The sequence below is a fragment of the Rhodanobacter ginsengiterrae genome, assembly GCF_050026815.1.
Taxonomy (GTDB): domain Bacteria; phylum Pseudomonadota; class Gammaproteobacteria; order Xanthomonadales; family Rhodanobacteraceae; genus Rhodanobacter; species Rhodanobacter ginsengiterrae.
Genome location: NZ_JALBWO010000053.1, coordinates 1 through 56,133 on the forward strand (window position 1 = coordinate 1; position 56,133 = coordinate 56,133).

At 65.3% G+C, this 56,133-nt stretch carries 56 protein-coding genes and 1 riboswitch (1 of these 57 only partly in view); of the genes, 47 read left to right on the forward strand and 9 right to left on the reverse strand.

Features of this window, described 5'->3' with window-relative positions; translation table 11 throughout:
• Positions 1-180, reverse strand: a 180-nt coding sequence (locus tag ACQGNJ_RS08730) for a transposase (RefSeq protein WP_426688855.1), incomplete at its 3' end; no start/stop codon positions are given.
• 80 nt (positions 181-260) lie between these two features.
• Between ACQGNJ_RS08730 and ACQGNJ_RS08735 the strand changes: the two genes are divergently transcribed.
• The 3 genes from ACQGNJ_RS08735 (at position 261) to ACQGNJ_RS08745 (ending at position 3,247) form a co-directional block, all read left to right on the forward strand.
• Entirely contained in the window at positions 261-1,097 is an 837-nt protein-coding gene (locus ACQGNJ_RS08735; protein WP_426688856.1) for a hypothetical protein, read from the forward strand.
• 273 nt (positions 1,098-1,370) lie between these two features.
• Entirely contained in the window at positions 1,371-3,083 is a 1,713-nt protein-coding gene (locus ACQGNJ_RS08740) for a hypothetical protein (protein ID WP_426688857.1), read from the forward strand.
• A complete protein-coding gene (locus ACQGNJ_RS08745; RefSeq protein WP_426688858.1) occupies positions 3,080-3,247 on the forward strand; it encodes a hypothetical protein in 168 nt (55 codons plus the stop codon). Before ACQGNJ_RS08740 ends, ACQGNJ_RS08745 begins: the two co-directional genes overlap by 4 nt.
• Positions 3,248-3,323: 76 nt before the next feature.
• Here the strand turns inward: ACQGNJ_RS08745 and ACQGNJ_RS08750 are convergent, their stop codons facing one another.
• Both ACQGNJ_RS08750 and ACQGNJ_RS08755 read right to left on the reverse strand, forming a co-directional pair.
• A complete protein-coding gene (locus ACQGNJ_RS08750) occupies positions 3,324-3,518 on the reverse strand; it encodes a YbdD/YjiX family protein (protein ID WP_426688859.1) in 195 nt (64 codons plus the stop codon).
• Between the two features lie 10 nt (positions 3,519-3,528).
• Positions 3,529-5,604, reverse strand: a complete 2,076-nt coding sequence (locus ACQGNJ_RS08755) for a carbon starvation CstA family protein (RefSeq protein ID WP_426688860.1) — start codon at positions 5,602-5,604, stop codon at positions 3,529-3,531.
• Positions 5,605-5,776: 172 nt separating this feature from the next.
• Between ACQGNJ_RS08755 and ACQGNJ_RS08760 the strand changes: the two genes are divergently transcribed.
• The 5 genes from ACQGNJ_RS08760 (at position 5,777) to ACQGNJ_RS08780 (ending at position 9,396) form a co-directional block, all read left to right on the forward strand.
• Positions 5,777-6,583 (forward strand): DUF4197 domain-containing protein, encoded by an 807-nt coding sequence (locus tag ACQGNJ_RS08760; RefSeq protein WP_426688861.1) that lies wholly within the window; start codon positions 5,777-5,779, stop codon positions 6,581-6,583.
• Between the two features lie 79 nt (positions 6,584-6,662).
• On the forward strand, positions 6,663-7,199 hold the full coding sequence (gene def / locus ACQGNJ_RS08765; RefSeq protein ID WP_426688862.1) for a peptide deformylase: 537 nt from the start codon (positions 6,663-6,665) through the stop codon (positions 7,197-7,199).
• 1 nt (position 7,200) lies between these two features.
• Positions 7,201-7,482 carry a DUF427 domain-containing protein gene (locus ACQGNJ_RS08770; protein ID WP_426688863.1) on the forward strand — a complete coding sequence of 94 codons (282 nt, stop codon included), beginning with the start codon at positions 7,201-7,203 and terminating at the stop codon, positions 7,480-7,482.
• Between the two features lie 90 nt (positions 7,483-7,572).
• Positions 7,573-8,760 carry an acyltransferase family protein gene (locus ACQGNJ_RS08775; protein WP_426688864.1) on the forward strand — a complete coding sequence of 396 codons (1,188 nt, stop codon included), beginning with the start codon at positions 7,573-7,575 and terminating at the stop codon, positions 8,758-8,760.
• A 261-nt stretch (positions 8,761-9,021) separates the two neighbouring features.
• Complete coding sequence (locus ACQGNJ_RS08780; RefSeq protein WP_426688865.1) at positions 9,022-9,396, forward strand: hypothetical protein; 375 nt, start codon at positions 9,022-9,024, stop codon at positions 9,394-9,396.
• A gap of 108 nt (positions 9,397-9,504) precedes the next feature.
• Here ACQGNJ_RS08780 and ACQGNJ_RS08785 read toward each other — a convergent pair whose 3' ends face one another.
• Entirely contained in the window at positions 9,505-9,735 is a 231-nt protein-coding gene (locus ACQGNJ_RS08785; RefSeq protein ID WP_426688866.1) for a hypothetical protein, read from the reverse strand.
• A gap of 143 nt (positions 9,736-9,878) precedes the next feature.
• The gene (locus ACQGNJ_RS08790; protein WP_426688867.1) at positions 9,879-10,148 is read right to left on the reverse strand and encodes a hypothetical protein; all 270 of its coding nucleotides are present in this window, start codon (positions 10,146-10,148) and stop codon (positions 9,879-9,881) included.
• A 202-nt stretch (positions 10,149-10,350) separates the two neighbouring features.
• Between ACQGNJ_RS08790 and ACQGNJ_RS08795 the strand changes: the two genes are divergently transcribed.
• Positions 10,351-10,584: a hypothetical protein gene (locus ACQGNJ_RS08795; RefSeq protein ID WP_426689061.1), complete on the forward strand. Its 234-nt coding sequence runs from the start codon at positions 10,351-10,353 to the stop codon at positions 10,582-10,584.
• A 35-nt stretch (positions 10,585-10,619) separates the two neighbouring features.
• Here ACQGNJ_RS08795 and pyrF read toward each other — a convergent pair whose 3' ends face one another.
• The 4 genes from pyrF to ACQGNJ_RS08815 form a co-directional block, all read right to left on the reverse strand.
• On the reverse strand, positions 10,620-11,438 hold the full coding sequence (gene pyrF / locus ACQGNJ_RS08800; protein ID WP_426688868.1) for an orotidine-5'-phosphate decarboxylase: 819 nt from the start codon (positions 11,436-11,438) through the stop codon (positions 10,620-10,622).
• A gap of 137 nt (positions 11,439-11,575) precedes the next feature.
• Positions 11,576-13,243 carry an energy-dependent translational throttle protein EttA gene (gene ettA / locus ACQGNJ_RS08805; protein WP_426688869.1) on the reverse strand — a complete coding sequence of 556 codons (1,668 nt, stop codon included), beginning with the start codon at positions 13,241-13,243 and terminating at the stop codon, positions 11,576-11,578.
• 102 nt (positions 13,244-13,345) lie between these two features.
• Positions 13,346-13,963, reverse strand: a complete 618-nt coding sequence (locus ACQGNJ_RS08810; RefSeq protein ID WP_426688870.1) for a TetR/AcrR family transcriptional regulator — start codon at positions 13,961-13,963, stop codon at positions 13,346-13,348.
• Entirely contained in the window at positions 13,960-14,856 is an 897-nt protein-coding gene (locus tag ACQGNJ_RS08815) for an NmrA family NAD(P)-binding protein (protein WP_426688871.1), read from the reverse strand. Before ACQGNJ_RS08815 ends, ACQGNJ_RS08810 begins: the two co-directional genes overlap by 4 nt.
• Before the next feature lie 274 nt (positions 14,857-15,130).
• Here ACQGNJ_RS08815 and glyA point away from each other — a divergent pair, with 274 nt between their 5' ends.
• The 38 genes from glyA to ACQGNJ_RS09005 all read left to right on the forward strand — a co-directional run.
• Positions 15,131-16,384: a serine hydroxymethyltransferase gene (gene glyA / locus ACQGNJ_RS08820; RefSeq protein WP_426688872.1), complete on the forward strand. Its 1,254-nt coding sequence runs from the start codon at positions 15,131-15,133 to the stop codon at positions 16,382-16,384.
• Between the two features lie 93 nt (positions 16,385-16,477).
• Positions 16,478-16,990 carry a transcriptional regulator NrdR gene (nrdR, locus tag ACQGNJ_RS08825; protein WP_426688873.1) on the forward strand — a complete coding sequence of 171 codons (513 nt, stop codon included), beginning with the start codon at positions 16,478-16,480 and terminating at the stop codon, positions 16,988-16,990.
• Positions 16,991-17,022: 32 nt separating this feature from the next.
• A complete protein-coding gene (gene ribD / locus ACQGNJ_RS08830) occupies positions 17,023-18,084 on the forward strand; it encodes a bifunctional diaminohydroxyphosphoribosylaminopyrimidine deaminase/5-amino-6-(5-phosphoribosylamino)uracil reductase RibD (RefSeq protein ID WP_426689062.1) in 1,062 nt (353 codons plus the stop codon).
• Positions 18,085-18,192: 108 nt separating this feature from the next.
• A riboswitch (FMN riboswitch) is annotated at positions 18,193-18,373 on the forward strand.
• Between the two features lie 130 nt (positions 18,374-18,503).
• Positions 18,504-19,145, forward strand: a complete 642-nt coding sequence (locus ACQGNJ_RS08835; RefSeq protein ID WP_426688874.1) for a riboflavin synthase — start codon at positions 18,504-18,506, stop codon at positions 19,143-19,145.
• Between the two features lie 167 nt (positions 19,146-19,312).
• On the forward strand, positions 19,313-20,404 hold the full coding sequence (ribBA, locus tag ACQGNJ_RS08840; RefSeq protein WP_426688875.1) for a bifunctional 3,4-dihydroxy-2-butanone-4-phosphate synthase/GTP cyclohydrolase II: 1,092 nt from the start codon (positions 19,313-19,315) through the stop codon (positions 20,402-20,404).
• An 82-nt stretch (positions 20,405-20,486) separates the two neighbouring features.
• On the forward strand, positions 20,487-21,416 hold the full coding sequence (gene ldcA / locus ACQGNJ_RS08845; RefSeq protein ID WP_426688876.1) for a muramoyltetrapeptide carboxypeptidase: 930 nt from the start codon (positions 20,487-20,489) through the stop codon (positions 21,414-21,416).
• A gap of 116 nt (positions 21,417-21,532) precedes the next feature.
• On the forward strand, positions 21,533-21,997 hold the full coding sequence (ribH, locus tag ACQGNJ_RS08850) for a 6,7-dimethyl-8-ribityllumazine synthase (protein ID WP_426688877.1): 465 nt from the start codon (positions 21,533-21,535) through the stop codon (positions 21,995-21,997).
• On the forward strand, positions 21,994-22,446 hold the full coding sequence (nusB, locus tag ACQGNJ_RS08855; RefSeq protein WP_426688878.1) for a transcription antitermination factor NusB: 453 nt from the start codon (positions 21,994-21,996) through the stop codon (positions 22,444-22,446). The genes ribH and nusB overlap by 4 nt, the downstream gene beginning before the upstream one ends.
• A gap of 21 nt (positions 22,447-22,467) precedes the next feature.
• Positions 22,468-23,436: a thiamine-phosphate kinase gene (gene thiL / locus ACQGNJ_RS08860; protein ID WP_426688879.1), complete on the forward strand. Its 969-nt coding sequence runs from the start codon at positions 22,468-22,470 to the stop codon at positions 23,434-23,436.
• Complete coding sequence (locus ACQGNJ_RS08865) at positions 23,433-23,957, forward strand: phosphatidylglycerophosphatase A family protein (RefSeq protein ID WP_426688880.1); 525 nt, start codon at positions 23,433-23,435, stop codon at positions 23,955-23,957. Before thiL ends, ACQGNJ_RS08865 begins: the two co-directional genes overlap by 4 nt.
• A gap of 123 nt (positions 23,958-24,080) precedes the next feature.
• Positions 24,081-25,055 carry a potassium channel beta subunit family protein gene (locus ACQGNJ_RS08870; protein WP_426688881.1) on the forward strand — a complete coding sequence of 325 codons (975 nt, stop codon included), beginning with the start codon at positions 24,081-24,083 and terminating at the stop codon, positions 25,053-25,055.
• An 86-nt stretch (positions 25,056-25,141) separates the two neighbouring features.
• A complete protein-coding gene (hemP, locus tag ACQGNJ_RS08875; RefSeq protein WP_426688882.1) occupies positions 25,142-25,348 on the forward strand; it encodes a hemin uptake protein HemP in 207 nt (68 codons plus the stop codon).
• A gap of 97 nt (positions 25,349-25,445) precedes the next feature.
• The gene (locus tag ACQGNJ_RS08880) at positions 25,446-26,024 is read left to right on the forward strand and encodes a hypothetical protein (RefSeq protein ID WP_426688883.1); all 579 of its coding nucleotides are present in this window, start codon (positions 25,446-25,448) and stop codon (positions 26,022-26,024) included.
• A gap of 175 nt (positions 26,025-26,199) precedes the next feature.
• On the forward strand, positions 26,200-27,471 hold the full coding sequence (locus ACQGNJ_RS08885; protein ID WP_426689063.1) for an efflux RND transporter periplasmic adaptor subunit: 1,272 nt from the start codon (positions 26,200-26,202) through the stop codon (positions 27,469-27,471).
• Positions 27,472-27,591: 120 nt separating this feature from the next.
• Complete coding sequence (locus tag ACQGNJ_RS08890) at positions 27,592-28,314, forward strand: ABC transporter ATP-binding protein (RefSeq protein ID WP_426688884.1); 723 nt, start codon at positions 27,592-27,594, stop codon at positions 28,312-28,314.
• Positions 28,315-28,396: 82 nt separating this feature from the next.
• Positions 28,397-29,707 carry an ABC transporter permease gene (locus tag ACQGNJ_RS08895; RefSeq protein ID WP_426688885.1) on the forward strand — a complete coding sequence of 437 codons (1,311 nt, stop codon included), beginning with the start codon at positions 28,397-28,399 and terminating at the stop codon, positions 29,705-29,707.
• Positions 29,708-29,718: 11 nt separating this feature from the next.
• Entirely contained in the window at positions 29,719-30,957 is a 1,239-nt protein-coding gene (locus ACQGNJ_RS08900) for an ABC transporter permease (protein WP_426688886.1), read from the forward strand.
• A gap of 135 nt (positions 30,958-31,092) precedes the next feature.
• Complete coding sequence (locus tag ACQGNJ_RS08905) at positions 31,093-32,415, forward strand: ABC transporter permease (RefSeq protein ID WP_426688887.1); 1,323 nt, start codon at positions 31,093-31,095, stop codon at positions 32,413-32,415.
• 10 nt (positions 32,416-32,425) lie between these two features.
• The gene (locus tag ACQGNJ_RS08910) at positions 32,426-33,685 is read left to right on the forward strand and encodes an ABC transporter permease (protein ID WP_426688888.1); all 1,260 of its coding nucleotides are present in this window, start codon (positions 32,426-32,428) and stop codon (positions 33,683-33,685) included.
• A gap of 102 nt (positions 33,686-33,787) precedes the next feature.
• Complete coding sequence (locus ACQGNJ_RS08915; protein ID WP_426688889.1) at positions 33,788-35,092, forward strand: ABC transporter permease; 1,305 nt, start codon at positions 33,788-33,790, stop codon at positions 35,090-35,092.
• A gap of 7 nt (positions 35,093-35,099) precedes the next feature.
• The gene (locus ACQGNJ_RS08920) at positions 35,100-36,329 is read left to right on the forward strand and encodes an ABC transporter permease (protein WP_426688890.1); all 1,230 of its coding nucleotides are present in this window, start codon (positions 35,100-35,102) and stop codon (positions 36,327-36,329) included.
• Between the two features lie 75 nt (positions 36,330-36,404).
• The gene (locus ACQGNJ_RS08925) at positions 36,405-37,703 is read left to right on the forward strand and encodes an ABC transporter permease (protein WP_426688891.1); all 1,299 of its coding nucleotides are present in this window, start codon (positions 36,405-36,407) and stop codon (positions 37,701-37,703) included.
• 1 nt (position 37,704) lies between these two features.
• Positions 37,705-38,928, forward strand: a complete 1,224-nt coding sequence (locus ACQGNJ_RS08930; protein WP_426688892.1) for an ABC transporter permease — start codon at positions 37,705-37,707, stop codon at positions 38,926-38,928.
• Positions 38,929-39,018: 90 nt separating this feature from the next.
• The gene (locus ACQGNJ_RS08935; RefSeq protein ID WP_426689064.1) at positions 39,019-40,341 is read left to right on the forward strand and encodes an ABC transporter permease; all 1,323 of its coding nucleotides are present in this window, start codon (positions 39,019-39,021) and stop codon (positions 40,339-40,341) included.
• Between the two features lie 9 nt (positions 40,342-40,350).
• Entirely contained in the window at positions 40,351-41,565 is a 1,215-nt protein-coding gene (locus tag ACQGNJ_RS08940) for an ABC transporter permease (RefSeq protein ID WP_426688893.1), read from the forward strand.
• A 152-nt stretch (positions 41,566-41,717) separates the two neighbouring features.
• Entirely contained in the window at positions 41,718-43,064 is a 1,347-nt protein-coding gene (locus ACQGNJ_RS08945; RefSeq protein WP_426688894.1) for an ABC transporter permease, read from the forward strand.
• A 2-nt stretch (positions 43,065-43,066) separates the two neighbouring features.
• Complete coding sequence (locus tag ACQGNJ_RS08950) at positions 43,067-44,299, forward strand: ABC transporter permease (RefSeq protein WP_426688895.1); 1,233 nt, start codon at positions 43,067-43,069, stop codon at positions 44,297-44,299.
• 85 nt (positions 44,300-44,384) lie between these two features.
• Positions 44,385-45,731 carry a sigma-54-dependent transcriptional regulator gene (locus ACQGNJ_RS08955; RefSeq protein ID WP_426688896.1) on the forward strand — a complete coding sequence of 449 codons (1,347 nt, stop codon included), beginning with the start codon at positions 44,385-44,387 and terminating at the stop codon, positions 45,729-45,731.
• A 78-nt stretch (positions 45,732-45,809) separates the two neighbouring features.
• The gene (locus ACQGNJ_RS08960) at positions 45,810-46,136 is read left to right on the forward strand and encodes a thioredoxin domain-containing protein (protein WP_426688897.1); all 327 of its coding nucleotides are present in this window, start codon (positions 45,810-45,812) and stop codon (positions 46,134-46,136) included.
• Positions 46,137-46,163: 27 nt separating this feature from the next.
• Positions 46,164-47,549, forward strand: coding sequence for a sensor histidine kinase (locus ACQGNJ_RS08965; RefSeq protein ID WP_426688898.1), 1,386 nt, complete (start codon positions 46,164-46,166; stop codon positions 47,547-47,549).
• Between the two features lie 254 nt (positions 47,550-47,803).
• Positions 47,804-48,073 (forward strand): hypothetical protein, encoded by a 270-nt coding sequence (locus tag ACQGNJ_RS08970; protein WP_426688899.1) that lies wholly within the window; start codon positions 47,804-47,806, stop codon positions 48,071-48,073.
• 28 nt (positions 48,074-48,101) lie between these two features.
• Positions 48,102-48,488, forward strand: coding sequence for a hypothetical protein (locus tag ACQGNJ_RS08975; protein WP_426688900.1), 387 nt, complete (start codon positions 48,102-48,104; stop codon positions 48,486-48,488).
• 212 nt (positions 48,489-48,700) lie between these two features.
• Positions 48,701-49,861, forward strand: a complete 1,161-nt coding sequence (locus ACQGNJ_RS08980; RefSeq protein WP_426689065.1) for a TolC family protein — start codon at positions 48,701-48,703, stop codon at positions 49,859-49,861.
• Positions 49,858-50,955 (forward strand): efflux RND transporter periplasmic adaptor subunit, encoded by a 1,098-nt coding sequence (locus ACQGNJ_RS08985; protein ID WP_426688901.1) that lies wholly within the window; start codon positions 49,858-49,860, stop codon positions 50,953-50,955. The genes ACQGNJ_RS08980 and ACQGNJ_RS08985 overlap by 4 nt, the downstream gene beginning before the upstream one ends.
• Positions 50,955-54,083 carry an efflux RND transporter permease subunit gene (locus ACQGNJ_RS08990; protein WP_426688902.1) on the forward strand — a complete coding sequence of 1,043 codons (3,129 nt, stop codon included), beginning with the start codon at positions 50,955-50,957 and terminating at the stop codon, positions 54,081-54,083. Before ACQGNJ_RS08985 ends, ACQGNJ_RS08990 begins: the two co-directional genes overlap by 1 nt.
• A gap of 132 nt (positions 54,084-54,215) precedes the next feature.
• Positions 54,216-55,160, forward strand: coding sequence for an SPFH domain-containing protein (locus ACQGNJ_RS08995; RefSeq protein WP_426689066.1), 945 nt, complete (start codon positions 54,216-54,218; stop codon positions 55,158-55,160).
• 10 nt (positions 55,161-55,170) lie between these two features.
• A complete protein-coding gene (locus tag ACQGNJ_RS09000; protein WP_426688903.1) occupies positions 55,171-55,617 on the forward strand; it encodes an NfeD family protein in 447 nt (148 codons plus the stop codon).
• Positions 55,614-56,133, forward strand: partial view of a threonine/serine exporter family protein gene (locus tag ACQGNJ_RS09005; protein WP_426688904.1) — the beginning only. 767 nt of this gene lie beyond the right edge of the window; the window shows 520 of its 1,287 coding nt (coding positions 1-520); its start codon is at positions 55,614-55,616; the stop codon falls past the right edge of the window. Before ACQGNJ_RS09000 ends, ACQGNJ_RS09005 begins: the two co-directional genes overlap by 4 nt.

Sequence of the window (56,133 nt, forward strand, 5' to 3'; positions counted from 1 at the left end):
CGTTCCCGTGCCGGCAAAGGCGCTCTTGCCCTGGCTCTCGGACTCGCGCTTCCAGCGGGTCAACAGGCTATCCCGGATCCCCAGTTCCCGAGCCACTTGGGCACAACTGACGCCCGGCTGATTAGCTTGTTCAACCGCGCCACGCTTGAACTCGCTGCTGAATTTTCTTCGCTTCGACATGAACACTCCTCATCGGCCGCATCGGCCTTCTCGTAAGTGTCCGTGAAATCGGGGGTGAACCCATTCTGAGCGAAGGTCTAATGGTGCTTCTTCGTGATCGAATCGATAGCGTAGCTGAGCGTTTCGCGGCGTCTTTTCCGGAACTCATCGATACCGAGCTCATGCGACGTCTTCTTGCCGAGAAACCTCTTTCTGGCGGCTTCAAAACTTCGCTCAGCTCTTTCCTGTATTTTGCGGCAGTTGCATTCTTCACTGGGCACGAGGCCGGGCATCACGTCGCTGGGCATCGATCTCAATACCCAAAGCGTGCCCACGCGGAGAATTCCGAGGACGATGCTATTGATTGGGACGGAGATTGGCTCATCGGGCAGGCCTTAGAGCGTGACGCCGACATTCTGGGCCTGACCCTATGCCGCATCGCTATGACTCACCTGCTGAGCAAGTTATGGGGCGTGACGGAGGCAGAGAATCTTTCCGCCTATGAACAGCAAGTTTTCCAGCGTGTGCTCGCCGCTCTGATATCGACAGGAGCCTTGACAGCAGCGGTGTTCATCAAGCCCAAGAGCATCGAATGGGTAGAGGTGCCTAAAAGGTCACATCCTCCCGCAATTGCTCGGCTGCTGACGCTTGCCTCGATCATATCCTTCGCGATCAAGAAGAACTTTCACGGCTTAGACGCTTTGTCACGGAGATGGATACGAGTGGCATCGTTAGAAGTCGCTGTCGGTGCCACTATCGTGCCCGGATCAGACGCCGACCGTATACAGCAGGAGCGCATTGCACGGGGTGGCGAGCCCGCAGCGATCCGGGCGACAGGAATTCGAAAGGCGATGCACGATCCGACGTTCCGGAAGTACATGGCGCAGCTAGATGCAAAAATTTGGGAGATCCGACCTCGTCTGAAACCTAGAAGATAGACCTGTCATGTGGCCTCGCTGCATGCGCGTCGATGCTTCTAGGAGCGATCCACCGGAAGCAACGCCGCTACTTGCAGTCCTGAACGTCTGAGGTGCAAAAGGCCTCATGCAACCCCAGAACGGTTTCTCTAAGAATGAGCGGGCGCTCTCTTCCTCCCAATAGCACGGGCTAATCAACTTGCTCCGTTGCCTCTGGAAGCGGACACAAGCGGCAGGAAGCTAGCGCCTGCATTGCGGTAGGCTGCAAGCGCAGAATCTGAATGGAGGCACGTGATGGCGCGACAATTCAACATTGAGGCCCTGACGGCCGTCTCCCAAGCGCCCGCCGCCAGCGAAACGGATTGGCTGATCGCAGCCGAGGACTCTGTCGCATTCCTGAAGGAGAACGCGCAGTGCGAAGAAATTGTGATCTTTGCCAGTGGCCCCGCCACGCTCATCCACGCCGTACTCGCGCCGCTGAAGCAAGTCACTCCTGCGGACCAGAAAGACCTTATGCACACCTTCGTGCAGACAGATGAAAGTTGGGTCATCCAGAAGAGCTACGGAGGCGGCGAAGGCCACCGCGTCTACCTCGAAGCGCCGTTGCGCTCAGGGAAATCGCTGTTGGGTGGCGAGAAGCTCGTCTTTCGCCGCTCATTCACCGGTGTGCAAAAGGGCGAAAGCCCGGTCGAACTGAGCCAGAAGCTCGTGCATGCGCTCGGCCTGCATTTCGTGCGGGAACGCAACGCGTACTGCCGGCTGGATGATCGCGGGGACATCGAGGACGTTATTCGTGTAATACGCACCGAACTTAGCCCGGGTCGGGAGAGCCTCACCGCAGTCACGATCCTCGCCAAGGATATCTCCACATACATGACTCTCGCGGACATGGCGCTGGTCTACTTTTTCGATTTCACCCGTTTCAAATCAGGAGCGTTCAACGGCTGGGGCGACCATCCGCGCATCGAACGCAAGGCCCCCGACCTCTTCTATCACGGCGGCAGCATCGGAAATGCCAGCTACGTCAACGGCCGGATGATCGTCCGCTCCACCATTCCGCTGGAGCAACTTATCGACGACTGGAAAGAGGAATCAAACCCGACGAGGAAAAAGGAATACGCCACGTTCAAGATATTCGACCGCAAGAGCGGCGTCGAAGTTGAAACGTCGTGTGCCCCGGAGTCCCTCTCAAACTACTTCCAGAAATCGGACCTGCCCTGGGAGATTTCACCCGCATTCTTCCGCCCTGATGTCTTGCACCGCTTCAAGGCAGACCCCGAGAAGTACAGCCTTGATGACCGGTCCATCAGTTGCCGCAACGCTTGGTATCTCAAGAGCTACGACATCAATGAAGCCGGCCAGGTGCATGCCTATATTGGCGACCTGGCCCGCCTCCCGATCGAAGAGCAGCGCTACTGGCAATCGTTCAACGAGTGGCCGAAGGGAACAATATCTAAGCGGGCGCACGAAAACGACATCCTCGGCGAGTTCAGCTCTGAGTACGACCCGCTCCATCTCCTGAAGTACAAGATTGGGAAACTCAATGCCGCGCCATTTGATTGGTGGCAGCCACGAGGCGAAGCTCAGATAGATGCTGCGCGCTACCCTGCAACGGATTCGACCCTTGAATGGGCCAACGAAATCTTGGCCTTCGATCAGTTGCTCGTTGAGGGATTTCAGCTCAAACCGTTGCGAAAGCTATTAGAGGATAGGGGAGGAAAAGCAGATGCAAGTTGGGCCTCTCTGCGCGTGATTGCAGAAATCCTTGTTGCATCAGGAAAAACTGTCGATGACGCCAAGGCACTCCTCAAGCCGCTTAGCAGGCTTCATGCTCTGCGCAGCATCCTGAAGGCGCACAGCTCCGTCGAGGAGAAGAACAAGGAAGAGTATGAGGCGCGTGCGGCGTACGGAACACTAAGGGCTCACTTCAAGGATCTCGCGGGCCAATGCGACAAGAGCTTTGACACGATTCTGCTCGCCCTCGGAGCGGGCGATCTAAATCCATGAGCGAAAAACGCTACGCACTTAGGAGCGGTTTTGGCGAACGACCGTTTTGGGGAATCGATGTTGATTCGTCGAACGACAGCAGAGGGTCGACCTCTGCCGGTCACGATCTGCGCGGCAATCATCGGGCTGCGACGATAGATGTGGTGCGGGCATTCGGCGGCTGAGTCTGATCGGCTGAACGAGCACAGATTCAGATACTGCAGCAGTCGCTTCGGGTTGAAGGTGGTCCGTAGTCGCCCATCAACAACACCGCCCCCCACCGCCCTTGTACCGCGCCTCCTGCCGCTCGCGGAAGAACTCGTCGTAGCTGGGCACCTTGCGTTCCGGATGGTGCTCGCGCAGGTGTTTCAGGTAGACGTCGTAGTCGGGGATGCCGCAGCACAGGCGGGCGGTTTGTACCGCCCACTTGCGTACGGACCGGAAGGTCGTGGTCATCACGGCTTCCTCAGCTGGCCACGCTGCTCAGCGCCACATAGGGCTCTTCGTGCGCGGTGGGGCGATCGATCTTCCAGGCTCGCAGCAGGGCGCGCAGGCAGAACAGCACCATCACCACGATCAGCGCCATGAACAGGCCGGTGAGGGCCATGTCGACGTAGTTGTTGGTGACGATCTGCTGCATGGCGGCTTCGGTCTTGGCCGGTGCCAGCAGCTGGCCTTGCTGCATGGCGGCGCTGTACTTGTTGGCGGCGGCGGTGAAGCTGATCGGGCCGACCAGTTTCTGGTAGCCGGCGGTGAGCGTGCAGATGATCAGCCACAGCGCGGGGATGCCCGGCACAAGTACGTAGCGCTGGCGCTTGAGTTTCACCACCACCACGGTGGCCAGCATCAGGGCGATCGCGGCGAGCATCTGGTTGGCGATGCCGAACAGCGGCCATAGCGTGTTGATGCCGCCGAGTGGATCGACCGCGCCCTGGTAGAGGAAGTAGCCCCATAGCGCCACGCAGATTGCGGTGGCCAGCAGGTTGCCGGTCCACGAGGTGGTTTCCTGCAGCGGCTTGTGCATCAGGCCGGCGATTTCCTGGATCATGAAGCGGCCCACGCGGGTGCCGGCGTCGACGGTGGTGAGGATGAACAGCGCTTCGAACAGGATCGCGTAGTGGTACCAGAACGCCATCATGCCGCCGCCGGGGATGATGTTGTGCAGCAGCTGGGCCATGCCCACCGCCAGCGTCGGGGCGCCGCCGGCGCGGCTGAGGATGCTGGATTCGCCGATATTTTTGGCCGTCTGAATCAACTCATCCGGCGTCACCACGAAGCCCCACTGGCTGATCGTGGTGGCGGCCTGCTGCACGGTGTCGCCGATGATCGCACTGGGCGCGTTCATCGCGAAGTACACGCCGGGGTGCAGCGAGGTGGCGGCGATCAGCGCCATGATCGCCACGAAGGCCTCCATCAGCATGCCGCCGTAGCCGACCAGGCGTGCCTGACCTTCGTTGGCCAGCAGCTTGGGCGTGGTGCCGGAGGCGATGATCGAGTGCCAGCCGGAGACCGCGCCGCAGGCGATGGTGATGAACAGGAACGGGAACAGGTTGCCGGCGAATACCGGGCCGCTGCCATCGATGAACTTCGTCACCGCGGGCATCTGCAGCAGCGGCGCGGACAGGAAGATCGCCAGTGCCAGCAGGGCGATGGTGCCGATCTTGAGGAAGGTGGAAAGGTAGTCGCGCGGCGCCAGCAGCAGCCATACCGGCAGCACCGAGGCGAAGAAGCCGTAACCGATCAGCAGCCAGGCCAGCGACTTGGCATCGAAATCGAACAGCGGCGCCAGCGTGGCGGAATCGGCCACGTTCTTGCCGAACGCGATCGACGCCAGCAGCAGCACCAGGCCGATCAGCGAGACTTCGAGAATCCGCCCCGGCCGGAACCAGCGCATGTAGCCGCCCATCAGGAACGCGATCGGAATGGTGCAGGCCACGGTGAAGGTGCCCCACGGGCTGTGCGTGAGCGCCTTGACCACCACCAGCGCCAGCACCGCCAGCACGATCATCATCAACACCAGCACGCCGACCATCGCCACGATGCCGGGCACCGGGCCGAGCTCCTCGCGCAGCATGTGGCCGAGTGAACGCGCATCGCGACGCAGCGACAGGCCGAGGATCATGAAGTCCTGCACCGCGCCGGCGAACACCACGCCGAACAGGATCCACAACGTGCCGGGCAGATAACCCATCTGCGCGGCCAGTACCGGGCCGACCAGCGGGCCGGCGCCGGCGATGGCGGCGAAATGGTGGCCGAACACCACCCACTTGTCGGTGGGCACGTAGTCGAGCCCGTCGTTGCGCAACACCGAGGGCGGTGCGCGGGTCGGGTCCAGCCGGAGCACCGAGTGCTCGATGAACTTGCCGTAGAAGCGGTAGCCGATCACGAAGATCGAAATGGAAGCGGCCACCAGCCAGATCGCGTTGATCGGCTCGCCGCGCCTGAGCGCCACCACGCCAAGACAGAATGCGCCAACGATGGCGATGGCGACCCACAATATCTTGCTGGCCGGGCTGGGCTTGGGCATGACGGCGGCTTGCATGGATGCGCTCTCCTGGGTGGCTGCCCAAGGGTCTGCCCGTATGCCACGGCGGTCAATCCCAAAACCGGCCCTGCGGCATTAGCCATTGGTCGAATAGCGCCGGTCGCGGCGTCGCGTCAGGGCGCGGTGGCGGGGCTACACTGGCCGCACGGTCGATCACAAGGAATTCGCCATGCGCATTGCAGTTCGCCACGGTCTGCTCGGCCTTGCTCTCGCGGCAGCGGTACTGCCGCTGACGGCGCTGGGCGCGGGCCAGTTCAAGGATCTGCTGGACAAGGTCAAGCAGTCGACGCACGGCGCCAGCTCGTCGCAACGGGGCAGCAACCTGCCCACCAGCGACATCGCCGCCGGGCTGAAGGAGGCGCTGGCCAAGGGCACCACCAACGCGATCAACAGCCTCGGCCGCGACGGCGGCTTCTGGAACAACAGCAAGGTGCGCATTCCGCTGCCGGGCAAGCTGGAACAGGCGGGCAAGCTGGCGCGGCAACTGGGCCAGGGTGCCAAGGTGGACGCGTTCGAGTTGAGCATGAACCGCGCGGCCGAGAAAGCGGTGCCCCAGGTGGCGCAGATCTTCGGCGATGCGATCCGCAAGATGACCCTGGACGATGCCCGCGGCATTCTCACCGGCGGCGATCACGCGGCTACCGACTTCTTCCGGCGCGTGGCCGGCGACGCGCTGACCGCGCGGATCCACCCGATCGTGGCCAGGGCCACCGACAGCGTGGGCGTCACCCAGAAGTACAAGGCGTTCACCTCCGGCAGCGGTGGCGGCGGACTCGGTGCGGCGCTCGGTTCGCTGGGCTCGCTGGGGGGCGGCAAGTCGAACAAGGGCGGCAGCCCGCTGGATCTGGATGACTATGTGACATCGAAGACGCTGGACGGACTGTTCACCGAGATCGGTGACCAGGAGCAGTCGATCCGCCACAACCCGGGTGCCCGCACCACCGATCTGCTGAAGAAGGTGTTCGGCGGTCACTGAACGGCAGGCCGGCCTGGCCTTGTACCGCAGCGGCCAAGGCCACAGGAAAGGGGGAAGATCCCCTGCGCGAGGCTCCAACATGATCCGTGAAATCCTGAAGATGGGCGATCCGCGCCTGCTGCGTATCGCCCCGCTGGTACCAACGGCGATGCTGGGCAGCGCCGAACTCGACGCGCTGATCGCCGACATGTTCGACACCATGCACGCCGCCGACGGCGTCGGGCTGGCCGCGCCGCAGATCGGCGTCGACCTGCAGCTGGTGATCTTCGGTTTCGACCGCAACGAACGTTATCCCGATGCGCCGGCGGTGCCGCGCACGATCCTGCTCAACCCGGTGATCACGCCGTTGTCGCAGGACATGGAAGAAGGCTGGGAAGGCTGCCTGTCGGTGCCCGGCCTGCGCGGCGCGGTGAACCGTTACTCGCTGATCCGCTACGAAGGCATCGATCCGCAAGGCCGGCGCATCGAGCGTACCGCCGAAGGCTTCCATGCCCGCGTGGTGCAGCATGAGTGCGATCACCTGATCGGCCGGCTGTACCCCTCGCGCATCACCGACTTCAGCCACTTCGGCTATACCGATGTGCTGTTTCCGGGCCAGGAACTGGGAGACGACTGACATGCGGGCGATCTGGAAAGGCACCGTCCTGGCCGCAAGCGACGACACCGTCGTGGTCGAAGGCAATCACTATTTTCCCGCCGATGCATTGATCAAGAGCCACTTTCGGGCGAACGATCACCAGAGCATCTGCCCATGGAAAGGCACCGCCAGCTACTACGACGTGATCGTGGATGGCGAGGTGAATGCCAATGCCGCGTGGTATTACCCGACCCCGAAAGAGGCCGCCAGCCAGATCAAGGGCCGCGTGGCATTCTGGCGCGGGGTGGAAGTCATCGCGTGATTCCCGCGCGCCGGCATTGATGCGGCGACGCCTGTGCATGGATGATGCTGCTCTTTGACGACAGGGCGGCCGATGCCATCGATTCAATCCATGCAGCCGCTGCTGATTGACGGGAAAAGTGCGCTGCCTGCGTCGGCACGCCGCAATCCCGGCATCGACCTGCTGCGCGGCCTGTCCATCCTGTTCGTCATCCTCAATCATCTCGGCCTGCGCATCCCGCTGAAGAAGACCGCGCTGGCCGATGTGCTGCCGCCGTGGTTCCTGAGCCGGTTGAACTACAACGGCTACGAGGCCGTGTTCGTGTTCTTCGTCATCTCCGGGTTCCTGATTGCCGGCAACGCACTGCAACGCTGGGGCGGCCTGGAGCGGATCGACCTGCGTGCTTTCTATGCGCGGCGCTTCGCCCGCATCGTGCCCTGCCTGGTCGCGCTGATTGCCGTGCTCGCCGTATTGCACCTGCTGGCGGTGCCGGATTACACGATCAGTCGCCCGGGCCAGTCGCTGCCGGGCGCGATCCGGGCGGTCATCGGCCTGCATCTGAACTGGTACGAGGGGCGCACCGGTTACCTGCCGGGCAACTGGGACGTGTTGTGGTCGCTGTCGATCGAGGAAGTGTTCTACATCGGCTTTCCGCTGGCGTGTCTGCTGACGCGCCGGCGCCGGGTGCTGGTGCCGCTGCTGGCCGTGCTCGCGCTGTCGATGCCGTGGACGCACGCCGCCTTGCGCGGCAACGAGATCTGGCAGGAGAAAGCCTACCTGCCGGGCATGTCGGCGATCGCGATCGGCGTGCTCGGTGCGTTGCTGGCCGCGCGTTCGCGGACACTGCCGGCCCGCACGATCGTCTTGCTGGGCTGGCTCGGCGCGATCGGTCTGCTGGCGACGACGATCGACGGTGCGCTGATGTGGCATCTGCTGCGCGATGGCTACATGCTGCTGCTGGCGCTTTCCGCGCTGTGCCTGCTGCTGGCCTGCGAGCAACGCCAGCGCCGCGGCGACTGGCGTCCCTGGCGGACCCTGGGCTGGCTGCGCTCATCGGGACGTCTGAGCTATGAGATCTATCTCAGCCACATGTTCGTGGTCTTCGCGATGGTGCGCCTGTTCAGATTCGCCGGCGGCGATCCGCGCTCCGGCTGGCTCTGGTATCTGCTGGCGCTGCCGTTGTGCTGGCTGCTGGGCATGGCCGTCGAGCGTTGGCTGTCGCTGCCGTGCGAGCGCTGGCTGCGGGCGCGGCTGATGGAAAGCGGCCGCGCGAGACCCGCGCCGACGCCTGCTTCCTGAACGTTCATGACGCGAAACTGCCGTGTCCGGGTGGTCTGTTGCAGGACTCCGGATGCCGCAGCCTGACCCACCGATCCCGCGTGTGGTTACTGCCAGCGGAGGCGTGAACGCCATCTTTATCCAAGCACGAGTAGGTTCTGCAGGGAGGACGGCCGGTTCCGTTGGCCCGGGTGCCGCAGAACCGACACTTCCCGTAACGCTGCGGATCATGGCAACCCGCGACTTTTCCGAAGAGCGAGTGAGGTACGGCGCAGCAGCACCATGAACCATCACAAGCCACCTCCGTCAAGACATCGGGTCAACTGGGAAAATCCGGACCTGAAATCGCTGCTGGAAAAGACCGAAGGTTGGAATCTGGACAATCGCGGGGTGTTCGAGCGCGTGGCCTGTGAAGTGCATGTGGGCTGGGGCGCCGCTGTGACGCGGCCGGCCACCCTGGTGTACGAGAGCGGTGGCGTGCTGGTTTTCGAGGCGAATTTCCTCATCCCGCAAGGCGAGAACGTTCGCATCGATTATGTGCAGGCGGACGGTGGCGATGTGCGCTCGCGCTGGGGTACGGTGGCAGACGCGCGCGCTGGTCGTCGTGCGGATGACGAAGCCCATGGCACCCAGGTGTACTGGTTGCACGTGCGCTGAGCTTGACGGTCAACGAGCATGCGTGTGGCTTTGCCCGATACCCGTTGGTTTCCTCGCGTGATGCCAAAGGCCGTCCGAGGCCGAGTTCCTCCGCAGCCGGCGTTTGGGTCAATGCTGCCCGCTGGCAGCACTTTTCGCCGCCGATGCCGCGTCATCGAACTTCCATGCAGGCTTGCTGGTCCCGTCGAGGTCCAGCTTGGCACGCGGCAGGCCATCCTTGCCATTGAGCTGGACGTGGGCGCTGTTGGCGTCGGTGCCCCATTCGATGGCGGCGTCGCGCGCCTTGGGATCGCCGTAGTTGATGTACATCCCGGCAAAATTCTCTTGGTCATCGATCATCAGGCCGATGGCCTCGTACGGGGCGTGGAATGGTCCAACGCCAGCCCGACGCGTCCGGTGCCCATGGAAGCCAGGCCGCCGCGCTCGCTGCCCTTGGTGTCGTAGAGCGTGATGCCGTAGTTGTAGTCATCGCCCCGGCGCTTTTAGGTCTTGCCGTCGATATGCAGCGTGGGGAGCTGCCCGAGTGCGAGGCTATCGGCACCGGTCTTGCCGAGGAAGATGATGCCGTCGGAGGCATCATCCTTGCGCGTGCGGTCCTTGCTGGCCGGCGCCGGTGCGCCGATCAGGATGCGGTCGTGGCCCTGTGCATCGGTGATCAGCAGGCCTTGTGCGCGCGGAATCGGGTCGGGCCTGGCCGGTTCCCGTTGCAGGCGGTTCCAGTCTTCCATGCGGACATCAGTCGGTTCGGACATGCGCTGCCTTCCTTTAGTGGGGATGCTGTACTTCGCGATCGCGAGGTGCATGCCGCGGACCCGGGGCAGGCCTCAAAGGTTACAGCGGTCGCAATGGTCCTGACGCAGACGAAACATCGAATGAATTTTCGATAGCGTAAAGTAGGGCCGGGGCGGAATCCCGCCCAGGAGAAGTTCGGTGAAGAAAGAAGATGAAACCCACATGCAGATCGTCTCCGCCGACATCAGTTCGGAATCGCTGACCGGCATGGTGATTTTCCGGCCGCATTGCGTGTCGCGCGCGGGTCGCAACGTGGCCGAGATCGGCAAGAGCGGCAATTGGTATGCGCTGCGGCCAGCCGAGGTGCGCAGTTTCGCGCGGGCCTTGCTTGATGCGGCCGATGCGCTGGACCTGAAAACGAAGATGCTGCACGCGGCGAAGTCCGCTGCGGTGTAACCGATGCGCCGGCAGTCTGCCGGCGCATGATTCTTTCAGTTGTACCGATGACGATTGATGGTATCGCGCAATTCGCTGGCGGCGGCCCGCGCGGCCAGCGCGAAGTCCTGATCATGGCTGGCGTAGAGAATCGCCCGTGACGAGCTGATCAGCAGGCCGTTGCCGTGGCTCGTGCGGCCGTGCCGAAGCACCGCTTCCACGTCGCCGCCCTGGGCGCCAATCCCCGGTACCAATAGCGGCATCTCCCCAACCAGCGCGCGCACCTTGCCCAATTCCTCAGGCCAGGTGGCGCCGGTGACCAGCGCGCAGTTGCCGTGCGCATTCCAGTCGCGCGCGATGGTTTCGGCCACGCGCAGATACAGCGGCAGGCCACTACAATCCAGCGCCTGGAAATCCGCACCGCCCGGGTTGGAGGTACGGCAAAGCAGGATCACGCCCTTGTCGGCGTGATCGAGGAAAGGCTGGATCGAGTCGCGGCCGAGGTAGGGATTCAGGGTGACCGCATCGGCCCGATAGCGCTCGAATGCCTCGGTCGCGTAGTGCTGCGCGGTGGAGCCGATGTCGCCGCGCTTGGCGTCGAGGATCACCGGCACGCAGGGGTGTTTGTCGTGGATATGGGCGATCAGCCGCTCCAGCGTGTCTTCGGCACGCAGCGCGGCGAAGTGCGCGATCTGCGGCTTGAACGCGCAGACCAGGTCGGCGGTGGCGTCGACGATCGCGGCGCAGAACGCGAACACCGCATCGGGCGTGTCACGCAGATGCGCGGGGAATTTCGCCGGTTCCGGATCGAGGCCGACGCAGACCAGCGAGTCGTGGTCGGTCCAGGCCTTTTGCAATGACTGCATGAAGTGCATCGTGATCTCCGTTGGGCCGGTTTGCTCCTCCCCCTGCTCGCAGGGGGAGGTCGGGAGGGGGTAAAGCTTTTGACTTGAAGATCAAGAGCGACCCCACCCCAACCCTCCCCTGCGACGCAGGGGAGGGAGCAAGGGCGTTACACCAGCTTCTTGTACTTCACGCGGTGCGGGCGGGCGCCTTCGTCGCCGAGGCGGCGCTTCTTGTCCGCTTCGTATTCGTTGTAGTTGCCGGGGAAGAATTCCACGTGCGAGTCGCCCTCGAACGCGATGATGTGGGTGGCGATGCGATCGAGGAACCAGCGGTCATGCGAGATCACGATCGCCGAGCCGGGGAATTCGAGCAGCGCATCTTCCAGCGCGCGCAGGGTTTCCACGTCCAGGTCGTTGGACGGTTCGTCGAGCAGCAGCACGTTGCCGCCCTGCAGCAGCGTCTTGGCCATGTGCAGGCGGCCGCGCTCACCACCGGACAGGTTGCCGACGATCTTCTGCTGGTCGGTGCCCTTGAAGTTGAAGCGGCCGATGTAGGCGCGTGACTGGATCTCGAAGTTGCCGATGGTGATGATGTCCGAACCGCCGGAGACTTCCTGCCACACGTTGTTCTTCGGATCGAGCGCGTCGCGCGACTGGTCGACATACGCCAGCTTGGTGGTAAGGCCCATCTTGACCTCGCCCGAATCCGGCGTTTCCTTGCCCATGATCATCTTCATCAGGGTGGATTTGCCGGCGCCGTTCGGGCCGATCACGCCGATGATCGCGCCTGGCGGCACCTTGAACGAAAGATCCTCGATCAGCACGCGGTCGCCGAACGACTTGGTCACGTTCTTGAACTCGATCACCTCCTGGCCCAGGCGCTCGCCCGGCGGGATGAAGATCTCATTGGTCTCGTTGCGGCGCTGGTAGTCGACCGAGTTCAGTTCCTCGAAGCGGGCCAGGCGGGCCTTGCCCTTGGACTGGCGGCCCTTGGCAGCCGAACGTACCCACTCCAGTTCCTTGGCGATCGCCTTCTGTCGCGACTTCTCGGAGCTGGCTTCCTGCTTCAGGCGGGCATCCTTCTGCTCCAGCCACTCGGTGTAGTTGCCCTTCCACGGAATGCCGCGGCCGCGATCGAGTTCGAGGATCCACTCGGCGGCGTTGTCGAGGAAGTAGCGGTCATGGGTGACCGCCACCACGGTGCCGGGGTAGTCGTGCAGGAACTTCTCCAGCCAGTCCACCGACTCGGCGTCCAGATGGTTGGTCGGTTCGTCCAGCAGCAGCATGTCCGGCTTGGACAGCAGCAGGCGGCACAGCGCAACGCGGCGCTTCTCGCCACCGGACAACGGTCCGATGATCGCGTCCCAGGCCGGCAGGCGCAGCGCGTCGGCGGCCACTTCCAGCTGGCGCTCCAGCGCGTGGGCGTCGTTGGCGGCCAGCAGGTTCTCGAGCTTTTCCTGTTCCTTGGCCAGCTTGTCGAAATCCGCGCCTTCCTCGGCGTAGGCGGCGTAGACCTCTTCCAGCCGCTTCTGCGCATCGAGGATCTCGGAAACGCCTTCCTCGACCACTTCACGCACGGTCTTGGCCGGATTCAGGTCCGGCTCCTGCGCCAGGTAGCCGATCTTGGTGCCCGGCTGCGCGCGTGCCTCGCCCTGGAAGTCGGTATCCACGCCGGCCATGATCCGCAGCACGGTGGACTTGCCCGCGCCGTTGACGCCGAGCAGGCCGATCTTGGCGCCGGGGAAGAAGCTGAGCGAGATGTCCTTGATGATCTGGCGCTTCGGCGGGACGGTCTTGCTGACCCCGTTCATGGTGAAGATGTACTGCGAGCTCATGCAACCTCCGAAGGCGGGCGCCGCGCCGCTTGCAGCGGTCGACACGGAAAGGGGAATTCGTCAAACCGCACATTATAGCGGCTTGTGGCGGCGTTCCGTGGTTCAGCTTGCCGACTTGCGCCGTCGTGGCGGAGCGGGCGCCGGGGCCAAGCCGGCCAGCAGCAGGTCGAGCAGTTGGGTGAACGCTACATCTTCACCAGGCTGGTTCCACAGGTGGGAAAGCCCCGGGTAGTGGAAGCGCGCCGTGGCATCGAACAGGGCTCGTGCGGCGGCGTCCGGATCGAGCTCTCGGAAGTCGCCGCTGGCCACGCCGGCGGCAATGATCGAGGCGATCTGCTGTTGCATGCGCCCCTTGTGCTCGGCGATCGCCTCTCCGGCCTCCGCCGCCAGCGCGCTGTAGGTGGCGAACAGCTCGGGGTCGCCCAGCACGTTGTCACGCTTGGCCTGGCGCAGGGCGGAAAACCACTGGCGCAGGCGCGCCGGCGGCGGCGTGCGGCCGTGGGCGATCGCCTGCAGTGGCGCCATCGATCGCGCCAGCCAGCCGCGCAGCACCGCCTCGCGCAGCGCCGCCTTGCTGGCGAAATGCCGGTACACGCTGCCGTGGCTGACCCCGAGCGCCTGTGCCACGTCGACCACGGTCGCCTTGCCGGGACCGTAGCGGCGCAGGACATCCTCAGCGGCGGCGAGGATGCGTTCGGGGGTGAGGACGGAGTCGTTCATGCCGCCGATTCAAGCACATCGAGCGTGGCGCAGACGAGTTCGTCCGCCACGTAACCCAGCGGAATCCGGCCGCAGACGTGTTCCGTTGAACGCTTCTCGAAGCCGATCCAGCCGCTGTTGAAACCGTCCAGCATGGCGATGCGCGGTGCGCTGCGATCGGCCGGCATGCCCTCGTCCACGAAGCGCGCCGCCCATTGCTCGCGCGATATCGCGATCGTCTCCACGTCGTGCTCCAGTACGGCGGCCAGCGACTGCGCCATGTCGAACGGGCTGTAGCGTCGCGGACCCTCCACCTCGATCACCCGGCGACCGAACCAGGTTTCCTCGAGCGTGTTGGCGACGGTGCGACCCACGTCGTCGGTGGAGACCATCGGTATCGGGCGGTCGAGCGGCTGCAGGTGGCTGGCAAGCCGGCCCTCGAATTGCGCCAGTGGGACATCCCAGCGCAGGTTTTCCATGAACCACGCGGCACGCACGTGGGCGCGCGGCATCGGCAGCGCGTCCAGCGCCTGTTCCAGCAGATGCAGCTGGGTGATCAGCCCCAGGTCGCGTTCCTGATGGGCGCCGATCGACGACAGCGCCACGATCTTCGGCGGCTGTGCCTTGCGCAGGGCGGCGGTCAGCGTGTCGATCAGGGCGCGCGGTTCGGCGAAGTCTGCATCGGGAGTGAAGTTGGCCGGCAGCATCACGAACACGCCTTCGACGCCGGTGAATGCCGCGCCCAATGCCTCGGCGTCCGACCAGTCGGCGACGACGAGTTCGGCGCCGCGGGCGGCCCAGACTGCGGCCTTTGCCTTGTTGCGCACGATGCCGCGCACGCGCTCCCCGCGCTCCAGCAGGTACTTCGCGGCGGCGCTGCCGACCTGGCCGGTGATGCCCATGATGGCGTACATGTGATGTTCCTCGAAGAAGGGAGGGATGGATGGTGTCCAGCGATGTCGTGCTGGCTGTCGGGCGCCATCGCGAGTGCAGGGAAGGCCGTTGCCGGTTGCCAGGTCGGCCCGGGGGCTCCGTCGACGCGTGTCGATGTTAGATAATTGACTGACAGATTTCAATATCTGTCAGTCAATTATTCAAACCAAGCGCATGCCTGACGCCGTTAGTGGCCCGAAACGCCCGTCGGGGCTACACTTTCGGACTTCCCCGCCCGCTCTTCACGAGGTCAGAATGTTCCCCAAGGACTGCACGATTGCCGGTTACGACGACGAACTGGCCAAGGCCATTGCCGATGAAGGCCGGCGCCAGGAAGATCACGTCGAGTTGATCGCCTCGGAAAACTACGCCAGTCCGCGGGTGATGGAAGCGCAGGGGTCGAAGCTCACCAACAAGTACGCCGAGGGTTATCCGGGCAAGCGCTACTACGGTGGCTGCGAGTACGTCGACGTGGCCGAGAAGCTGGCGATCGAGCGGCTGAAGCAGCTGTTCGACTGCGACTACGCCAACGTGCAGCCGCATTCCGGCTCGCAGGCGAACCAGGCGGTGTACCTGGCGCTGCTGCAACCGGGCGACACCATTCTGGGCATGAGCCTCGCGCATGGCGGCCATCTCACCCATGGCGCCAAGGTCAACATCAGCGGCAAGCTGTTCAACGCGGTGCAGTACGGCGTCGACGAGAACGGCCTGATCGACTACGACGAAGTGCAGCGCCTGGCCACCGAGCACCAACCGAAGATGCTGGTCGGCGGCTTCAGTGCCTACTCGCAGGTGGTCGACTGGGCGCGCATGCGCCGGATCGCCGATTCGGTCGGTGCGCTGTTCTTCGTCGACATGGCACACGTGGCCGGACTCGTCGCCGCCGGCGTGTACCCGAGCCCGCTGCCGCATGCGCATGTGGTCACCTCGACCACCCACAAGACCCTGCGCGGCCCGCGCGGCGGCATCATCGTGGCGAAAGGCGCTGGCGAAGAGATCGAGAAGAAGCTGCAGTCGATCGTGTTCCCCGGCATCCAGGGTGGCCCGTTGATGCACGTGATCGCGGCCAAGGCGGTGGCGTTCAAGGAAGCGCTGGAGCCGGCGTTCAAGATGTACCAGACCCAGGTGGCGAAGAATGCCAAGGCGATGGCCAGGGTGTTCATCGAACGCGGCTACAAGATCGTCTCCGGCGGCACCGAGAACCACCTGATGCTGGTCGACATGATCGGCAAGGAAGTCACCGGCAAGGCCGCCGAGGAAGCGCTGGGCAAGGCCCACATCACCGTCAACAAGAACGCCGTGCCGAACGATCCGCGCAAGCCGTTCGTCACCTCCGGCCTGCGCGTGGGCACGCCGGCCGTCACCACCCGCGGTTACCTGGAAGCGGATTGCATCGAGCTGACGCACTGGATCTGCGACGTGCTGGATGCGCCGGACGACGAGGCGGTGATTGCACGCGTTCGCGACGCAGTGACGGCGCAGTGCAAGAAATTTCCGGTGTATGGCTGAGCGAGAAGTGAGTGAAGAGGAGTGAGAAGTGAGAGAAAGCCGGCGTTGATGCTTTTCTCTCGTTACTCACTTCTCTACTCTCACTCCTGACCCATGCATTGCCCCTTCTGCCAGCACGAAGACACCCGCGTGATCGACTCGCGCCTCACCGAGGATGGCAGCAGCGTGCGTCGTCGGCGCGAGTGCGAGCAGTGCGGCGAGCGCTTCAACACGTTCGAGACGGCGGAGTTGAAACTGCCGACGATCGTGAAGAGTGGCGAGCGGCGCGAAGCCTTCGATGAGCGCAAGTTGCGGGTGAGTTTCGAGCGCGCGTTGCAGAAGCGCCCGGTGGCCAGCCACGACGTGGACTCCTCGGTGCGCGCCATCATCAATGACCTGCGCCGCAGCGGCGAACGTGAAGTGCCGTCGCGCCAGCTCGGCGAACTGGTGATGCGCGAACTGAAGAACCTCGACCAGGTGGCCTACGTGCGCTTCGCCTCGGTCTATCGCAAGTTCGAGGACGTGCAGGCCTTCCGCGAAGAGATCGAGCGGCTCGAGCGCGACCTGCCGGGACTGGCCGATCTGCAGCTGCCCCTGCTCGGTGGCGGCAAGCGCGAAGGCAAGTGACGGATTCCTTTTCGGCGGTTGATCACGCCCACATGGCGCAGGCGCTGCGCCTGGCCGGGCGTGGTCTGTTCACGACCCAGCCGAATCCGCGGGTCGGCTGCGTCATCGCGCATGGCTACGACGTGGTCGGCACAGGCTTTCACCAGCGTGCCGGCGAGCCGCATGCGGAGGTCTTCGCGCTGCGCGAAGCGGGCGAGTCGGCGCGCGGCGCCACGGCTTATGTGACGCTGGAACCCTGCGCGCATCACGGCCGCACGCCGCCGTGTGCCGATGCGTTGATCGCCGCGGGCGTGCGCCGCGTGGTGATCGCCGGCGAGGATCCGTTCCCGCAGGTCAACGGTCGCGGTATCGACAAGCTGCGCGCGGCCGGCATCACGGTCGAAACCGGCTTGCTGCGTGAGGCCGCACGCGAACTCAATATCGGTTTCTTCAGCCGCATCGAACGTGGCCGCCCGTTCGTGCGGGTGAAGCTGGCGATGAGCCTGGACGGTCGCACTGCATTGGCCAATGGCGAGTCGAAGTGGATCACCGGCGAAGCGGCGCGTGCCGACGTGCAGCGCTGGCGCGCGCGCAGTTCGGCGATCCTCAGCGGCAGCGGCACGGTGCTGGCCGACAACCCGCGACTCACCGTACGGCTGCCCGGGGACCAGGAGTTCAGCCCGCCGTTGCGCGTGCTGCTGGATCGGCAACTGCGCACGCCTTCCGGCAGCCATGTGCTGGACGGTGCCACGCCCACCCTGGTGCTGCACGGCGCCTCCGCATCCTGTACGGACGATCGTTTCGCGCGAGTCGAGCGAACGGTCGTGGCGACACGGGGCGAAGCGGTCGACCTGCACGCGGTGCTCGGCCTGCTGGCCGGCCGTGGCTGCAACGAGGTGCATGTCGAGGCCGGTCCCAGCTTGTGCGGCGCGCTGTTCGCCGCTGGCCTGGTCGACGAATTGCTGCTGTACGTCGCGCCGCTGCTGCTGGGCGACAGCGCCCGCCCGTTGCTGCAATTGCCCACGATTGCCGACATGGCGCAGCGCTGGCAGCTCAAGGTGCGGGACCAGCGCCAGCTTGGCGCGGACTGGCGGCTGCAGCTGCGATCAGCCTGATCGACCCGGTGGTGCGCGCTGGCGAACACTGCATTCGCCGTGGCGTCATGCGAGCGCACACCGCGGCGGTGCTAGAATTCGCCGTCGGCCTCGGTCGACAACCATGCACAGCGTCTTCAGGGCGGGGCGGAATTCCCCACCGGCGGTAGGTTGGAAGGCTCACGCCCGACAACGAGCCCGCGAGCGCTTCCGGCGATGCCGGAAGGTCAGCAGATCCGGTCAGATGCCGGAGCCGACGGTTGGAAGCGGGCAACCGCTTTCTCACAGTCCGGATAAAGAGAAGACGGCACGACGCACGGCCTCGCGGCCCTGCGTCTGGCCGCATGCCTGGAGGCGTACTCGCCCACACCACGCGGGATACGTTTCATGAAAAGCCATGCACCCAGGCGATCCATCGCCCTCCGATCGGAGGTGCGCTGATGTTCACCGGCATCATCCAGACGGTAGGTCGCATCGTGCGGCTCGAACCGCGCGGCGGCGACGTGCGGCTGCATGTCGATACTACCGATCTCGATCTGGCCGATGTGCAGCTCGGCGATTCGATCGCGGTCTCCGGTGTCTGCCTTACCGCGATCACACGGGACGCCCGCGGCTTCAGCGCCGACGTCTCCAACGAAACGCTGTCGCTGACCTCGCTGGGCCAGCTGAAGGCCGGCGATCCGGTGAACCTGGAGAAGGCCTTGCGGCTGGCCGACCGGCTTGGCGGGCACCTGGTTTCCGGCCACGTCGATGGCCTGGGCAGGGTGGTTTCGATCACCCCCGACGGCCGCTCGCAGCGCTGGACCTTCGAGGTGCCGGCATCGATCGCACGCTACATCGCCGCGAAAGGCTCGGTCTGCATCGACGGTACCAGCCTCACCGTCAATGAAGTGGCCGGGTCACGATTTGGCGTCAACCTGATCCCGCACACGGTCGAGCACACCGCGTTCCACGCGCGTCGCGTCGGCGATGCGGTGAACATCGAGGTGGACGTGATCGCACGCTATGTCGAGCGGCTGCTGGCCAGTGGTGAAGCGCCGCGGCTGGACGAAAACTTTCTGAAGCAACACGGCTTCGCCTGATCTTTCATCTCCTCCCCCCTGCTTTGCAGGGGGAGCTCGGTGACTGAAAGGAAGCCTTTAGGTGAGGGGGTAAGGCTCTTGATTTGAAAGATCAGATCAAGAGCGAACCCCACCCCAACCCTCCCCTGCGAGCAGGGGAGGGGGAACATCCTGCCCAAGGACTATCGATGAGCTTCAACACCATTCCCGAAATCCTCGAAGACATCCGCGCCGGCCGCATGGTGGTGATTCTGGACGACGAAGACCGCGAGAACGAGGGCGACCTGATCATGGCAGCGCAGATGGTGCGGCCAGAGGACGTCAACTTCATGGTGCGCGAGGCGCGTGGCCTGCTGTGCCTCACCCTGACCGAGCAGCGCACGCGCCAGCTTGGCCTGAAACCGATGGTCAGCGACAACACTTCGTCGTACCACACCAACTTCACCGTCTCGATCGAGGCGGCCGAGGGCGTCACCACCGGCATCTCGGCGCACGACCGCGCGCGCACCATCCAGGTGGCGGTGAAGTCCGATGCGAAACCGCAGGATCTGGCCCAGCCCGGCCACATCTTTCCGCTCACCGCGCAGCCCGGTGGCGTATTGACCCGCGCCGGCCACACCGAGGCCGGTTGCGACCTGGCGGCGCTGGCCGGGCTGGAGCCGTCGGCGGTGCTGATCGAGATCCTGCACGAGGACGGCTCGATGGCGCGGCGTCCGGAGCTGGAGATCTTCGCGCGCAAGCATGGCCTGAAGATCGGCAGCATCGCCGAACTGATCCGCTATCGCCTGGAAACCGAGAAGACCGTGCAGCGGGTGCACGAGGAAGCGGTGGAAACCGAGTTCGGCCCGTTCCGGCTGGTCGCCTATCGCGACGTGATTCGCCGGGGCCTGCACTTCGCGCTGGTGCGCGGAAAGGTCGATGACGGCGCGCCGGTGTTGTCGCGCGTGCACGTGCGCAACACCTTGTCCGACGTGCTGCACCTCAAGCGCGACGACCTCGGCCTCACCGTGACCTCCGCACTGCGCCGGATCGCCGACGAGGGTCGCGGCGTGCTGCTGGTGCTGTCCGGCGAAGACACGCCCGAGGCACTGCTGGCCCGCCTGCAGGGTCAGCCGAGCAGCCAGCCGCCGGAAGATGCACAGCAGCAGGAATGGCGCCAGCTGGGACTGGGCGCCCAGATCATGGGCGATCTCGGCGTGCGCAAGCTGCGCGTGCTGGGCACGCCGCGCAAGCTGGTCGGTCTGGCCGGCTTTGATCTGGAGGTCGTCGAGTACGTCTGATCCGCCGCTGCCAGCCATCGCCGGGTCATGGCTGCGCCATGCCGCTGTCGCATAATCCAGCTTTCCTTCACCGACCACGTCCATGTCCGAAACGCGCATCCGCCTGATCGCCCCCTCCGGCTACCCGCACGATCGCGCGGCGATGACGCGCGGGGTCGAACGCCTGCAGGCGGCGGGTTGCAGCGTGAGTGGGCTGGAGGTGCTCGAGCGCAGCGAGCAGCGCTACGCCGGCAGCGACGCCGAACGCGCAGCCGACCTCAACGCGCTGGCCACCCTCGACAACTTGCCGGATATTGCGCTGGCGATACGTGGCGGCTACGGCGCCACGCGCTTGCTGGCCGGGCTGAACTACGACGCGCTGCGCGAGCGGCTGGCCGGCAGCAACACCCTGCTGGTCGGCCACAGCGACTTCACCGCACTGCAACTGGCCCTGCATGCGAAAAGTGGCCTGACCACCTTCAGCGGACCGATGCTCGGCGCCGACTTCGGTGCGGCCACGCCCAGCGATTTCACCTGGCAGCACTTCTGGGACACGGTGCGGGCGCCCTCCAGCGAGGTGGAGTGGCCAACGACCGCGGATACCGAACTGGATGTCGAAGGCCCGCTGTGGGGCGGCAACCTGGCGCTGCTGTGCAGCCTGATCGGCACGCCGTACTTCCCGCAGATCGAGGGCGGCATCCTGTTCGTCGAGGATGTCGGCGAACCGCCGTTCCGCATCGAGCGCCTGCTGTACCAGTTGCACCTGTCCGGCGTGCTGGGGCGCCAGTGCGCGCTGCTGCTGGGCGACTTCAGCCAGTGCCGACCCGGTGCTTACGACAACGGCTACGGCCTGGCCGACGGCTTCGCGCAGATCCGCCGGGCCGGCGGGATACCGCTGATTGACGGTTTGCCGATCGGGCATGAACCGGACAAGTTCACCCTGCCGTTCGGTGCGCAGGCGCGGTTGCGTGTCTCGGATGGCAAGGCTCGACTGGATTTCGGCGGCTATCCGCATCTGCCGTCTGGCGCTTGACCCCGTCGCAACCCTCCCCTGCGAACAGGGAAGGGAGCTCAACCGAGCAGGAGTGGTGGCAAACCCGTAAAATGACCAGTCTGCATGGGCCGTGCGTCCAACCAAGGAAATCTGCAATGAAGATCATCGAAGGCGATTTCGCCACGCCCAAGGGCCGTTTCGCCATCGTCGCCGGCCGTTTCAACGGTTTCGTCGTGGAACCCCTGGTGGCCGGCGCGCGCGACGCACTGGTACGCCACGGCGTGAAGGACGATGCGATCGACCTGATCCGCGTGCCGGGTGCGTGGGAAATCGCGCTGGCTGCGCACAAGCTGGCGAACTCCGGCAAGTATGCCGCGGTGATCGCGCTTGGCGCGGTGATTCGTGGTTCCACCCCGCACTTCGATTTCGTGGCGGGTGAATGCGCCAAGGGCCTGGCCCAGTCCGCGACCAGCTCCGGCGTGCCGGTGGCGTTCGGCGTGCTGACCACCGACAGCATCGAGCAGGCGATCGAGCGTTCCGGCACCAAGGCGGGCAACAAGGGTGCCGACGCCGCCATGGCCGCGCTGGAAATGGTCAACCTCTACGGGAACCTCGCATGAGCCAGCCGCCGCCGGGCCTCGACATGCAGGCGCGCTCGCGGGCCCGTCGCCGCGCCCTGCAGGCGCTGTATGCGTGGCAGCTCTCCGGCAGCCACATGAACGCGGTGATCGACCAGTTCCGCCACGAGCAGGACATGGAGATCGCCGATCTGGAGTACTTCGAGGACCTGCTGCACGGCGTGGAGAAAAACGTCGACGCACTCGACGAAGCCCTGCGGCCGCACATCGACCGTGAAGTGGCCCAGGTCGATCCGATCGAGCGCGCCGCGCTGCGCCTGGCCGCGTATGAATTGAAGTTCCGCCCCGACGTGCCGTACCGCGTGGTCATCAACGAGGCGATCGAGGTGACCAAGCGCTTCGGCGCCGACCACGGCCACAGCTACGTCAACGGCGTGCTGGACAAGCTGGCCGGCGAACTGCGCGTGGTCGAGAAGCAGCACGGCCGCTGATCGGCCCACCGGAGCCGGCCGATGGAATTTCGACTGATCGAGCGCCTGCGCGAACTCACCGCGCAATCGCGCGATGACGTGCAACTGGGCATCGGCGACGACGCGGCGATCCTGCTGCCGCCGGTGGGCCAGCATCTGGCCATCGCGCTCGACACCCTGGTCGAAGGTGTGCATTTTGCACGTGGCACGGCGGCGACGGACATCGGCTGGAAGGCGCTGGCGGTGAATCTTTCCGACCTTGCCGCGATGGGCGCGAGTCCGGCGTGGGCCTTGCTGGGCCTGACCCTGCCTGGCGCCGACGCCGATTTCATCGAGGGCTTTGCCGAAGGTTTCGGCAAGCTGGCGAAACCGCATCGACTCGCCTTGGTCGGTGGCGACACCACGCGCGGGCCACTGGCGATCACCGTCACCGTGCATGGCTTCGTGCCGCCGGACAAGGCGCTCAGGCGCGACGGCGCACGGGTCGGTGACGTGGTGCTGGTGACCGGCACACTGGGCGATGCGGCGGCGGGGTTGCAGGCGCTGCAGCAGCCGTTGGCCGATGACGACAGTCGCGCCGGCCTGCGTACTTTCTTGATCGAACGACTCAATCGGCCCACGCCACGCCTGTCCGCGGGCGTCGCGCTGCGTGGGCAGGCGAGTGCCTGCATCGATGTCTCCGACGGCCTGCTGGCCGACCTCGGCCACATCTGCGCAAGCAGCGGCGTCGCCGCCGAGATCGATGCCGCCTTGTTGCCGCGTTCTTCGGCGCTGATGGCGCTGTACGACGAAGCCAGTGCGCTGCAATTCGCGCTCGGCGGCGGCGATGATTACGAACTCTGCTTCACCGTGCCGGCGCAGCGCCTGGTCGACGTGCAGGCCGACCTGTCGCGACTGGGTTGTGGCGTGACGAAAATCGGCCGCATCGTGGAAGGCGAGGGCGTGCGTGTGCGCGGCCTCGATGGCGCGTGGATGGCCATCGATCACGCCGGCTGGGAGCATTTCGCGTGAGCGCAAAGAAGACCTTGAGCGCGGATCAGCGCCACGCCCTGCTGGCCGCGCCGGCTGGCTGGCTGGCCTGCGGCTTCGGTTCGGGATTGGCTCCGGTGGCGCAGGGCACGTTTGGCTCGCTGGCCGCGCTGCTGCCGTGGCTGCTGTTGCGCGAGTTGCCGTTGCCGCTGTATGTGGTCGTGCTGCTGCTCGGGTTCGGCCTCGGTGTGTGGGTGTGCAACGTGGCCGGCCGCGCACTCGGCGTCGACGATCATCGCAGCCTGGTCTGGGACGAGTTCATCGGCTTGTGGATCACCCTGATCCCGCTGTCGATCCCGACGCTGTTGCCGCACGGGCACATGAACTGGTGGATGCCCGTCGCCGGTTTCGTGCTGTTCCGCCTGTTCGACGTGTGGAAGCCGTGGCCGATCCGCTGGCTGGACCGGCGCATGAAGGGCGGCTTCGGCGTGATGATCGACGACGTGATCGCCGGCGCTTTTGCGGGCATCGTGCTGGCGTTGGGGCTGTCGTTGCTGCACTGAGCAATGTCGGTTGTCACATCGCTGATGTGGCGCTCACGCCTGATCGGCCACAATGCTTGATGACTCAGCTGTCCCCATCGGCACGTCGCTGTTGCCGGCGCGCCCCCATCCAGGAGCATCCCCATGCAATACCGTCGCCTCGGCACTTCCGGCCTGCAACTTTCCGCGCTGTCGTTTGGCGCCTGGGTCACCTTCGGCAAACAGGTCGGACGCGCGCAGGCGCGCGAGCTGCTGGCGCTGGCGCACGATCGCGGGGTGAACTTCTTCGACAATGCCGAAACCTACAACAACGGCGTGGCCGAGCAGGTGATGGGCGACGTGCTGGCGGATCTGCGTTTTCCCCGCGACAGCTATTGCGTGTCCAGCAAGGTGTTCTTCGGCGCGGTCGACAAGCCGCTGCCGACCCAGCGCGGGCTGTCGCGCAAGCACGTGATGGAAGCCTGCAGCCAGGCGCTGCAGCGGCTGCGTGTGGACTATCTCGACCTGTATTTCTGCCATCGCCCCGATCCGGACACGCCGATCGCCGAGACCGTGGCGACGATGGATACGCTGATCCGCCAGGGCAAGGTGCTGTACTGGGGCACCAGCGAATGGCCGGCCGAGGCGATCCACGAGGCGCATCGGATCGCCCGCGAGAATCATCTGTATGCACCGGTGATGGAGCAGCCGGAGTACAACCTGCTGCATCGCGAGCGGGTGGAAGTGGAGTACGCGCCACTGTACGAGGCCTACGGCATGGGCACCACGATCTGGTCGCCGCTGGCGTCCGGCCTGCTCAGCGGCAAGTACAACGACGGCGTACCGCCCGATTCGCGGCTGGCACAAGCCGACTACTCATGGTTGCGCGAAAGCGTGCTCGGCAAGGGTGACGAGCGACTTGGCAAGGTGCGCGCCCTGCAACCGATCGCCGATGAGCTGGGCTGCAGCCTGGCGCAGCTGTCGATCGCCTGGTGCCTGCTCAATCCCCACGTTTCCACCGTGATGCTGGGCGCCAGCCGGCGCGAGCAACTGGAGCAGAACCTGGGCGCGCTGGACGTGTTGCCCAAGCTGGATGCGGAGATGGCGCAACGCATGCGCAAGGCGGTCGAGGCCGCTTGAAGGGACGCTGGCAATGGGGAGGGAGTTGACAGGCAAATGAGAATCATTATCATCAATGCCGTCACCTCCTGCTCATGGAATTGCCCATGTCCGTCCTGTCACTGAGCCAACCCATGCCATCGCGGCCGATCCGGCGGCCGGTATCGTCGTCGCCCGCCGTCGCACCGGCATTCGCACGGCGCGTCTCCAGTCATGTCCTGCTGGAAGGCGAGCGTGAACTGGTGATCCAGCACCAGGGCAGCGAATACCATCTGCGCGTTACCCGCAACGACAAGCTGATCCTGACCAAGTAATTCTTCGCCGCCCGCGTGCGGGTGCGCCATGCATCTCCTGCCTCAGCCAGTGCGCTTCCTGCGGGCGCCAGCCGGGCCCTGCTGCCCGAGGTGATCGATGTTCGTTTCGTCTGTCCACCGGTGGCGGGATCTGCCCCGGAGCAAGGCCGCCTCGACGGTCAACCGGCGCAGCCTGCAGACCGCGCCGGCACGCCTGATCGCCGGCTTGCCGGAGTTGGGCAGCGTGCTGTACGTGCCCATGCGCCCTGACGGTTCGGTGCTGCGAGAGCTGCCGCGCGGCGTGCTGGTCGAAGTGATGCAACTGGCCCCGTTGCTGCAGACCCGCACCCTGGTGGCAGCCAGTGCGATCACCAGCGATGGGCCGCGCGAGTGGATCGATTGCCTGGACCACGAAGGTCGCAGCCATGCCCGCCTGCATCTGCTGCCGGACACCGACTATCTGGCGTGGGATCGGCTGCTCGAGCCGGCGCTGGCACAAGCGGGAAGGTTGCCGCGCTGGTTGCGGCCCGCACGGCCGGCATGCGCGAAGGTGCTGCGCTTCCACACTCGTCGGCTGGGTGGCCTCACCGTGCTGGGCGCGGAAACGCGCATGCCGATTTCCTCGCTGGGTCGGCAATTGGCCGGCCAGATCGCCTGCACCGAGGCGGTGCCGCTGCAGCTGGCGAACAACGACTGAGCATCGAGGCGCGCTGTTCGTCCGGCTGTCCGTGCAGTGTCCGCGGACACCGGCGGTGTCGTTCGGACCTTGTGCAAGTCGTTGATCCATGGTGAATCATCGGCTTCGTTGAACGTGGCACGCGGATTGCATTCACCCGTTTGCAACCGCGCTGTACGCGGTCAGGAACGGCATGATGATTCGCGACACTTCCGCTCAGGACAAACTGGTTGAGGTCAAACCCAACCGCAAGCGCCAGCTGATTCTGGCCGGAGCCGGCGCATTGGTACTGGCCTTGCTCGTGTGGCTGGCGCCGGGGATCGGCCGGCTGTTCTCTGCCTCGGCCTCGGTCAGCAGTTCCCGGCTGGCGTTCGCCACGGTCGAGCGCGGTCCATTCGTGCGCGACATCGCCGCCGAAGGCAAGGTGGTCGCTGCGGTCAGCCCCACCTTGTACGCCACCTCCGGTGGTGCGGTGACGCTGAAGGTGCATGCCGGCGACACGGTGAAGATCGGCCAGGTGCTGGCTTCCATCATAAGCCCGGAGCTGACCAACAAGCTGGCGCAGGAACAGAGCAACGCCGACGCGATGGAAGTGGAGTACCGGCGCGCGCAGATCGACGCGCGCAAGCAGCGTTCCGCGCTGCAGGAAACCTACGACAACGCGGTCATCGACCAGACCACGGCCGAGCGCAACCTCGACCGTTACCAGAAGGCGTATGCCAAGGGCGCGGTGTCCAACATGGACGTGGACAAGGCCAAGGATGCGCTGGACAAGGCGAAGATCGCCACCACGCATGCCAAGGCCAACCTCGGCCTCGACAACGACAGCCTCAACTTCGACATCCAGTCGAAGAAGCTCGCGCACGAGCGCCAGTTGCTGCTGGTCAAGGACCTGCAGCGCCAGGTCGACGACCTCAACGTGAAGTCGCCGGTGGATGGCCAGGTCGGCCAGCTGTTCATCGCCGAGCGCGCCACCGTGGCCAAGGATGCGCAACTGCTCAGCGTGATCGACCTGTCTGCGCTGCAGGTGGAGATGCAGGTGCCGGAGAGTTTCGCGCGCGACCTGGGCATCGGCATGGCCGGCGAGATCAGCGGCAACGGCCATACCTGGAAAGGCCTGGTCAGCGCGATCTCGCCCGAAGTGGTCAACGGCCAGGTAGCTGCGCGACTGCGCTTCGAGGGTGAGACGCCGAAGCAACTGCGCCAGAACCAGCGCCTGTCGGTACGCGTGCTGCTGGACAAGCGCGACAACGTGCTGACCGTGCAGCGCGGCTCATTCGTCGACGAATCCGGCGGCAGCTACGCCTACCTGGTACGCGACGGCATCGCCACCAAGACCCCGATCCGCGTCGGTGCATCGAGCATCGACAAGGTGGAGATCCTCGATGGCCTGAAGGAAGGCGACAAGATCGTGATCTCCGGCACCGACAGCTTCAAGGGCGCGGCGACCGTCGCGATCAGCAACTGAGAACGGGATTCGGGATTGGGGATTGGGAATTCGTCAAGAGCAGAACGACGCCCGCCCCCGCCTTTTCCGAATCCCGAATCCCAAATCCCGAATCCCAGCTCCAACCACCGAGGAACAACCATGCTGAAGATGACCCACCTGTCCAAGGTCTACCGCACCGAAGTGGTGGAGACCTATGCGCTGCGCGATTTCAACATCGACGTGAAGGAAGGCGAGTTCGTCGCCGTCACCGGTCCGTCCGGTTCGGGCAAGACCACCTTCCTGACCATTGCCGGCCTGCTGGAAACCTTCACCGGTGGCGAATATCACCTCGATGGCATCGAGGTCAGCAACCTCAATGACAACGCGCGCTCGAAGATCCGCAACGAGAAGATCGGCTTCATCTTCCAGGCGTTCAACCTGATTCCCGACCTCAACGTGTTCGACAACATCGAAGTGCCACTGCGCTATCGCGGCATGAAGAGTGCCGAACGCAAGCAGCGCATCATGGAGTCGCTGGAGCGCGTCGGCCTGGCCTCGCGCGCCAAACACTACCCGGCCGAACTGTCCGGCGGACAGCAGCAGCGCGTGGCGATCGCCCGTGCACTGGCCGGCAGCCCGCGCCTGCTGCTGGCCGACGAACCGACCGGAAACCTGGACACCCAGATGGCCCGCAGCGTGCTGGAGCTGCTGGAGGAGATCCATCGCGAAGGTGCCACCATCGTGATGGTCACCCACGATCCCGAACTGGCGGCGCGTGCCCAGCGCAACGTGCACATCATCGACGGTCAGGTGGTCGAACTGTCCGAGGATCCGCGTTTCCACACCCTGCATACCGCCAGCGCCGGCGACGTGCACGGCTGAGCGCCGTGCGTGCGTGTACGGGCTGCTGCCCGACGCGCACGCAACGCGTTGCCACCCTCGCCGTCATCCACGGAAACCACGCATGTTCGCCTACTATTTCCAACTCGGTCTTCGCAGCCTGCGCCGTAATCCGGCGCTGACGGCGTTGATGGTGATGGCGATCGGTTTTGGCGTGGCCGCGTCGATGATTACCTGGTCGGTGTTTCGCGCGGTGTCGGGCAATCCGATACCGGACAAGTCGGCGCAACTGTTCACGCCGCAGGTCGACAACTGGGGGCCGCAGCAGAACCAGAAGGGCGAGCCGGCAGATGCGCTGAGCTACGTGGACGCGATGGCGCTGCTGCAGGCGAGCGAAGCGAAGCGCCGAACCATGCTGTATCTGGTGCAACTGGCGGTGATGCCGGATGGCAACCGCGAATTGCCCTTGAACGCGAATGGCTACGCCGTGGGCAGCGACTTCTTCCCGATGTTCGAGGTGCGGTTTCGCTACGGCCGTGGCTGGAGCGCGCAGGACGACGAGGCGCGCGCCGCCGACGTGGTCATCAGCAGCGAACTCAACCAGAAACTGTTTGGTGGCGCGGACAGCGTAGGCCGCACGGTCAATCTCGGCGGTCACGACTACCGTGTGGCTGGCGTCACCAGCCACTGGAACCCGCGCCCGCGCTTCTATGACCTGTTCAGCACCAGCGGCTTCGCCGACGAGCCGGACTTCTACCTGCCGTTCACCCGCGCCATCGACCTGAAGATGTACCCCGGTGGTCGCAACAGTTGCCGTGGCCAGCTCAGCTTCACGAACTGGGCGGACTACACGCAGAGCAACTGCGTGTGGATCACGCCGTGGGTGGAGCTGGATAGTCGGGCCGAGGTCGCGCGCTACCGCGGTTTCCTCACCCACTATGCCGCCGAGCAGCAGCGCGCGGGCCGCTTCAACTGGGCGCCCAACGTGCGCCTGCGCGACGTGGCGCAGTGGCTGGATCACCAGCGCGTGGTGCCGCCGGAAAGCCGTATCTCGCTGGCCGTGGCGTTGGGTTTCTTCCTGATCTGTCTGGTCAACACCATCGGCCTGCTGCTGGCCAAGTTCATGCGCCGCGCCGGCGAGATCGGCGTGCGCCGCGCCCTCGGCGCAACGCGTGGCGAGATCTACGCGCAATACCTGATCGAAGCCGGCATGGCGGGTCTTGCCGGCGGGGTGCTGGGTCTGTTGCTCACCGCGCTGGGCGTGGCCGGCGTGGGTGTGCTGTTTCCGCCGCAGATCGCGAAGTTGGCGCAACTGGATCTCTCGCTGCTGGGGCTCACCCTGATCGTGGCCATCGTCGCCACGGTGCTGGCGGCCTTTTATCCGGCATGGCGCGCGGCGCATGTGCAGCCGGCCTGGCAATTGAAGTCGAGTTGAGGAGAGCCGCCATGCATATCCAGATCAGGCCCATCCTCGTCGCGCTGCGCCGGCACAAGGCGGGTACCGTACTGATCGCGGTGCAGATCGCGCTGACCCTCGCCATCGTGTGCAACGCGTTGTTCATCATCCACTCGCGGCTGGCCAACCTGTCCGAAGTCAGCGGCGTGGACGAGTCCAGCGTGTTCGTGATCCGCAATCAATGGGCAGTCGATCGGTCGACGCCGCAGGTCGATGCACAGGTGCAAGCCGACCTGCTCGCGTTGCGGCAGTTGCCTGCCGTACGCGATGCCGCGCCCGCCAGCGGCTACCCGCTGTCCGGCGGCGGCTGGGACAACTACGTCACGATGACGCCCGACCAGACCCGGCCGATCACCGATTCGGCGGTGTATACGGGCGACGAGCATTTCATCGATACGCTGGGATTGAAGTTGGTCGCCGGGCGCAACTTCCGCTCCGACGACGTGCTGGTGGTGGGCACCCAGCAGTCGGTCATCCCGCCGACGGTGATCGTGAGCCAGGCACTGGCCGACCGGCTGTTCCCCGCCGGCAACGCGCTGGGCAAGAGCTTCTACGCGATGGGCACCACGCCCAGCACCATCATCGGCATCGTCGATCCGCTGCACCGGCAGGGCACCGACCAGTGGAACAAGCCCTATGCCGGGCAGGCGCTGATCTGGCCGTTGCGGTCGGCCGATGCTCGCGGCATTGTGTACATCGTGCGCGCCAGGCCCGGCCAGCTCGGCGACGCGATGCGTGAAGCGCCGAAGGCGCTGTATGCACAGAGCCGCCTGCGCATCATCGATGCGAAGGACGGTATCCGGGATTACGCCGAGATTCGCCACCGCGCGTACGACAGCGACCGCGGCATGGCGATCCTCATGGGCATCATCTGCGCCGTGCTGCTGGCCATTACCGCCGCGGGCATCGTGGGTCTCACCAGTTTCTGGGTGGGCCAGCGTCGCAGGCAGATCGGCGTGCGCCGCGCGCTGGGCGCACGCCGGCGCGACATCCTCGCCTACTTCCTCACCGAAAACTTCCTCATCAGCGCGGCGGGCGTGGTGCTGGGTGCCGTGCTGGCGATCGCCTTCAACTTGTGGACGGTGACCCGCTTCGAGATGGATCGCATGTCGATGGCTTACGTGGGCATCGGCGTGATGGTGCTGTTGTTGCTTGGCCAGGGCGCAGTCTTGGCCCCGGCGCTGCGTGCCTCGCGCGTGTCGCCAGTGGAGGCGACGCGCTCGGTGTGACGTTCTTTTCTCCCTCCCCTGTGAAACAGGGGAGGGCTGGGGAGGTGTGCTTTTGATCTTGACGTCAAAAGCGCTACCCCCTTCCGACCTCCCCCTGCTGTGCAGGGAGAGGAGACAAAACCTGGAGCATTCGAAATGTTCAGCTACTACCTCGAACTGGCCCTGCGCAGCCTCAAGCGAAGTCCCGGCCTGACCGCGCTGATGGTGCTGGCGATCGGTTTCGGCGTGGCCGCATCGATGACCACCTGGTCGGTGTTTCGCGCGGTATCGGGCGATCCGATTCCGTGGAAGTCATCGCAGCTGTTCGTGCCGCAGATCGATGCCTGGGGACCGAAGGGGCACCGCGGCGGCGATGACAACGAGCCGCAGGACGCGATGAACTACACCGACGCGATGGCCTTGATGCGCGACCACCGGGCGAAGCGGCAGTCGGCGATGTACCAGATCTCGCCATCGGTGGTGCCGGCGCAGGCCGGCAAGCATCCGCTCAACGTCGGCGGCCATGCCGTCTACAGCGAGTTCTTCCCGATGCTCGACGTGCCGTTCCTGTACGGCAGCGGCTGGAATGCGCAGGACGATGCGCAGCGTGCGGCGGTGGTGGTGATCAGCAGCAAGCTCAACGAGAAGCTGTTCGGCGGGATCAACAGCGTGGGCAAGACGGTGAACATCGAAGGCAACGATTACCGCGTGGTCGGCGTACTGGACAACTGGAATCCGCAGCCCCGCTTCTACGACGTGGTCAACACCGGCGGCTTCAGCGAGCAGGTTGAGGACGTATTCCTGCCGTTCGAGCGTGCCATCGCGATGGGTATCCCGAACGACGGCAACACCAACTGCAGCGAGAGGCCGGAGGAGTCCGGCTTCGTCGGCCTGCAGCGCTCCAGCTGCATCTGGATCGCGTACATGGCCGAGCTGGACGATGCGTCCGCCGTGACCGCCTATCACCAGTATCTGGACGGCTATGCGCGCAACCAGCAGACGGCCGGCCGGTTCACCTGGGCGCCGAACAACCGGCTGCGCGATCTGCCTGCCTTCCTCGATCACGAGCAAGTCGTGCCAAGCGACACCAAGGTTTCGCTGCTGGTGGCATTGGGCCTGTTGCTGGTCTGCCTGGTGAATACGGTGGGCCTGCTGCTGGCGAAGTTCCTGCGCCGCAGCGGCGAGATCGGCGTGCGCCGTGCGCTGGGGGCGCCACGCAAGGCGATCTACCTGCAGTTCCTCACCGAGGCGGGCGTGGTCGGCCTGGCCGGCGGCGTGCTGGGCCTGCTGCTGACCGGTGTCGGTGTGGCCAGCGTGGGCCTGGTGCTGCCCAAGAGCATTTCCGACCTGGCGCGACTGGACTTGTCCCTGCTCGTGTTCACCCTGTTCGTTGCCGTGCTGGCCACCTTGCTGGCCGGCCTCTACCCCACCTTCCGGGCCTCGCGGGTGCAACCCGCCTGGCAGCTCAAGAGCAATTGAGGATCACGCCATGACCATGCATCCCATCCTCGCCGCATTGCGCAAGCACAAGGCCGGCGTGGTGCTGATCGCACTGCAGATCGCGCTGACCCTGGCGATCGTCTGCAACGCGGTGTTCATCATCGGCCAGCGCATCGAACGGGTGAACCGGCTGACCGGTCTGGACGAGAGCAACCTGTTGCTGGTCACCCAGCAATGGGTGGGCGCGCCGAGCGGCGACGATGCCGCCAGCGTGGAAAAGCTCGACAGCCTGCAGCTGACCGACCTGGCCGCCTTGCGCGCGCTGCCCGGGGTGGCGTCGGTGGCGCCGGTCAACTCGCTGCCGCTGCTCAATTCATCGTGGAACGGCGCGATCGACCACAAGCCGGGGGATACGAACCAGGGCAGCTTCCACGGCACCCGCACGACCTACTACTTCAGCGACGATCAGGCGCTCTCCACCCTGGGCCTGCGCCTGGTGGCCGGGCGCAACTTCACCGTGGCCGACGTGGAACACCGGGGTTTTCGCGACAACGGCGAGCCCTCGCTGGTGATCCTGACCAAGGCGCTCGGCGACAAGCTGTTCCCGCAAGGTGATGCGCTGGGCAAGGTGATCTATCTCAATGGCGCGACCACGCCCACCACGATCATCGGTCTGGTGGAGCGGATGCAGGTGCCCGGCACCGGCAGCTGGACCAACGAGTTCGTGTGGAACTCGACGCTGGTACCGACCCGTCTGGATGCGAACTTCTCGCGCTACGCGATACGCGCCAAACCGGGGCAGCTGGATTCGGTGATGCGCGCGGTGGCGCCGGCGCTGTACAAGGTCAATCCCCTGCGCGTGCTGGATGACGACAGCGTGCGCTCGTTCGCCCAGATCCGCGACAAGGCCTATCAGGCCGATCGCGGCATGGCGATCCTGATGGGCGTGGTCGCGCTGATCCTGCTCTGCGTCACCGCCGCCGGCATCGTCGGCCTGACCAGCTTCTGGGTCGGCCAGCGGCATCGGCAGATCGGCGTGCGGCGCGCATTGGGCGCACGCAAGATCGACATCCTGCACTACTTCCAGATCGAGAACCTGGTGATCGCCGGTACCGGTGTGGTGATCGGCATCCTGCTGGCAGTGGGCCTGAACATGTGGCTGATGAGCCATTACGAGATGACCCGCATCCCGGTGTTGTACGTGCTCACTGGCGTGCTGGCGATGCTGGCGATCGGGCAGGGCGCGGTGTTCGTGCCGGCGCGGCGCGCTTCCAACGTGCCGCCGGTGGTGGCGACGCGGGCGGTGTGATGAAAGCCGGGATTGGGGATTCGGAAAAGCTGAAACCCGCACCGCCGCCGATCTTCCGTGTCCCCAATCCCCGATCCCGAATCGCGCTCTGAAGGAGCAAACATGTTCGCCTACTACCTCGACCTGGCCCTGCGCAGCCTCAAGCGCAATCGAGTGCTGACCACGCTGATGGTGCTGGCGCTCGCGCTGGGTATCGGCGCCACCATCACCACGCTGACCGTGCTGCGGCTGCTGTCCGGCGACCCGTTGCCGCAGAAGAGCGCGCAGTTGTTCTACCCGCAGATCGATCCCGGTTCGAAGGATGGCTACATCGAGGGGCAAACCAAACCGGACTCGATCATGAGTTATCCCGATGCGATGAATCTGCTGCATGCGCACCGCGGCACGCACCAGGCGGCCATGGCGCTGACGCAGGCCAAGATCATGCCGAAGCAGGCGAACGCGCATCCGTCCTTCAACGATGCGGTGATGACCACGTCGGACTTCTTCACGATGTTCGACGCACCGTTCCAGTACGGCGGCGGCTGGACCGCGGCGGACGACGACAGTCGCGCGCAGCTGGTGGTGATCGCCGGTTTCCTCAACGACAAGCTGTTCGATGGTGCCAACAGCGTCGGTCGCATCATCCGGGTCAATGACCATGACTTGCGCATCGTCGGGGTGCTCAAGCCGTGGGCGCCGCAGCCGCGCTTCTATGCGCAGGATCTTGGCGGGCGCAGCTACGGCGATGGCGATGCGGTGTTCCTGCCGCTGCACACGGCGCGGGCGATGGAGATGGGACCACAGGACACCGAGTGCTACGCCGCGGTGCCGGACATCCGCCACCTCGAGACGGCGCCATGCGAGTGGCTGGGCGTCTGGGTCGAGTTGGACAGCAGCGAGGCGGTGGCCAGCTACAAGACCTTCCTCGACGGCTACGTCAGGCAGCAGGTCGCCCTGGGACGCTTCCAGCGTACCGAAACCTCCTTGCTCGACCTGATGGGCTGGCTGCGACAGGAGCAGGTGGTACCCGACGATGTGCGCCTGCAGGCCGGCCTGGCGTTTGGCTTCCTGCTGATCTGCGTGGTCAACACGGTGGGCTTGCTGCTGGCCAAGTGCCTGCGCCGCTCGCAGGAGATCGGCGTGCGCCGTGCGCTGGGCGCCACCCGCCGCGAGATATTCACCCAGTTCATGGTGGAGGCGGGCATCGTCGGCCTGGCCGGTGGCGTGCTGGGACTGCTGTTCGCCGAGCTCGGGCTGCTGGGTATCCGCCACCAGCCGGCCGAGTACGCCAGCCTCGCCCACCTCGACCTGTCGATGTTCCTGTTCACCTTCGTCGTGGCCGTGGTGGCCAGCCTCATCGCCGGCATCCTGCCGGCCTGGCGTGCCTGTGTGTTGGCACCCGCTCCCCAACTGAAAGCGGCCTGAGGTCATCATGGAAATCCGCCCGATCTTCGCCAGCCTCCGCAAGCATCGCATTCCCGCCATTCTGATCGTGCTGGAGATCGCGCTGGCCTGTGCGGTGCTGTGCAATGCCGTGTTCATGATCAGCAAGCGGGTAAGCGATATCCGCCTGCCCAATGCGATCGACGAGCAGGGCCTGGTATCCGTCACGCTGCGCGGCATCGACGACAAGCTCGTCGGCAGCGACATCCCGCGCAATCTTGCCGCCTTGCGGGCCATTCCCGGGGTGCAGCAGGCGGCCGTCACCAGCAGCCTGCCGCTCAGTCACAATAACTGGGGCTGGAGTTTCGGAGTGACCCCGGACTCGGTCATCGCCAACCAGAAGAACGTCAACGTGTCGCTGTATTTCATCGGCGAGGGCGGTGACAAGACCCTGGGACTGCACGTGCTGGAGGGGCGCTTCTTCAGCAACGACGAGCTGGCCGGCAGCAAGTTCGACACCGCACCTCTGCCCGAAACCCATGTGGTGGTCATGACGCAAAGCGCCGCCAGGCAGTTCTGGCCGGGCGGGTCGGCGCTGGGCAAGACGATCTATTCCAAGCCTTACTATTACACCGTGGTTGGCGTGGTCGAGGATGTCCTGCGCCCGAACGTGTATACGCAGAACACCGGCAAGTCCTACGAGGCGGTGTACCTCCCGATGAGCGCGGCGGGCAGCAAGGGCGCCCTGGGCTACTACATCCTGCGCGGCGCGCCAAAAGATCGCGACCGGATCATGCGCGAGGCCGAACAGAAACTGGCCGCGCTGGATCCGGCGGCGGTCGCCAAGGGCAAGGTCTACGTGGATATCCGCCACGACTATTTTGCCGACATGAGCAGCATGGCCTGGATGCTGGTGCTGGTCTGCGTGGTGATGCTGGCGGTAACCGCCTTCGGCATCGTCGGCCTGACCAGTTTCTGGGTCGGCCAGCGACGCCGGCAGATCGGCATCCGCCGCGCGGTGGGCGCCACCCGCGGCCACATCATGCAGTACTTCCAGACCGAGAACTTCCTGCTCACCGCGGCTGGCGTGCTGCTCGGCATGGCCCTGGCCTTTGGCATCAACGTCTACCTGATGCAGCACTACGAGATGGATCGAATGCCCTGGTATTACCTGCCCGGTGGTGCCGTGGCGCTGTGGGCGCTTGGCCAGCTCGCGGTGTTCGGCCCGGCGCGCCGGGCCGCCAGCGTTCCACCGGTGGTGGCGACGCGAAGCGCGTGAGGGGCGGATATCCGCAGAAGCCGCGCACCAGCGGGTTCCTGCCGAAGTGATGCGTTGAACGGAGAGATCTGGAACATGTTCGCCTACTACCTCGACCTGGCCCTGCACAGCTTGAAGCGCAACAAGGCGCTCACCGCGCTGATGGTGGTGGCGATCGCGCTGGGCATTGGCGCCAGCATGACCACGCTGACCGTGCTGCACGTGCTGTCGGGCGACCCGCTGCCGAACAAGAGCGGTCGGCTGTTCTATCCGCAGCTGGATCCGCAGGACATGAATGGCTACAAGCCGCAGGACGATCCGCCGATGCAGGTCACCTGGATCGACGGCATGGCCCTGCTGCATGCCAAACGCGCACGCCACCAGGCCTTGATGACCGGCGGCGCGGTGCCGGTGCAGCCGGCACAGTCCTCGGTCGACCCGTTCTTCGAGGATGCGCGCTACACCACCGCCGACTTCTTTCCGATGTTCGACGTGCCGTTCCTCTACGGACGCGGCTGGAATGCGGCTGATGACGAAGCCGGCGCCCGGGTGGCCGTGCTGACCCGCGAACTCAACGACAAGTTGTTCGCCGGCAAGGACAGCAGCGGGCAGACGCTGCGCATGGACGATGTGGCGTTCCGCATTGTCGGGGTGCTGGACAGCTGGCGTCCGACCCCGCACTTCTATGATCTCAATACCGGCAGCTACTCGTCCGACGAGGGCGTGTTCGTGCCGCTGACCGCCGCGGTCGACCTGAAGTTCCCACGCAATGGCTCGACCGATTGCTGGGGCAAGGGCTCCAGCCCCGACATGAAGATTTCCACCTGCACCTGGCTGCAGTTCTGGGTGCAGCTCGACTCGGCCAGCGAGGTGGCGGCGTACCGGCAATTCCTGCAGAACTATTCGCAGGAACAAAAGACGTTGGGCCGGTTCGAGCGCCCGTCGAATGTACGCCTGCCCGACCTGATGGCCTGGCTCGACTACAACAAGGTGGTGCCCGGCGACGTGCGCCTGCAGGTCTGGCTGGCGCTGGGCTTCCTGCTGGTCTGCCTGGTCAATACGGTCGGCCTGATGCTGGCCAAGTTCATGCGCCGCGCAGGGGAGCTTGGCGTGCGTCGCGCGCTGGGCGCTTCGCGACGCTCGCTGTTCGCGCAACTTCTCACCGAAGCCGGGGCGATTGGTCTTGCCGGTGGCAGCGGCGGCCTGCTGCTGTCGCTGCTCGGCCTGTGGCTGGTGCGCAAGCAGCCTTCGGACTATGCCGAGCTGGCCCACCTGGATCTGCCGATGTTGCTGACCACATTCGTGGTCGCCGTGGTGGCGAGCCTGCTGGCCGGCTTGCTGCCCGCCTGGCGTGCTTGCCTGGTTCCCCCTGCGCTGCAACTGAAGAGCAACTGACATGGACATCCTGCCCATCCTCTCGACCTTGCGCCGGCACAAGATTCCGGCGTTGCTGCTGATCCTGGAGATCGCGCTTACCTGCGCCATCGTCTGCAACGCGGTGTTCCTGATCAGCCAGCGACTGGATCGCGGCAGGATGCCCAGCGGCGTGGCCGAGCATGAACTGGTCCATATCCAGGTCGCGAAAATCGGCAAGGCCGTCGACGGCAAGGCACGTGCGCAGGAAGACCTGGCGATGTTGCGACGGATTCCCGGCGTGACCATGGCGGCGCTGGTCAACCAGGTGCCGTTCACCAACAGCTCGCAGAACACCAGCATCAGGCTGGAAGCGGATCAGAAGCTGCCCACGCTCAACGCCACGCAGTACATGGGCGAGGGCCTGGTCGGCACATTTGGCGCGCGCCTGGTGGCGGGGCGCGACTTCAGTGCCGACGACTACCTTGACTTCGATGACCTTCGTGCCGACCCCAGCCTGCAGAGCAAGGTGGGTTCGGTGATCATTACCCAGGCCATGGCTGACCGGCTGTGGCCGGGCCGGAGTGCGCTGGGCAAGCAGATCTATCTCGGCCAGACCTCGGTGCGCGTGATCGGCGTGGTGCAGGCGCTGATCCGGCCGTCCCTGTTCATGGGTGACGACGCGGCGCAATGGACGATGATCTTTCCGTTACGGATGAGCAGCGCCACTGCCTCGCGCTACGTGCTGCGCACGGCTCCGGGACAACGCGAGCAGGTACTGGCGAGCGCGGCCAAGGCGCTGGTAAAAGCCGATCCGCACCGAATCATCCTCGAGAAGAAGACGCTCGACGACATCCGCAGCGACTTCTTCCAGAATGATCGCGCCATGGCCGGCATTCTGGTCGGCGTGATTGTCGCGTTGCTGATCGTCACTGCACTGGGCATCGTCGGCCTGGCCAGCTTCTGGGTGGCGCAACGCCGCCGCACCATCGGCGTGCGCCGCGCGCTGGGTGCCACCCGCCGCAACATCCTGCATTACTTCCAGGCCGAGAATTTCCTGCTCGCCACCATTGGCGTGGTGATCGGCATGGCGCTGGCCTACGGCATCAACCTGTTCCTGATGACCCGCTACGAGTTGCCGCGCCTGCCGGGGATCTATTTTCCGATGGGCGCGCTGGCACTGTGGCTGATCGGGCAACTGGCGGTGCTCGGTCCGGCGCTGCGGGCCGCTGCGGTGCCGCCGGTGGTGGCAACCCGATCCGTGTGAGGAACCGGGCGCAACGAACGCGCGGGAACCCGCTGCCGGGCGCTGCGCCGGCCGACCGTGGCATGAATTTTCGTGGATGAAATGATGGACATGTTTGCCTACTACCTCGATCTGGCCGTGCGCAGCCTCAAGCGCAACAAGGTGCTCACCGCGCTGATGGTGCTGGCGATCGCCGTCGGCATCGGCGCCAGCATGACCACGCTGACCGTGATGCACCTGCTGTCCGGCGATCCGGTGCCCACGCGCAGCGGCACGCTGTTCTACCCGCAGGTGGATGGCAACCCGACGCCCGGCGACTTCAAGCAGCCGCTGGACGTGCTCGACTACCGCTCCGCGGTGGACCTGTGGACTGCGCATCGCGCCGATCGGCAGGCGCTGCTGGTGGACAGCGATGTGCGCCTGCGCGCGCCGGATGTGAACCTGCCGGCACTGATGCCGACCATGCTGTCGACCACGGCGGACTTCTTTCCCATGTTCGACGTGCCGTTCCAGTATGGCCGCAGCTGGTCCGACGACGACGATGCCAAACGCGCGCGGGTGGCAGTGATTTCGGCCGACCTCAACCAGAAACTGTTCGGCGGCAGCAACAGCGTGGGGCGTACCTTGCGCCTGCGCGAAACCGATGTGCGCATCGTCGGCGTGCTCAAGCCGTGGCGGCCGTCGCCGAAGTTCTACACCGTGGCCGGTGGCCGCTTTGCCAACGGGCAGACCGCGGAGTTTTACGGCAAGACGGAAGACGTGTTCACCCCGTTTTTCACTGGCCTGGAATTGAACGACGGCAACTTCTTCCAGTTCACCTGCTGGCGCATGCCCGAGACGCCGGGGCATCTGCAGAACTCACCGTGTGCATGGGTCCGGCTGTGGGTGCAGCTCGACGACGCCGGGAAGGTGGCTGCGTACAAGACGTTTCTGGACGGTTATGCGGCCGAGCAGCAGGTGCTGGGACGCATCGTGCGGCCACAGAACACGCGCCTGCGTGGCCTGGTGGCGTGGCTGGACTACAACGGCGTGGTACCCGGCGACGTTCGCCTGCAGACCTGGCTGGCGTTCGCCTTCCTGGCCATCTGTCTGTTCAACATGATCGGTCTGCTGCTGGCCAAATTCCTGCGCCGCAGCGGCGAGATCGGGGTGCGCCGTGCGCTCGGCGCGACCCGGCGCGCGGTGTTTGCCCAGTGCCTGGTGGAGGCGGGCCTGATCGGCCTGATCGGTGGCATCGGCGGTTGGCTGCTGACGCTCGAAGGCTTGTGGCTGATCCGCCGGCAGCCGGTGCCCTATGCCGACCTGGTGCGGCTGGACGCGTCGATGTTCCTGCTCACCTTCGTACTGGCCGTCTCCGCCAGCCTGCTCGCCGGCGTGCTGCCCGCGCTGCGTGCCAGTCGTCTGCAGCTGGGTCTGCAGTTGAAAACCTTGTAGGGGTGCCCGATGCAGATTCAACCGATACTTGCCGCGCTGCGCCGCCACCGTCTGGCCACCATGCTGATTGCGCTGGAGATCGCGCTGGCCTGTGCGGTGCTGTGCAACGCCAGTTTCCTGATCGCCAGCCGCATCGCGCTGATCCAGATGGACAGTGGCGTGGACGAAACCTCGCTGGCGAGCCTGCAACTCACCGGCTACGAAGACAGCCAGGCGGTCGACCTCAATGCACGCGTACTGACTGGCCTGGCCAGCATCCCGGGCCTGCAGTCGGCCAGCCTGCTCAATTCGATTCCGTTCGGCTCACGCCGCGGCACCGCGGGAATCACCCTGGACGCAGCGGGCAAGCAGTTCGGCGGGGTGGTCGAGCTCTACGTGGGCGGTCCCGGCAGCCTGAAGGCGCTGAATCCCATACTGGTCGCCGGGCGCATGCCGCAGCCGGATGACTTCCGCCCGTTCGCCACCCTCATGCCGGACGAAGCGGCGGTGCAGATCACGCGCTCGCTCGCCGACCACCTGTGGCCGGGTGTCGATCCACTGGGGAAGGAGATCTGGCTCAGCAAATCCCATTATCGCGTGGTCGGCGTGCTTGACCGCATGGTCCGGCCCGATCCGAACGGCTGGGCCGGCCCCAGCAAGGACTGGTCGCTGTTCGTGCCGGCCGCATCGAGTCGGTGGCTCTCCGGCAGCTACCTGCTGCGCGCCGATCCGAAAGACCTGCCCCGTGTGTTGCGCGATGCGCGCGCGATGATGGCGAAGATTGCGCCAGACGCGGTGCTGGACCAGCAGGCCAGCCAGACCGTCAGCGACCTGCGCCGCACGCTCTTCCAGCAGGACCGCACCATGACCGGGATGCTGCTGGGCGTCATCGTCGCGCTGCTGCTGGTGACGGCGCTGGGCATCGTCGGCCTGGCCAGTTTCTGGGTGCAGCAGCGCCGCCGGCAGATCGGAGTGCGGCGTGCGCTCGGCGCCACCCGCGGCGACATCCTGCGCTACTTCCAGACCGAGAATTTCCTCATCGTCACGTTCGGCATCGTGCTGGGCATGCTGCTGGCGTATGCGCTGAATCTGCTGCTGATGACCCACTACGAACTGCCAAGACTTCCGCTGTACTACCTGCCGGTCGGCGCGCTCGCGCTATGGGGGCTGGGGCAGTTGGCGGTGCTGGGACCGGCACTGCGCGCGGCAGCGGTGCCGCCGGTGGTGGCAACAAGGTCGGTCTGATGAACCGTGATGCCACAACCTGCAACAGCGCATTCAAACGCGATGACCTCCCTGCGGCTCCAAAAGCGAAGACATCGCGAATGAAGCCGTTGCCGCCGACACTCTTGCCGTTGCGCTTGCAAGCCAACCGGATTGAATGAAGGAATCGACGCATGTTCCGTTACTACCTTGACCTGGCCCTGCGCAGCCTTCGCCACAATCCGGTGCTCACCGGACTGATGGTGTTGGCGATCGGCCTGGGCATCGGTGCCAGCATGACGATGATCACCGTGCTGCATGTCATGTCGGGCGATCCGCTGCCCGCACGCAGTACGAAATTGTTCTATCCCACGCTGGATCCCCGGCCACTTCGCGATGCCGGGCGCGACAACGACAACGCCGGCGGCGGGGGCGTGCATGACAGTGCCGTGGACAACTTCACCTATGTCGACGCGCTGGCCCTGTTGAACGCACGCCGCGCGCCGCGACAGGCGATGATGGCGGGCGGCACGGTGTTGATCCAGAGCGCGGACGATCGCGACGACCGCCGACCCGACTACGAGTCGGTGCAGTACACCAGTGCGGATTTCTTCGCCATGTTCGGCGTGCCCATGACGGACGGCCACGCATGGAACGCGAAAGAGGATGAAGACCGCGCACGCGTGACCGTCATCACCCCGTCACTGGCACGCCGCCTTTTCGACAATGGCCCGGTGGTGGGGCGGCAAATCCGCCTGGGCGGCGACCTGTTCCGGGTGGTTGGCGAAACCGGGGAGTGGAATCCGCAGCCGACCTTCTACCAGGATGTCGACAGCGGCAGACCCTATGGCAATGCCGACCAGGCATTCATTCCGCTGCTGACGGCGGTCGATCTCGATCTTCCGGTAAACGGCACCAGTTGCTGGGGCAAGGACAATCTGGCGGGCAAGGCGCGGCGCACCAGTGGCAGTTGCAGCTGGGCGCAATTCTGGGTGGAGCTGGACGATCCCGCACAGCAGGCCAGCTATCGCCAGTTCCTGCAGGGCTATGCCGAGACGCAGCATGCAGCCGGTCGCTTCGAGCGAGCGCCCGTGAGCATGCTTTACCCGATGATGACGTGGCTGGCGCGGGCCGATTGGGTACCCGGCGACCTGCGACTGCAACTGCTTCTGGCATTGTCCTTCCTGGGTGTGTGCCTGCTCAACATTGTTGCCTTGCTGTTGGCCAAGTTCCTGCGCCGATCCGGTGAGATCAGCGTGCGTCGCGCACTGGGTGCACGGCGCTGGGATATCTTCCTGCAGCTGGGTGTCGAGTCGATGCTGATTGGCCTGCTCGGCGGCGTGCTGGGCCTTGTCGTGGCACAGCTCGGCCTGTGGAGCGTGCGCAAGCGGCCCGATGCCTACGCATCGTTGGCACATATGGACATCGGCATGCTGCTGCTGACCCTGCTGCTGGCCCTCGTCGCCAGCCTGCTCGCCGGGCTGCTGCCGGCGTGGCGCGCCTGCCGGGTTGCACCGGCCCTGCAATTGAAGAGTGCCTGAACATGCGCAGCGTCCCTCTACGACCCATTTTCACCAGCTTGAGCCGGCACAAGCTGGTGGCGGCATTGCTGATGTTGCAGGTTGCGGCGACCTGCGCGATCGTCTGCAACGTGGGCTTCATGGTTGCCACGCGCATCCAGCGCATGGTGGCACCCAGCGGTATCGACGAGGCATCACTGGTGCTGATCAGCGCGCAGGACTTCCAGTTGCGCAGCGATGTCTTGCAGCGACACCAGGCCGATCTGGCGCGGTTGCGCATGATTCCCGGCGTGACTGCGGCCACGGTGGTCGATTCGCTGCCGCTGAGCCGCTCAACCTGGCGCGTCGGCAGTCGGCCGGCCGGCAGTGCGCCAGGTGCGACGGGCGGCATCCAGCTGACCCTGTACAGCGGCATGCCGGGGGAGCTGGCCACGCTGGGCATCCATCTGGTCGAGGGCCACGACTTCGCGGCCACCGACTATCACCCGATGCGGGTCAAGGACAACTGGGCCGGGTTGGACGATGTCGATGCGCTGATCGTCAGTCGCGCGGTGGCGGATCATTACTTTCCCACGGGTTCGGCGGTGGGGCACGCGATCCGCATCGATCAGCATGACCGCCGCATCGTCGGTGTGTTCGATCATCTGGCCATGCCGTCCCCGGGCAGCTCGCAACAGCCGGACTACACCGTGCTGGCACCGATGCTGCCTGACGACAGCCAGGCGTTCTACGTGATGCGCTGCGCGCCGGCCGATTGCGATCGTGTCGGTCAGCGATCCAGTGCCGTGTTGCTGGCGGCAGCGCACGATCGCCTGCTCAAGCCCCCGCTGCGATTCGCCGAGATGCGCGCCAACTTTTTCCGCCGCGACCTGACCATGATCAGCCTGCTGCTGGCGTCCGCGCTGGGCCTGCTGTTCGTCACCGCACTGGGTATCGCCGGGCTGGCGAACTTCTGGGTGCAGCAACGTACGCGCAGCATCGGCATCCGCCGCGCCATCGGCGCCACCCGCAGTGACATCCTGCGTTACTTCCAGATCGAGAATTTCCTGATCGTCGGCGCCGGCGTCGCGCTGGGCGTGGTGCTGGCTTTCGTGCTCAACGCGGTGCTGATGCAGCATTACGAATTGCAGCGTCTGCCGGGGTTCTACCTGCTGGTCGGCGCGCTGGTGCTGTGGGGATTGGGCCAGTTGGCCGTACTCGGGCCGGCACTGCGGGCGGCCAATGTGCCGCCGGTGGTGGCGACGAGGTCGACATGAGTGGCGCTTGCGGTATACGCATGACGATGGTCATGGCAACCTTTGTCGCCGGAGCGGCATCCATGTCCACATGTGCAGAAAACGAATGACCCGAACCGTACTGATCATCGACGACAACCCGGCCGTGGGCGAGGCGCTGTCGCTGGCGCTGTCGCTGCACGACGTGCACGCGCTGGTTGCGCTGACGCCCGAAGAGGGCCTGCAGGCGCTGCAGCGCGCGGCGGTCGACGTGGTGATCCAGGACATGAACTTCACCGCCGACACCACCTCGGGCGAAGAGGGGGTGGCGTTGTTCCGGGCGATCCGCGAGCAGCACTCCGATTTGCCGGTGATCCTGCTGACCGCATGGACGCATCTGGAAACCGCGGTGGAACTGGTCAAGGCCGGCGCCGCCGACTACCTGGCCAAGCCGTGGGACGACAACAAGCTGCTGGCCACGGTCGAGAACCTGCTGGAGTTGTCCGAGTCCACCCGCGAGGTAAACCGCGGTCGGCGCGAGCGGCGCCAGCGGCGCGAGATGCTGCAGAAGAAATACGACCTGGACAGCCTGGTGTTCGCCTCCGAGGCGATGGCGCGCACGCTGGACCTGGCATGCCAGATCGCGCGTTCGGACGTCTCGGTGCTGATCACCGGACCGAACGGCACCGGCAAGGAGCGCATTGCCGCGATCATGCATGCGAATTCCGCGGTGAAGCGCGGCCCGTTCGTCGCGGTGAACTGCGGCGCGTTGCCCGGCGAGCTGATCGAGGCCGAGCTGTTCGGTGCCGAAGCCGGTGCCTACACCGGCGCCAACAAGGCGCGCGAGGGTCGCTTCGAATTGGCCGATGGCGGCACCCTGTTCCTGGACGAGATCGGCAACCTGCCGTTGCCCGGCCAGATGAAGTTGCTGCGCGTGCTGGAAACCGGCCAGTTCGAGCGCCTGGGTTCCGGCAAGACGCGACACGCCAAGGTGCGCGTGCTGTCGGCGACCAATGCCGACCTCAAGGCGATGATCCAGGCCGGCAGCTTCCGCGAAGATCTGTACTACCGCCTCAACGTGATCGAGGTGAATCTGCCACCCCTGGCCGAGCGCAGCGACGACATCCTGCCGCTGGCCGAATTCTTCCTCGATGGTCGTGCCGAACTGGGCGAGGCGGCACGCGATGCCTTGCTCGGCTACCCGTGGCCGGGCAACGTGCGCGAGCTGAAGAACGCGATCGAGCGTGCCGCACTGCTGGCCGGTGGCCAGCCGATCACGCCGGAACTGCTCAACCTGCCGCAGCACGCGGCCACGGGCGCCGCGCGCAATCTCGACGAGCCCACTCGCGAGACGGTGGAGGCGGCCTTGCACAAGGCCGGGGGTGTGGTCAGCCGCGCCGCGCAGAACCTGGGGCTGTCGCGCCAGGCGCTGTATCGGCGGATGGAACGCTATGGCCTGGCGACCACCGCATGAGCAATCTGTGACCCCGGTGCTTGTTCTTCACCCACAGGCGTAGAAAGATGACCATCGGTGTCCAGCAGGGGGAACCTCATGAACTATTGCCGGATCTTGCTTCTGGCCGGCTGTCTTGCCGCTGGTGGTGCGATGGCGCAGACGCCATCGACCGCGCCCGGCGACTGGGCCGTGCAACCTGCGGCCGGCCATTCGTCGGACTATCGCTCCGGCACGCCGTCGGTGCCGGGCGATTCGAAGAGCAGCCCGTTCCGTTTCAGCGACGGGCGCGAGGGCAGCATGCTCAACAAGCCACCGCCGCTGGCGACCGACCGCGACGCGGTATTGGGTACGGGTCGTCCGTGGATGGGCGGACGCCCGCCACTGGATTGCGCGATGACGCCAATCGACGCCAGGTGCCACTGAGCGGGCTCTGCGCGCGGAGAACAGCCGATGTGGCGTAGCCTGAATTCGCTGCGCGGCCGGCTTACCTTGCTGCTGGCGGTGGCCGCGCTGGCGGGTGCGGCGATCTATGCCGGCGTCACCCAGTGGCCACTGCCACAATTGCTGCTGTGGATGCGCAAGGACCTCGCACTGTCGATCAGGGCGCCGATGCAACTGGGCATCTATGGTGGGCTGCTGGCCAGTGCGATCGTCCTGCTGCCGCTGGCGTTCTGGCTGGCCGGCCTGGTGATGGCGCCGGTGAGCCGGTTGCTGCGTGCGCTGGAAGGCGCGGTCGCCAGCTATCGCGACGGTGATTTCAGCTTCTCGATCGCGATCGACCGGCGCGACGAACTGGGCGAGCTGATCCGCATGCACAATGCGCTGGGGCAGACCCTGCGCGAGCAGCGCCAGCACCTGGTGCAGCGCGAGCTGCTGCTCGACACGGTGGTGCAGAACACGCCGGTGGCGCTGGTGCTGACCGATGCCGGCAACCGCGTGGCCTACGCCAATATCGCCTCGCGGCATCTGTTCAACGAGGGTCGCAGCCTGCACGGGCTGGAGTTCTCGGCCTTGCTTTCCGATGCACCCGAGGCACTGCGCAAGGCGGTGGACAGTGGCGAGGATGCCCTGCTCAGTGTGGAGATGGATGGCAGCGACGAGATTTTCCACCTGTCGCAACGCGCGTTCCGCCTGCAGGGGCGGCCGCATCGATTGCACCTGTTCCGGCGCATGACCCGCGAGCTGTCGCGGCAGGAAGTGGCGACCTGGAAGCGGGTGATCCGGGTGATCAGCCACGAGCTCAACAATTCGCTGGCGCCGATCACCTCGCTGGCGCACTCCGGCGCGGAACTGGCCCGCCGCGGCCAGCTGGAGCGACTGCCTGGCGTGTTCGCCACCATCGGCGAACGCGCGCTGCACCTGCACCGCTTCATCGCCGGCTATGCGAGTTTTGCCAAGCTGCCCACGCCGCAACCGGTGGAGATCAGCTGGAAGCCGTTCCTGGAGGGCCTGGCGCTGCATTGCCAGTATCGTCTTGCCTCGTCGATACCCGAGCAGCCGGGCCACTTCGACGCGGTGCAGATCGAACAGGTGCTGATCAACCTGATCAAGAACGCGCACGAGTCGGGCGGCGCGGAGGATGAAGTCACCCTGTCGCTGCTGGAGGTCGGCAGCGAACTGCGCATCGAGGTGGCCGATCGCGGCCCCGGCATGAGCGAGACGGTGCTGGCGCAGGCGCTGCTGCCGTTCTACTCGACCAAGCGTTCGGGCACCGGCCTTGGCCTGGCGCTGGCGCGCGAGATCGCCGAAGCGCATGGCGGCCGCGTGCTGCTGGCCAATCGCGAAGGCGGCGGTTTGCGGGTGAGTCTGCGGCTGCCGCAGGTGGTGAGCCGGTGACGCAAGATCAGGCCTGCTCCCGGGTGGCGTGAATCGGCGTGTGGCCGCAGCGCTGTCGCTGTCGACGGTTCTCACCCCGCGCTGATCGAACCTGTATGGTCCAGATGCACCTCCATCGCCATCGCGCGTGGCGGCCTGGCGATCTGGCGTGACCTGTTCGCTCAGGGCAGGCGACCTGTCCTCCTGCGGCCGCTGCCAACTGGTTGCATCGGCGGTCAGTGCCCGTGGCGGTGGTGCAGATCCGGATAGTGTGGATGACAGTGCGCCATGGGCTCGTGGACATGCGGATGGGTGTGCGGCTCCTCGCCGTCCCACGGGAAATCGTGCGTGTGCTGATGATGGGCGTCGTGGCGATGGCGGTGGTCGTGTGCCAGCGCCTCATGCGCGTGCTGATGCTCGTGGCGCTCGCTGGCGTGCAGCCAGAGCGCCTGGAGAATGCCGTGGGTGTGGTCGGAATGCGTGGGTTTCATGAGCGCATCTTGCGCGGCCCACCAGCAACGCCGGCCGGCAATGCAATTGTCTAACACCTCGATGTTTGCTTACGATGATTGGATGATCCGTACCACCCCGCCGCTGCTGACCCGTCTGCGCCACCACCGCGGCCTGTGGGTGTTGGCTGTGGCGGTGTTGCTGATCAAGCTGGTCGCGGGCTCGATCTGCCTGGGTGACAACCCCGCCGCAACGGCGCTGGCCGATGTGCAGGCGACCACCAGCGTGCTCACCGCTGTGGACTCGGCGACCGCCGCCACGCCGGACGACAACGCATGCCTGCTGGGTGAAGCCGGTGGCTGCCATTGCGCGTGTGCCCACGCGCTGACCCTGGCGGCCAGCGTGACGCTCGCCGTCGCGCCGGTCGAGACGAGCGCGGCATCTTCCCGCCTCTCTCCAGACATGATTCCGGCCACGACCGGCTCGTTGCTGCGCCCCCCTATCGCCTGAAACCGTTCCGTTCCGCGATGAAACCGCCCGTGCGGTTCGTTGCCTCGTGATCGTTTTCAGGAGATGGCTTCATGTCTGTTCCAGGTTCGGTGCCGATTGGCGCCGTGTGTCTGTTGTATGCGGCGATGCTCGGCGCCGCACCCGTATCCCATCCTTCCCCGCAGCTAGGGGTACCGTCGACATCGCTGGCATCGTCCCCGTTGCAAGAGGCGGTGCGCCGCATCTGGCAAGTCAGCCCGGAAGTGCAAGCCGCACGAGCGGATCTCGACGCCGCCCGTGCGCGTGCGCGTGCCGCCGCGCAGCCGCTGTACAACCCCTTGCTGTCGTTCGATGCGGAGAACGCCGATGTCAATCGGCGCACGGCCGGTATCAGTCTGCCGCTGGATCTGTCCGGCAAGCGCCGCGCTCGCGCCAGTCAGGGAGAGGCTGCACTGCTTGCTGCCGAGGCGACCCATGACCTCTTGCGTCGCGACGTGGCCACCCGTTGGTTGAAGGCGTGGTCGACGGCCGCACTCGCGGCTCGGCAGAGTGAGCTGGGCCAGCGTCGTCTTGTGCTGATGCAACGCTTCGATGATCTGGCCGCACAGCGACTGAAGGTCGGCGACATCAGCAGTCCCGAACGCGATCTGGCCGGTCTGGCACTCGGCGAGGCGCAGGTGCAGCAAGCCTCGCTCGCCGGCAACGAGGCGGCAGCTCGGGCGGCGTTGCTGGCCATCAGTGGCGAGCAACAAGCGCTGCCACCGCTGCCCGCCGGACTGACACCAACGGCGAACAGCATTGCGCCGGTGTCCGTCGACGAGTTGCCCGAACTGCGCCAGGCCCACGCGCAGCAAGCGGGCGCCGAGGCGGGTGTGCAGGTTGCGCGCCGTGCGCGCATTCCCGATCCCACACTCAGCCTGACGGGTGGTCAAGTGCGCAGTGGGCCGCGCACTGATCAGGTAGTCGGTGTGAGCGTGTCCATTCCGCTGCCTGTGCGCAATACCGGACGTGCCGACGCGGATGCCGCGCGAGCTGAAGCCGATGCGGCAGCGGCAGGTGTGCGTTCGCGCCAGTTTGTGTTGCGCGCCGGACTGCAGGAGGCGCAAGCCCGCTACACCGCCCTGCGCGGTGCAGCCGAAGCGTTTCGCAACGGCCGTGCCGCTGCGTTCGAGGATCGCACCACGCTGCTGGAAAAGCTCTGGCGTGCCGGCGAAATCAGCACCTCCGACTATCTCGTGCAGCTCAAGCAAAGTCTCGACACCGCGTTGTCCGGCCAGCAACTGGAAAGCCAGACCTGGCAGGCCTGGTTCGATTACCTCACCGCAGCGGGCCGCCTGACCGACTGGATCGACGGCCGCACTCAGGATGGCCGCAATCAGGACATTCGCCGATGACTATCTCTTCTTTGAAATGCACCCTGCTGGGCGTGGCGCTGTTGGCTGCGCTGGGTGGCCCCGTACTGGCGCAGGAAGCCGCACCCGCCAATCCGCTCGCACTCGATACCAGGGCGATCAAGGATGCCGGCATTGTCCTCGACAAGGTCGCTCTACGTGCGCTTACGGATGAACTGAAGGCGCCCGGCGAAGTGAAAGCCGACGCCTATTCCACCGTGTTGGTGTCGCCGCGCGTGGCGTCCCAGGTGCTCGCTCGCCAGGCCAGGCTCGGTGACGTGGTGAAAGCGGGTCAGCCGTTGGTCGAGCTTTCCGCCGTGCAGGTGGCCGAGGCCCAGGGTGCGTTGATCGTGGCCGAACAGGACTGGCAACGCATCGCGTCGCTGGGGCCGCAGGCGGTGTCGGCACGGCGCTACAACGAAGCGAAGGTGCAGCGCGATCAGGCGCGTGCCAAGTTGCGAGCCTACGGTCTGTCCGACGCTCAGATCGGCGGATTGCTGCGCAAGGGATCCGCCGGTGCCGATGGCAGTTTCGAGTTGCTCGCACCGGCCGCTGGCCGCGTCACTACTGACGAGTTTCTGGTGGGCGAACGGGTGGAGCCAGGCCGCACGCTGTTCACCCTGGTCAAGGAAGATTCGGTATGGGTTGTTGCGCAAATGGCGCCGGCCGATGCCGAACGGGTCAAGCCCGATGCCGACGTCCGCGTCCTGGTGCGCGACATCGACATGCCCGGCAAGGTGGTGCAGCGCTCGCATCAGACCGATGAACGCACGCGTACGGTGCCGGTGCGTATCGAGGTCGACAACCGCAAGGATCTGCTGCATCCCGGTGAGTTGGTCGAGGCACGCATCGCCGTTGGCAGCGCCTTGCAGAAGCTCGCGGTACCCGCCGAAGCCATGGTGCTGCTGCAGAACCAGCCGACCGTATTCCTCGCCAAGGGTAACGGGACGTTCGAGCCGGCGCCGGTGATGGTCGGTGATACCCGCGATGGCTGGACGGTGATCACGCAGGGCCTCAAGGCTGGTGACAGCTACGTGCGCAAAGGCGCCTTCGTGCTGAAGGCCCGTTTGCTGCGCGCGCAATTGGGGGAAGAATGATGCTTGATCGTCTGGTTGAATTCTCCCTGCGTTACAAGGTGCTGGTGCTGATCATCTTCGTGGTGATCGGCTTGCTCGGTTTCCAGGCGGTGCGTCAGCTGCCCATCGACGCGTTTCCGGATGTCACGCCGGTGCAGGTCAATGTGTACACCGAAGCTTCGGGGCTGGCCGCGGAGGACGTGGAGCAACTGCTCACCGCGCCGGTGGAATCGGCGTTGGCAGGCTTGCCCAAGGTGGACCAAATCCGCTCGGTGAGCCTGTCTGGTCTGTCCTTTGTGTCGGTCTACTTCGACGACAGCATGGACATCTACTTCGCCCGCCAGCTGGTCAACGAGCGCCTGCAGCAGGTGGGCGATCGCCTGCCGGCGGGTTATGGCAAACCGGAAATGGGACCGAATGTCTCCGGTTTGGGCCAGGTCTTCTGGTACACCGTCGAACGCGCTGACGACAAGCTCAAGGGTGCCATCGCCGGCACGGCACCGAACGACATGGATCTGCGCACGCTGCAGGATTGGACCATCCGATTGATTCTGCGCACCGCTCCGGGTGTCGATGACGTCAGCTCGTGGGGTGGGCAGGCAAAGCAGTTCCAGGTGCGCATCGATCCAATGAAACTGATCGCACACAAGCTCGGCTTCAAGGAAGTGATCGAGGCGCTACAGGCCAACAATGCCCAGGTCGGCGGCAACTTCGTCGACGTGGGGCGCGAGCAGTATCTGGTGCGCGGGTTGGGCTTGATCCAGAACGCGAAGGATCTGGGCAATATCGTGCTCAAGACGGAAGACGGCACGCCGGTCTACGTGCGGGATGTGGCCACGATCAACGAAGCGGGCGCACCACGTACTGGTGCGGTGACGCGCGACGGCAAGGAAGTGGTCTTGGGTATGGCGTTGGCCCGCATCGGCGAGAACGCCAAGAGCGTGGTCGATGCGGTCAAGGCCAAGCTCGATACGGTGAAGCAATCCCTGCCGCCGGGCGCGGTCGTGAAACCGGTGTACGAGCGCACCGAGCTGGTCAACGCGGCCGTAGGCACGGCGGTGCGTGCATTGATCGAAGGTTCGATTCTGGTGGCAGTCGTACTGTTCCTGTTCCTGGGCGAGTTTCGCAGTGCGCTGGTGGTGGTGGTGTCGTTGCCGCTGGCGATGCTGATCGCCTTCATCTGCATGGATCAGGCCGGCTTGTCGGCCAACCTGATGTCGTTGGCGGGCCTGGCGATCGGCATCGGCATGATGGTGGATGGCGCCGTGGTGATGGTGGAAAACGCCTACCGCATCATGGCCGAACGCAGGGCGCATGGCGGTCCGGTGGATCGCTCCGCGGCCGTGCTGGCGGCCGCCCGCGAGGTGGCCAAGCCGATGGCGTTTGCCATTTTGATCATCATCGTGGTGTTCCTGCCGCTGTTCAGCCTGCAGGGGCTGGAAGGCAAGATGTTCAAGCCGATGGCGTTCAATATCAGCTTCGCCATGGCTGGCTCGCTGATGCTTGCCTTGACGCTGATCCCGGTGCTCGCCGCGCTGGTGTTGAAGCCGAAGGAAGAGAAGGACACCTGGCTGGTGGCGTTCCTGAAACGCCATTACGCCACGGTGCTGAGGTGGGCGCTTGCCCGCCGCAGGCTCGTGCTGGGCATCGCCGCCGGGGCCCTGATCGGCAGCCTGGCGTTGTTCCCGTTCCTGGGCAAGGAGTTCATGCCGAACCTGAAAGAGGGCGCCATCATGTGGCGCATCACCTCGATTCCATCGGCGTCGCTGGACGAATCGGTCGACATTTCCAGGCAAGTCTCCGCGCTGGTGAAACAGAAGTTTCCGGAAGTGGAAACCACGCTGGCAATGATCGGTCGCGCCGAAAAAGGCGAAACGGCGGACGTGAATTACATGGAGGTCTACACCCCGCTGAAGCCGAAGGATCAATGGCGCAAGGGCGAGACGCTGGAAAGCATCGAGGAAGCGATGCAGAAGGAACTGACGGCAGCGTTGCCGACCGCCGTGGTGAGCTACACCCAGCCGATCCAGATGCGCATCGAGGAACTGATCTCCGGTGTGCGCGCTACGCTGGCGTTGAAGATCTACGGCGACGACCTGGGTGAGCTGGATCGCCTCAGTGGCCACATCAAGAACGTACTGGCTGGTGTGCCCGGTGTGGCTGATCTCGCTTTGGAGGCGAACATCGGCAAGCCGCAGGTCCGCATCAAGGTGGATCGCGATGCGCTGGCCCGTTATGGCTTGAACGCCGACGATGTGCTGACCGTGGTGAAGAACGGTATCGGCGGCGAACCGGTGACCACGCTGCTCGATGGCGTGAAGCGTTTCGATATCGCGGTGCGGCTGGGCGACGCAGACAAGGCCTCGTTGCCGGCGATCCGGCGCATTCCGATCCGCACTCCCGGCGGTGCGCTGGTGCAGTTGTCGCAGGTGGCCGAGGTCAGCGATGCTGAAGGCTACTCGTTCATCCGCCGCGAACAGTTGCAGCGCTATGCGGTGATCCAGATGGATGTGCGCGGGCGCGACATCGACGGCTTCGTCAAGGACGCCAATGCGGCCATCGCGCAGCAGGTGAAGCTGCCGACTGGCTACTACAGCGAGTGGGGCGGCGCGTTCGAGAACCAGCAGCGGGCCTTGAAGCGGTTGTCGTTGATCGTGCCGGCGACGATCTTCTTCATCTTCGTGCTCCTCTACACCGCGTTCAACTCGGTAAAGCACGCCACGCTGATCCTGGCCAACGTGCCGTTTGCCACCATCGGTGGCATCGTCGGACTGGCGATCACCGGGCAATACCTGTCGGTGCCGTCGGCGATCGGTTTCATTGCGGTATTCGGTGTGGCGATGTTGAACGGCATCGTGTTGGTGAGTTTCCTGAACGGGCAACGCGCGTCGGGGCTGGGTGTGCGCGAGGCCGTGCTGCATGGCACCGCCTTGCGCCTGCGTCCGGTACTGATGACCGCCAGCGTGGCGATCCTCGGTTTGTTGCCGATGCTGTTGTCCAGTGGCGTGGGTGCGGAAACCCAGCGGCCGCTGGCCACGGTGGTGGTCGGTGGCCTGCTCAGTTCGACGTTGCTGACCCTGGTCCTGTTGCCGCTGCTGTATGACTGGCTGGAACAGCGCAACGAGCGTCGGAAGGCAGCGGGCACATGACGCGGTGCGCGGGGAACTGGCGCCCGAGCGGCTTCCCGCACGTCGTTGTGGTGCGGACCGCAGCACCACTTCGAGTGGCCCATGCTCGCCTATACTGAAGCCCTCTTTGGGGATACGGGGTGGACAATGGGAATCGGACAGTTGTTGGCGTTGGTCATCGTGGGCGTCGTGGTGATCGGCCTGGCCAAGCTGGTACGCATCGTGCCACAGGGCTTCGAGTGGACGGTGGAGACGTTCGGCAAGTACACCCGCACGCTCAGCCCCGGCCTGCATTTCCTGATTCCGATCTACCAGGCGGTCGGGCGCAAGATCAACATGATGGAGCAGGTGCTCGACGTGCCGTCGCAGGACGTGATCACCAAGGACAACGCGGTGGTGCGCGTCGACGGGGTGGTGTTCTACCAGGTGCTGGACGCGTCCAAGGCGGCGTATGAGGTCTCCAACCTGGAGCAGGCGTCGCTGGCGCTGGTGATGACCAATATCCGCACCGTGCTCGGTTCGATGGACCTGGATGAATCGCTGAGCCAACGCGATGCGATCAATGCCAAGCTGCTCAAGGTGGTGGACGAGGCGACCCATCCGTGGGGCGTCAAGGTCAACCGGATCGAGATCAAGGACATTGCCCCGCCGCGCGACCTGATCGACGCGATGGCGCGGCAGATGAAGGCCGAGCGCGAGAAGCGCGCCAACATCCTCGACGCCGAGGGCTTCCGCCAGGCGGCGATCCTCAAGGCCGAGGGCGAGAAGCAGTCGGTGATCCTGGCCGCCGAGGGCGAGAAGGAGGCGGCGTTCCGCGCCGCCGAGGCGCGCGAGCGCTCGGCAGAAGCGGAGGCGAAGGCGACTACGATGGTGTCCGATGCGATCTCCGGCGGCAACGTCAACGCGTTGAATTACTTCGTCGCCAACAACTATGTCGAGGCGCTGAAGGAAATGGCCAAATCGCCGAACCAGAAGATGCTGCTGCTGCCGATCGAGGCCACCGGCATCCTCGGTTCGCTGGCCGGCATCGCCGAGCTGGCCAAGGAGTCGCTGGGCCAGCAGCAGAAATCCACGGCCATCCAGCCGCCGCTGCGCTGAGGGCACGATCATGTGGGAATTGTCGACGCACTATCTGTGGTGGATTCTGGCGCTGCTGCTGATTGGCGGTGAACTGCTGTTGCCGGGCTATTTCCTGCTGTGGATCGGCCTGGCTGCCGCCGCCATGGGGGCGCTGCTGTGGCTGGATCCAACGCTTGGCGTGCTGGCGCAGGCGATCGTGTTCGGGCTGCTGACATTCGCTTCCTGCATCGGCTATGCACGCTGGCTGCGGCCTCGGCTGGAGCGAAGTGCACCAGGTGACGAGCGGCTCAATCGTCGTGCGGAGCAGTTGATCGGCCAGCGTTACCAGTTGGTCGAACCGATCGTCAATGGTCGCGGCAAGGCCCGTGTCGGCGACGGCCAGTGGCTGGTCAGCGGGCCTGACCTGCCACTGGGCAGCACCGTGGAAGTGGTGGCGGTGGATGGCACCACCTTGCAGGTGCGTGCAGCGGCATGAACGCAGGCGGCGGCGTCATCAGCCAGCACCAGTTCACCACGACGGCGATCACCACGCGGATGGCGTTTGCGCTGGAACTGGCGCGACGGCTGCATCAGTACGGCACCACCGCACCGCGACTGGAAATGGCAGTCGCCGGCGTGGCGCAGCGGCTCGGGTTGTCGGCCGATGTATGGTCCAGCCCCACGGCGATCATCATTTCCTTCGCCGACCTGGCCCAGGGCGGCGAAGAGGGGGTGGCGCAGACCACCCAGGTGATGCGCCTGGCACCCGGCGAGGTGAACCTGGCCCGGTTGTGCCAGGCGGATGAAATCGCCGATCGCGCGATCGCCGGCGAGCTGGACCTGCGCGAAGGGTTTCGCCTGTTGCGCGAGTTGGGTCGTCCCGATACCCGTCGCGAGAAGATCGGCTCGATCATCAGCTACGGCCTGTCGGCCGCCAGCATCGCTGCACTGTTCCTGCACAGCTCCTGGGTGGATCTGATCGTGGCGGCGGTGATCGGCGTGATCATCGGCT

Bases quoted from the DNA above. Each gene is read 5' to 3' on its own strand.
- ACQGNJ_RS08735 (WP_426688856.1), top strand. From the start codon at position 261: ATGGTGCTTCTTCGTGATCGAATCGATAGCGTAGCTGAGCGTTTCGCG.
- ACQGNJ_RS08740 (WP_426688857.1), top strand. From the start codon at position 1,371: ATGGCGCGACAATTCAACATTGAGGCCCTGACGGCCGTCTCCCAAGCG.
- ACQGNJ_RS08745 (WP_426688858.1), top strand. From the start codon at position 3,080: ATGAGCGAAAAACGCTACGCACTTAGGAGCGGTTTTGGCGAACGACCG.
- ACQGNJ_RS08750 (WP_426688859.1), bottom strand. From the start codon at position 3,518: ATGACCACGACCTTCCGGTCCGTACGCAAGTGGGCGGTACAAACCGCC.
- ACQGNJ_RS08755 (WP_426688860.1), bottom strand. From the start codon at position 5,604: ATGCAAGCCGCCGTCATGCCCAAGCCCAGCCCGGCCAGCAAGATATTG.
- ACQGNJ_RS08760 (WP_426688861.1), top strand. From the start codon at position 5,777: ATGCGCATTGCAGTTCGCCACGGTCTGCTCGGCCTTGCTCTCGCGGCA.
- def (WP_426688862.1), top strand. From the start codon at position 6,663: ATGATCCGTGAAATCCTGAAGATGGGCGATCCGCGCCTGCTGCGTATC.
- ACQGNJ_RS08770 (WP_426688863.1), top strand. From the start codon at position 7,201: ATGCGGGCGATCTGGAAAGGCACCGTCCTGGCCGCAAGCGACGACACC.
- ACQGNJ_RS08775 (WP_426688864.1), top strand. From the start codon at position 7,573: ATGCAGCCGCTGCTGATTGACGGGAAAAGTGCGCTGCCTGCGTCGGCA.
- ACQGNJ_RS08780 (WP_426688865.1), top strand. From the start codon at position 9,022: ATGAACCATCACAAGCCACCTCCGTCAAGACATCGGGTCAACTGGGAA.
- ACQGNJ_RS08785 (WP_426688866.1), bottom strand. From the start codon at position 9,735: ATGATCGATGACCAAGAGAATTTTGCCGGGATGTACATCAACTACGGC.
- ACQGNJ_RS08790 (WP_426688867.1), bottom strand. From the start codon at position 10,148: ATGTCCGAACCGACTGATGTCCGCATGGAAGACTGGAACCGCCTGCAA.
- ACQGNJ_RS08795 (WP_426689061.1), top strand. From the start codon at position 10,351: ATGCAGATCGTCTCCGCCGACATCAGTTCGGAATCGCTGACCGGCATG.
- pyrF (WP_426688868.1), bottom strand. From the start codon at position 11,438: ATGCACTTCATGCAGTCATTGCAAAAGGCCTGGACCGACCACGACTCG.
- ettA (WP_426688869.1), bottom strand. From the start codon at position 13,243: ATGAGCTCGCAGTACATCTTCACCATGAACGGGGTCAGCAAGACCGTC.
- ACQGNJ_RS08810 (WP_426688870.1), bottom strand. From the start codon at position 13,963: ATGAACGACTCCGTCCTCACCCCCGAACGCATCCTCGCCGCCGCTGAG.
- ACQGNJ_RS08815 (WP_426688871.1), bottom strand. From the start codon at position 14,856: ATGTACGCCATCATGGGCATCACCGGCCAGGTCGGCAGCGCCGCCGCG.
- glyA (WP_426688872.1), top strand. From the start codon at position 15,131: ATGTTCCCCAAGGACTGCACGATTGCCGGTTACGACGACGAACTGGCC.
- nrdR (WP_426688873.1), top strand. From the start codon at position 16,478: ATGCATTGCCCCTTCTGCCAGCACGAAGACACCCGCGTGATCGACTCG.
- ribD (WP_426689062.1), top strand. From the start codon at position 17,023: ATGGCGCAGGCGCTGCGCCTGGCCGGGCGTGGTCTGTTCACGACCCAG.
- ACQGNJ_RS08835 (WP_426688874.1), top strand. From the start codon at position 18,504: ATGTTCACCGGCATCATCCAGACGGTAGGTCGCATCGTGCGGCTCGAA.
- ribBA (WP_426688875.1), top strand. From the start codon at position 19,313: ATGAGCTTCAACACCATTCCCGAAATCCTCGAAGACATCCGCGCCGGC.
- ldcA (WP_426688876.1), top strand. From the start codon at position 20,487: ATGTCCGAAACGCGCATCCGCCTGATCGCCCCCTCCGGCTACCCGCAC.
- ribH (WP_426688877.1), top strand. From the start codon at position 21,533: ATGAAGATCATCGAAGGCGATTTCGCCACGCCCAAGGGCCGTTTCGCC.
- nusB (WP_426688878.1), top strand. From the start codon at position 21,994: ATGAGCCAGCCGCCGCCGGGCCTCGACATGCAGGCGCGCTCGCGGGCC.
- thiL (WP_426688879.1), top strand. From the start codon at position 22,468: ATGGAATTTCGACTGATCGAGCGCCTGCGCGAACTCACCGCGCAATCG.
- ACQGNJ_RS08870 (WP_426688881.1), top strand. From the start codon at position 24,081: ATGCAATACCGTCGCCTCGGCACTTCCGGCCTGCAACTTTCCGCGCTG.
- hemP (WP_426688882.1), top strand. From the start codon at position 25,142: ATGTCCGTCCTGTCACTGAGCCAACCCATGCCATCGCGGCCGATCCGG.
- ACQGNJ_RS08880 (WP_426688883.1), top strand. From the start codon at position 25,446: ATGTTCGTTTCGTCTGTCCACCGGTGGCGGGATCTGCCCCGGAGCAAG.
- ACQGNJ_RS08885 (WP_426689063.1), top strand. From the start codon at position 26,200: ATGATTCGCGACACTTCCGCTCAGGACAAACTGGTTGAGGTCAAACCC.
- ACQGNJ_RS08890 (WP_426688884.1), top strand. From the start codon at position 27,592: ATGCTGAAGATGACCCACCTGTCCAAGGTCTACCGCACCGAAGTGGTG.
- ACQGNJ_RS08895 (WP_426688885.1), top strand. From the start codon at position 28,397: ATGTTCGCCTACTATTTCCAACTCGGTCTTCGCAGCCTGCGCCGTAAT.
- ACQGNJ_RS08900 (WP_426688886.1), top strand. From the start codon at position 29,719: ATGCATATCCAGATCAGGCCCATCCTCGTCGCGCTGCGCCGGCACAAG.
- ACQGNJ_RS08905 (WP_426688887.1), top strand. From the start codon at position 31,093: ATGTTCAGCTACTACCTCGAACTGGCCCTGCGCAGCCTCAAGCGAAGT.
- ACQGNJ_RS08910 (WP_426688888.1), top strand. From the start codon at position 32,426: ATGACCATGCATCCCATCCTCGCCGCATTGCGCAAGCACAAGGCCGGC.
- ACQGNJ_RS08915 (WP_426688889.1), top strand. From the start codon at position 33,788: ATGTTCGCCTACTACCTCGACCTGGCCCTGCGCAGCCTCAAGCGCAAT.
- ACQGNJ_RS08920 (WP_426688890.1), top strand. From the start codon at position 35,100: ATGGAAATCCGCCCGATCTTCGCCAGCCTCCGCAAGCATCGCATTCCC.
- ACQGNJ_RS08925 (WP_426688891.1), top strand. From the start codon at position 36,405: ATGTTCGCCTACTACCTCGACCTGGCCCTGCACAGCTTGAAGCGCAAC.
- ACQGNJ_RS08930 (WP_426688892.1), top strand. From the start codon at position 37,705: ATGGACATCCTGCCCATCCTCTCGACCTTGCGCCGGCACAAGATTCCG.
- ACQGNJ_RS08935 (WP_426689064.1), top strand. From the start codon at position 39,019: ATGTTTGCCTACTACCTCGATCTGGCCGTGCGCAGCCTCAAGCGCAAC.
- ACQGNJ_RS08940 (WP_426688893.1), top strand. From the start codon at position 40,351: ATGCAGATTCAACCGATACTTGCCGCGCTGCGCCGCCACCGTCTGGCC.
- ACQGNJ_RS08945 (WP_426688894.1), top strand. From the start codon at position 41,718: ATGTTCCGTTACTACCTTGACCTGGCCCTGCGCAGCCTTCGCCACAAT.
- ACQGNJ_RS08950 (WP_426688895.1), top strand. From the start codon at position 43,067: ATGCGCAGCGTCCCTCTACGACCCATTTTCACCAGCTTGAGCCGGCAC.
- ACQGNJ_RS08955 (WP_426688896.1), top strand. From the start codon at position 44,385: ATGACCCGAACCGTACTGATCATCGACGACAACCCGGCCGTGGGCGAG.
- ACQGNJ_RS08960 (WP_426688897.1), top strand. From the start codon at position 45,810: ATGAACTATTGCCGGATCTTGCTTCTGGCCGGCTGTCTTGCCGCTGGT.
- ACQGNJ_RS08965 (WP_426688898.1), top strand. From the start codon at position 46,164: ATGTGGCGTAGCCTGAATTCGCTGCGCGGCCGGCTTACCTTGCTGCTG.
- ACQGNJ_RS08970 (WP_426688899.1), top strand. From the start codon at position 47,804: ATGACAGTGCGCCATGGGCTCGTGGACATGCGGATGGGTGTGCGGCTC.
- ACQGNJ_RS08975 (WP_426688900.1), top strand. From the start codon at position 48,102: ATGATCCGTACCACCCCGCCGCTGCTGACCCGTCTGCGCCACCACCGC.
- ACQGNJ_RS08985 (WP_426688901.1), top strand. From the start codon at position 49,858: ATGACTATCTCTTCTTTGAAATGCACCCTGCTGGGCGTGGCGCTGTTG.
- ACQGNJ_RS08990 (WP_426688902.1), top strand. From the start codon at position 50,955: ATGCTTGATCGTCTGGTTGAATTCTCCCTGCGTTACAAGGTGCTGGTG.
- ACQGNJ_RS09000 (WP_426688903.1), top strand. From the start codon at position 55,171: ATGTGGGAATTGTCGACGCACTATCTGTGGTGGATTCTGGCGCTGCTG.